The 57671-nt window shown below is 35.9% G+C and carries 55 protein-coding genes (2 of these 55 only partly in view); 46 read left to right on the top strand and 9 right to left on the bottom strand.

All coding sequences use genetic code 11. The features are described 5' to 3' along the window. From BR65_RS05250 to BR65_RS05230, 5 genes are all read left to right on the top strand, one after another. Positions 1-287: the end of a class I SAM-dependent rRNA methyltransferase gene (locus tag BR65_RS05250; protein WP_034537139.1), read on the top strand. 895 nt of this gene lie to the left of the window's left edge; the window shows 287 of its 1182 coding nt (coding positions 896-1182); its start codon lies off the left edge, out of view; the stop codon is at positions 285-287. A gap of 39 nt (positions 288-326) precedes the next feature. Then, positions 327-815, top strand: a complete 489-nt coding sequence (ybaK, locus tag BR65_RS05245) for a Cys-tRNA(Pro) deacylase (protein ID WP_034537138.1) — start codon at positions 327-329, stop codon at positions 813-815. Positions 816-955: 140 nt separating this feature from the next. Further along, positions 956-1399 carry a MarR family winged helix-turn-helix transcriptional regulator gene (locus BR65_RS05240; RefSeq protein WP_034537136.1) on the top strand — a complete coding sequence of 148 codons (444 nt, stop codon included), beginning with the start codon at positions 956-958 and terminating at the stop codon, positions 1397-1399. 47 nt (positions 1400-1446) lie between these two features. Further along, entirely contained in the window at positions 1447-2502 is a 1056-nt protein-coding gene (locus tag BR65_RS05235; RefSeq protein WP_023178577.1) for an LLM class flavin-dependent oxidoreductase, read from the top strand. Positions 2503-2675: 173 nt separating this feature from the next. Further along, positions 2676-3242, top strand: a complete 567-nt coding sequence (locus BR65_RS05230) for an NADPH-dependent FMN reductase (protein WP_034537134.1) — start codon at positions 2676-2678, stop codon at positions 3240-3242. Positions 3243-3342: 100 nt separating this feature from the next. Here BR65_RS05230 and BR65_RS05225 read toward each other — a convergent pair whose 3' ends face one another. The 3 genes from BR65_RS05225 to BR65_RS05215 all read right to left on the bottom strand — a co-directional run bounded on the left by BR65_RS05225 (position 3343) and on the right by BR65_RS05215 (position 5963). Then, entirely contained in the window at positions 3343-3792 is a 450-nt protein-coding gene (locus tag BR65_RS05225) for a VanZ family protein (RefSeq protein WP_244877148.1), read from the bottom strand. A 305-nt stretch (positions 3793-4097) separates the two neighbouring features. Then, positions 4098-4646 (bottom strand): 5' nucleotidase, NT5C type, encoded by a 549-nt coding sequence (locus BR65_RS05220; RefSeq protein WP_051932663.1) that lies wholly within the window; start codon positions 4644-4646, stop codon positions 4098-4100. 21 nt (positions 4647-4667) lie between these two features. Further along, positions 4668-5963, bottom strand: a complete 1296-nt coding sequence (locus tag BR65_RS05215) for a BaiN/RdsA family NAD(P)/FAD-dependent oxidoreductase (protein ID WP_301425942.1) — start codon at positions 5961-5963, stop codon at positions 4668-4670. Positions 5964-6131: 168 nt separating this feature from the next. Here BR65_RS05215 and BR65_RS05210 point away from each other — a divergent pair, with 168 nt between their 5' ends. The 5 genes from BR65_RS05210 to BR65_RS05190 all read left to right on the top strand — a co-directional run bounded on the left by BR65_RS05210 (position 6132) and on the right by BR65_RS05190 (position 13226). Then, the gene (locus BR65_RS05210) at positions 6132-6989 is read left to right on the top strand and encodes a GRP family sugar transporter (protein WP_034537131.1); all 858 of its coding nucleotides are present in this window, start codon (positions 6132-6134) and stop codon (positions 6987-6989) included. Between the two features lie 32 nt (positions 6990-7021). After that, a complete protein-coding gene (locus tag BR65_RS05205; protein ID WP_034537129.1) occupies positions 7022-8398 on the top strand; it encodes an amino acid permease in 1377 nt (458 codons plus the stop codon). Between the two features lie 153 nt (positions 8399-8551). After that, entirely contained in the window at positions 8552-9253 is a 702-nt protein-coding gene (locus BR65_RS05200; RefSeq protein WP_023178564.1) for an ABC transporter ATP-binding protein, read from the top strand. A 13-nt stretch (positions 9254-9266) separates the two neighbouring features. Continuing rightward, positions 9267-12578 carry an ABC transporter permease gene (locus BR65_RS05195; protein ID WP_034537127.1) on the top strand — a complete coding sequence of 1104 codons (3312 nt, stop codon included), beginning with the start codon at positions 9267-9269 and terminating at the stop codon, positions 12576-12578. 126 nt (positions 12579-12704) lie between these two features. Then, entirely contained in the window at positions 12705-13226 is a 522-nt protein-coding gene (locus tag BR65_RS05190) for a GNAT family N-acetyltransferase (RefSeq protein ID WP_034537125.1), read from the top strand. 125 nt (positions 13227-13351) lie between these two features. On the opposite strand, the gene BR65_RS05185 is transcribed toward BR65_RS05190, so the two are convergent. Continuing rightward, positions 13352-13855 (bottom strand): FUSC family protein, encoded by a 504-nt coding sequence (locus BR65_RS05185; protein WP_034537124.1) that lies wholly within the window; start codon positions 13853-13855, stop codon positions 13352-13354. Between the two features lie 156 nt (positions 13856-14011). On the opposite strand from BR65_RS05185, the gene BR65_RS05180 reads away from it, so the two are divergent. From BR65_RS05180 to BR65_RS05145, 8 genes are all read left to right on the top strand, one after another. After that, complete coding sequence (locus tag BR65_RS05180) at positions 14012-14965, top strand: aromatic acid exporter family protein (protein WP_034537123.1); 954 nt, start codon at positions 14012-14014, stop codon at positions 14963-14965. Positions 14966-15298: 333 nt separating this feature from the next. Beyond that, positions 15299-16447 (top strand): ABC transporter substrate-binding protein, encoded by a 1149-nt coding sequence (locus tag BR65_RS05175; protein WP_034537122.1) that lies wholly within the window; start codon positions 15299-15301, stop codon positions 16445-16447. Between the two features lie 81 nt (positions 16448-16528). Further along, on the top strand, positions 16529-17407 hold the full coding sequence (locus tag BR65_RS05170; protein WP_034537120.1) for a branched-chain amino acid ABC transporter permease: 879 nt from the start codon (positions 16529-16531) through the stop codon (positions 17405-17407). A gap of 9 nt (positions 17408-17416) precedes the next feature. Beyond that, the gene (locus BR65_RS05165; protein WP_034538627.1) at positions 17417-18391 is read left to right on the top strand and encodes a branched-chain amino acid ABC transporter permease; all 975 of its coding nucleotides are present in this window, start codon (positions 17417-17419) and stop codon (positions 18389-18391) included. Beyond that, complete coding sequence (locus BR65_RS05160; RefSeq protein WP_023178554.1) at positions 18388-19161, top strand: ABC transporter ATP-binding protein; 774 nt, start codon at positions 18388-18390, stop codon at positions 19159-19161. The genes BR65_RS05165 and BR65_RS05160 overlap by 4 nt, the downstream gene beginning before the upstream one ends. A gap of 2 nt (positions 19162-19163) precedes the next feature. Then, positions 19164-19868: an ABC transporter ATP-binding protein gene (locus BR65_RS05155; RefSeq protein WP_023178552.1), complete on the top strand. Its 705-nt coding sequence runs from the start codon at positions 19164-19166 to the stop codon at positions 19866-19868. Positions 19869-19871: 3 nt separating this feature from the next. Next, entirely contained in the window at positions 19872-20531 is a 660-nt protein-coding gene (locus tag BR65_RS05150) for a CBS and ACT domain-containing protein (RefSeq protein WP_034537118.1), read from the top strand. Between the two features lie 676 nt (positions 20532-21207). Beyond that, on the top strand, positions 21208-22185 hold the full coding sequence (locus BR65_RS05145) for a DUF1002 domain-containing protein (RefSeq protein ID WP_034537117.1): 978 nt from the start codon (positions 21208-21210) through the stop codon (positions 22183-22185). A gap of 82 nt (positions 22186-22267) precedes the next feature. On the opposite strand, the gene BR65_RS05140 is transcribed toward BR65_RS05145, so the two are convergent. After that, positions 22268-23236 (bottom strand): Gfo/Idh/MocA family protein, encoded by a 969-nt coding sequence (locus tag BR65_RS05140; protein WP_034537115.1) that lies wholly within the window; start codon positions 23234-23236, stop codon positions 22268-22270. Positions 23237-23430: 194 nt separating this feature from the next. Here BR65_RS05140 and BR65_RS05135 point away from each other — a divergent pair, with 194 nt between their 5' ends. Continuing rightward, entirely contained in the window at positions 23431-23949 is a 519-nt protein-coding gene (locus tag BR65_RS05135) for a hypothetical protein (protein WP_034537113.1), read from the top strand. Between the two features lie 250 nt (positions 23950-24199). Here BR65_RS05135 and BR65_RS05130 read toward each other — a convergent pair whose 3' ends face one another. Continuing rightward, the gene (locus tag BR65_RS05130; RefSeq protein WP_034537112.1) at positions 24200-25213 is read right to left on the bottom strand and encodes a PTS sugar transporter subunit IIC; all 1014 of its coding nucleotides are present in this window, start codon (positions 25211-25213) and stop codon (positions 24200-24202) included. Between the two features lie 140 nt (positions 25214-25353). On the opposite strand from BR65_RS05130, the gene BR65_RS05125 reads away from it, so the two are divergent. From BR65_RS05125 to BR65_RS05105, 5 genes are all read left to right on the top strand, one after another. After that, complete coding sequence (locus BR65_RS05125) at positions 25354-26166, top strand: M15 family metallopeptidase (protein ID WP_034537110.1); 813 nt, start codon at positions 25354-25356, stop codon at positions 26164-26166. Between the two features lie 29 nt (positions 26167-26195). Beyond that, the gene (locus BR65_RS05120; RefSeq protein ID WP_023178540.1) at positions 26196-26828 is read left to right on the top strand and encodes a glycoside hydrolase family 73 protein; all 633 of its coding nucleotides are present in this window, start codon (positions 26196-26198) and stop codon (positions 26826-26828) included. A 341-nt stretch (positions 26829-27169) separates the two neighbouring features. Beyond that, positions 27170-27883 carry a beta/alpha barrel domain-containing protein gene (locus BR65_RS05115; protein WP_034537108.1) on the top strand — a complete coding sequence of 238 codons (714 nt, stop codon included), beginning with the start codon at positions 27170-27172 and terminating at the stop codon, positions 27881-27883. A gap of 22 nt (positions 27884-27905) precedes the next feature. Further along, on the top strand, positions 27906-29957 hold the full coding sequence (gene pbp4, locus BR65_RS05110; protein WP_034537106.1) for a penicillin-binding protein PBP4(5): 2052 nt from the start codon (positions 27906-27908) through the stop codon (positions 29955-29957). Between the two features lie 87 nt (positions 29958-30044). Next, complete coding sequence (locus BR65_RS05105) at positions 30045-31391, top strand: hemolysin family protein (RefSeq protein ID WP_034537105.1); 1347 nt, start codon at positions 30045-30047, stop codon at positions 31389-31391. A 317-nt stretch (positions 31392-31708) separates the two neighbouring features. On the opposite strand, the gene BR65_RS05100 is transcribed toward BR65_RS05105, so the two are convergent. Continuing rightward, positions 31709-32380, bottom strand: a complete 672-nt coding sequence (locus BR65_RS05100) for a hypothetical protein (protein WP_034537104.1) — start codon at positions 32378-32380, stop codon at positions 31709-31711. Positions 32381-32714: 334 nt separating this feature from the next. Between BR65_RS05100 and BR65_RS05095 the strand changes: the two genes are divergently transcribed. The 9 genes from BR65_RS05095 to BR65_RS05055 all read left to right on the top strand — a co-directional run bounded on the left by BR65_RS05095 (position 32715) and on the right by BR65_RS05055 (position 44514). Beyond that, a complete protein-coding gene (locus tag BR65_RS05095) occupies positions 32715-33293 on the top strand; it encodes a xanthine phosphoribosyltransferase (RefSeq protein WP_034537103.1) in 579 nt (192 codons plus the stop codon). A 156-nt stretch (positions 33294-33449) separates the two neighbouring features. After that, entirely contained in the window at positions 33450-34010 is a 561-nt protein-coding gene (locus tag BR65_RS05090) for a DUF2179 domain-containing protein (RefSeq protein ID WP_023178529.1), read from the top strand. Between the two features lie 150 nt (positions 34011-34160). Then, complete coding sequence (gene purK, locus BR65_RS05085; RefSeq protein ID WP_023178528.1) at positions 34161-35282, top strand: 5-(carboxyamino)imidazole ribonucleotide synthase; 1122 nt, start codon at positions 34161-34163, stop codon at positions 35280-35282. A 15-nt stretch (positions 35283-35297) separates the two neighbouring features. Further along, a complete protein-coding gene (gene purB / locus BR65_RS05080) occupies positions 35298-36593 on the top strand; it encodes an adenylosuccinate lyase (RefSeq protein WP_023178526.1) in 1296 nt (431 codons plus the stop codon). 108 nt (positions 36594-36701) lie between these two features. Continuing rightward, a complete protein-coding gene (locus BR65_RS05075) occupies positions 36702-37595 on the top strand; it encodes a DMT family transporter (protein WP_034537102.1) in 894 nt (297 codons plus the stop codon). Between the two features lie 319 nt (positions 37596-37914). After that, complete coding sequence (locus BR65_RS05070) at positions 37915-38565, top strand: GntR family transcriptional regulator (protein ID WP_023178522.1); 651 nt, start codon at positions 37915-37917, stop codon at positions 38563-38565. Positions 38566-38789: 224 nt separating this feature from the next. Beyond that, positions 38790-41036, top strand: a complete 2247-nt coding sequence (gene pcrA / locus BR65_RS05065; RefSeq protein ID WP_034538626.1) for a DNA helicase PcrA — start codon at positions 38790-38792, stop codon at positions 41034-41036. 345 nt (positions 41037-41381) lie between these two features. Next, a complete protein-coding gene (ligA, locus tag BR65_RS05060; RefSeq protein ID WP_034537101.1) occupies positions 41382-43403 on the top strand; it encodes an NAD-dependent DNA ligase LigA in 2022 nt (673 codons plus the stop codon). A gap of 4 nt (positions 43404-43407) precedes the next feature. After that, positions 43408-44514, top strand: a complete 1107-nt coding sequence (locus BR65_RS05055; protein WP_034537100.1) for a CamS family sex pheromone protein — start codon at positions 43408-43410, stop codon at positions 44512-44514. Between the two features lie 469 nt (positions 44515-44983). Here BR65_RS05055 and BR65_RS05050 read toward each other — a convergent pair whose 3' ends face one another. Continuing rightward, positions 44984-45724 carry an alpha/beta fold hydrolase gene (locus tag BR65_RS05050; RefSeq protein WP_034537098.1) on the bottom strand — a complete coding sequence of 247 codons (741 nt, stop codon included), beginning with the start codon at positions 45722-45724 and terminating at the stop codon, positions 44984-44986. Between the two features lie 154 nt (positions 45725-45878). Here BR65_RS05050 and gatC point away from each other — a divergent pair, with 154 nt between their 5' ends. The 5 genes from gatC (at position 45879) to rlmD (ending at position 51915) form a co-directional block, all read left to right on the top strand. Then, positions 45879-46184 (top strand): Asp-tRNA(Asn)/Glu-tRNA(Gln) amidotransferase subunit GatC, encoded by a 306-nt coding sequence (gene gatC, locus BR65_RS05045; RefSeq protein ID WP_023178511.1) that lies wholly within the window; start codon positions 45879-45881, stop codon positions 46182-46184. A 1-nt stretch (position 46185) separates the two neighbouring features. Further along, a complete protein-coding gene (gene gatA / locus BR65_RS05040; RefSeq protein ID WP_034537097.1) occupies positions 46186-47640 on the top strand; it encodes an Asp-tRNA(Asn)/Glu-tRNA(Gln) amidotransferase subunit GatA in 1455 nt (484 codons plus the stop codon). Positions 47641-47655: 15 nt separating this feature from the next. Continuing rightward, a complete protein-coding gene (gene gatB, locus BR65_RS05035; protein WP_034537096.1) occupies positions 47656-49086 on the top strand; it encodes an Asp-tRNA(Asn)/Glu-tRNA(Gln) amidotransferase subunit GatB in 1431 nt (476 codons plus the stop codon). 30 nt (positions 49087-49116) lie between these two features. Beyond that, complete coding sequence (locus tag BR65_RS05030) at positions 49117-50172, top strand: diacylglycerol kinase (protein WP_034537095.1); 1056 nt, start codon at positions 49117-49119, stop codon at positions 50170-50172. A 366-nt stretch (positions 50173-50538) separates the two neighbouring features. Continuing rightward, positions 50539-51915 carry a 23S rRNA (uracil(1939)-C(5))-methyltransferase RlmD gene (gene rlmD / locus BR65_RS05025; protein ID WP_034537094.1) on the top strand — a complete coding sequence of 459 codons (1377 nt, stop codon included), beginning with the start codon at positions 50539-50541 and terminating at the stop codon, positions 51913-51915. Positions 51916-52156: 241 nt separating this feature from the next. Here the strand turns inward: rlmD and BR65_RS05020 are convergent, their stop codons facing one another. Further along, positions 52157-52552, bottom strand: a complete 396-nt coding sequence (locus BR65_RS05020) for a hypothetical protein (protein WP_023178503.1) — start codon at positions 52550-52552, stop codon at positions 52157-52159. A gap of 589 nt (positions 52553-53141) precedes the next feature. On the opposite strand from BR65_RS05020, the gene BR65_RS05010 reads away from it, so the two are divergent. The 8 genes from BR65_RS05010 to BR65_RS04980 form a co-directional block, all read left to right on the top strand. After that, complete coding sequence (locus BR65_RS05010) at positions 53142-53438, top strand: PadR family transcriptional regulator (protein ID WP_034537092.1); 297 nt, start codon at positions 53142-53144, stop codon at positions 53436-53438. A 13-nt stretch (positions 53439-53451) separates the two neighbouring features. Beyond that, a complete protein-coding gene (locus tag BR65_RS05005) occupies positions 53452-54063 on the top strand; it encodes a DUF2812 domain-containing protein (RefSeq protein WP_034537090.1) in 612 nt (203 codons plus the stop codon). A 264-nt stretch (positions 54064-54327) separates the two neighbouring features. Then, complete coding sequence (locus BR65_RS13965) at positions 54328-54483, top strand: hypothetical protein (protein ID WP_169741893.1); 156 nt, start codon at positions 54328-54330, stop codon at positions 54481-54483. Between the two features lie 22 nt (positions 54484-54505). After that, positions 54506-54892 (top strand): hypothetical protein, encoded by a 387-nt coding sequence (locus BR65_RS05000; protein WP_034537089.1) that lies wholly within the window; start codon positions 54506-54508, stop codon positions 54890-54892. 96 nt (positions 54893-54988) lie between these two features. Then, entirely contained in the window at positions 54989-55180 is a 192-nt protein-coding gene (locus BR65_RS04995) for a hypothetical protein (RefSeq protein WP_034537087.1), read from the top strand. Positions 55181-55572: 392 nt separating this feature from the next. Then, on the top strand, positions 55573-56655 hold the full coding sequence (locus BR65_RS04990; protein ID WP_034537085.1) for a S66 family peptidase: 1083 nt from the start codon (positions 55573-55575) through the stop codon (positions 56653-56655). A gap of 109 nt (positions 56656-56764) precedes the next feature. Beyond that, positions 56765-57484 carry a pseudouridine synthase gene (locus BR65_RS04985; RefSeq protein ID WP_034537084.1) on the top strand — a complete coding sequence of 240 codons (720 nt, stop codon included), beginning with the start codon at positions 56765-56767 and terminating at the stop codon, positions 57482-57484. A gap of 116 nt (positions 57485-57600) precedes the next feature. Next, positions 57601-57671 carry the beginning of a DUF503 domain-containing protein gene (locus tag BR65_RS04980; RefSeq protein ID WP_034537082.1) on the top strand. 211 nt of this gene lie beyond the right edge of the window, so 71 of the gene's 282 nt are visible here — the first part of the coding sequence; the start codon lies at positions 57601-57603; its stop codon lies beyond the right edge, outside the window.

Genomic DNA, 57671 nt, shown 5'->3' with positions numbered 1-57671 from the left:
GTTTTGCTCGTTCGAAAAAGAGAACGTTTAGTGTAGCTAAAGATTACACAGCTTTACTTGAAGATATCATTGATATTACAAATGAAGATGGTGTAATCATAGCTTCAACGAATGCAGCGAATATTTCAACTGAGAAGTTTGAGCAATTCATCGAAAATGCATTTAACAATAAAGGTATGACATATCAAATCTTAGAAAAACATACACTTCCTGAAGATTTTAAAATCAATCCTCATTATCCACAAAGTGACTATTTAAAAGTCTATGTGATAAGAAAAGGGTATTAATTTAATCAACTTATTTAAAAAAAGAAAGCCTGAGAAAAAATGAAAAAAAATAAAGTGCAAAAAACAAATGCGGTCAGACAGTTAGAAAAAAAAAATATTTTTTATAAACTTTATGAATTTCCATGGAGTGATGATCATTTAGGGGCTGAAGCAGTCTCTGAACACTTAGATGTGGCTAAAGAACGAATATACAAAACTTTGGTTATCACAGGTGACAAAACAGGTGTAATAGTAGCTTGTATACCGGGTACCAGCGAACTTGATTTAAAAGCATTAGCTAAAGTTAGCGGCAATAAAAAAGTTGAATTGCTGCCATTAACGAAACTAGAAAAAACAACTGGTTACGTTCGTGGGGGCTGTTCACCAATTGGAATGAAAAAAGATTTTCCAACCTTTATCTCTGTCCAAGCTGAAACGATGGAAAAAATCATTGTTTCAGCAGGAAAAAGAGGTATGCAAATCGAAGTAGATCCAATTGATTTGCAGAAGTTGGTCAAAGCTGAATTTGTACTTATTGAAGCAAAATAAAAATTGAATAAATAGAAAAAAGCTCTAACAAAGATGTTTAATCTTTTGTTAGAGCTTTTTTAGCTTACTTTTAGAAAGTAAGTTGACTTATGATCACTTGAGGTGTAAAGTGAGTATATAAAGTAGGAAGGGGAAACACTATGAGAAATAACACACTCGCTTCATTAACTTGGTTAAGACTCATTCGTTTCGCTAATCAAAGCAATCAATTATCTAATGAATTTTTAAACCGATTTGGTCTGACAAGTGCTCAGTTTGATGTACTTGTACAAATCCAGACTTATCAACCCTTAACACAAATGGAATTAGCCAAAAGAGTTACCGTTACTCAAGGAGGGATCTCCAGAATGTTATCTCGGTTGGAAAAAGAAGGATACGTTACGAGAACGCAGGAATGGAAACAAAAAACCATCAGTCTTTCGTCAAAAGGAACACAAGTATTGGAAAAAGCAATGCCCGAGCAGTTGGCGTTTCAAACTTCTTTATTTGAGGATACTCTAACTAAAGAAGAATTAAAAAGTCTTTATGCCATGTTGACACGATTGCATAAAAGTAGTGAAACAAAAGAATTGCCGCCAAAATAATTTTTTACTAATCAATTGACTAGTCAACTAAAAAGGAGAAATGAGAAATGAAAGAATATCGTATCGATGAAACCAAAGGAATGGAATTTGGATTGTACTCTCTTGGAGATCACATGGGAAATCCCCATACTGGAAAAATGATATCTGCTGAGCAACGCATAGAAAATTTTATTGAAGCCGCTAAATTATCCGAGCAAGCTGGGCTAGATGTTTTTGCACTTGGTGAAAGCCATCAAGAACATTTTACCTCGCAAGCTCATACAGTTATTTTAGGTGCAATAGCTCAAGCTACCAGCAAAATCAAAATAGCTAGTTCTGCAACAGTCTTAAGCGTTTCTGATCCTGTGCGTGTGTACGAAGATTTTGCTACATTAGACTTAATTTCTCATGGAAGAGCAGAGATCGTTGCCGGTAGAGGATCACGTTTAGGTGCATATAGCTTATTAGGTTATGATGTTCGAGATTACGAAGAATTATTTGAAGAAAAATTAGAGTTATTAATGCAGATCAATAATGAAGAAAGCGTAACATGGGAAGGGCAATATCGTGCACCATTAAAAAATGCACAGATTCTTCCGCAACCAAAAAATGGAAAATTACCAATTTGGCGTGCTGTAGGTGGCCCGCCAGCTAGTGCAATAAAAGCTGGATACGCAGGTGTACCAATGATGTTGACAACCCTAGGAGGACCAGCATCAAGTTTTAAAGTTTCGGTTGATGTTTACCGTGAAGCTGCTCAAAGAAGCGGATTTGATCCGAGTACCTTGCCAATTGGTACAACAAGTCTTTTTTATACAGCTGAAAATTCTCAAGATGCCCTTCGAGAATATTATCCGCACATAAATTATGGTATGCAAGCGATCAATGGTGCTGGCTATCCAAAACAACAATTTGCTCAATCTACCGATTACAGAGATGCTTTAATGGTAGGCAGCCCGCAACAAATCATTGAAAAGATGATTTACCAATACGAACTATACGGCCAACAACGCTTCATGGCCCAAATCGATTTCGGCGGAGTCCCATATGATAAAATCCAAAAAAATATCGAACTCATCGCCACCCAAATCCTCCCAGCCATAAAAAAATATACAACTAAATAAAGGATGCTGAACGACCCTGAAAGAAATGCAGTAAAAACAGAAAATCACAGAGAAGATGGTCCATCTTCGGCGGGATTTATCTTTTTTTACAAAGTGTCTGGGGAGTGAAGCTCAACTAAAGGTTGCAAATTTCGTCTAGGCACGTTAGAAAACTAAGTAAGAGGTGAGTATAAATGAAAATAGTAGGAATTTCAGGTTCGAATGTTGGAACGAAAACAAAAACAGCAATGAATTATGTAAAAGCCATCTTAAAAGAAAAATACTCAGAAGTAGAGTTTGAATTAATCGATTTAGCGGAGTATGAAATGGTTTTTAGTGATGGAAGAAATTATTGGGAGTATGAAGGGGATACCAAATACGTTTCTGAAAAGATTATGGCTGCAGATGCGCTTATTATTGGGACACCGACCTTCCAAGCTTCTATTCCAGCCTCTTTAAAAAATCTATTTGATCTATTGCCGGTTAATGCGTTTCGCGACAAAGTAGTAAGTATGATCGGTACTGCTGGAACACCCAAACATTTTCTAATGCTGGAGCAACAGCTAAAACCTATTTTAGCTTACATGAAAGCAACGATCGTTCCAACGTATGTATTTATTGAAGAAAAAGATTTCTATAGAAATAAAATCATCAATGAAGACATTCTTTTCCGAATTGAACGGTTGGTTGAAGATACAATTACGATCAATGACGCGTTTGAGGAAATACGTAAAAAGAAAGATGAAGAATACGGGTTTTAAGATACCAGCGTTAAGAAGATTTTTTAATGGTTGAATTCCCTTAAGAAAATAACCCCCCTTACCTTCCAATATTCTTGGGACGGTAAGGGGGGTTATATTTTTAAGAATAGAGTTTAAACTTCTGAAATAAAGAAGAAGTTTCATTAGTAAATAGTGTTTTAACCAGTAGATATCCTAAAGCAGCTCCCATTGTATTCACTACTATATCAGCGATATCAGCACCACGCCAGCCGCCTAAAAAGTAATTAGTTAAAAATTGGAAGAATTCAATACCAAAACTAATACAGAATCCTAGACCAACGGCTTTAAAAAGAGTTGACTCTTTTTTAAATAAATAATAATAAACGGATAAAGGAGCCAACATCAAGAGGTTGGGCAAAGCAGATAAATCAAGAACGGGGTCAAAATTGATTCGGCTCAACCAGGGAGTTTGATTTGCATACATTCCTGTTTGAATCTGAAAAGGAAAAAAAGTTAAGTAAATGACGGAAAATATGTAGGCAATAAAAGAAAGGACTGTGATTTTTTGATACACGGTAAATGATTTCACTTTAGCAGACCTCATAACGAAAAATAGCGTTAAAAGAACTAATGGGAGGAGAAAAAGACCTGATATGGTTAATTGCATGATAAAAAACCTTCTTTCATATTTAAGTTAGTTAAATTATACTATGCTTTTTGGCTAATAAAATCAGGCTATAGCAGTAGTTTACACTAAGACCTATCCATCAGTAAGAAAGGACAAGGACTATTTCTCTAATTTAAAAATGAGAAAGTAAAATGATTCAAAAAAACCAGGTATTTTTCGATTGAAAATACTTGGTTTTTAGATAAGAATCCTAAACTGAAGTACCGTTAATCTTTAATCGATAAAAAGTAATCGCGGATGTCTTTCCAGTTATTCGCACGAATGTAACGATCCTCTGTTTCGTTTAATGAATTGACAAACAAAATGCCCGTTCCAGAAAAACGTTCTAATTGACGAATAGAATCATCAATCAAATAATCTGTATGAACGATGCTCTTATCGCCACAAAAAATAAAATGCTGAGGATCTATAAAATCAAAATGTTCTTGCAGCCATTCGTACTTTGCAGTAAACGTTTTAGGCACATCCATAGCAGCAGTTGCAATATATAAATCATAATCTTCTGCTAATTCACGTAAGACAGCCTGACTGTCTTTCATTACTGGAGGATTTCTGAAAAAAGCATACGTATTAATTAAAGGATAAAGTTCTTTAATGGTCGTAACCAGATCAAAATTTGGATTCTCTTTTAAATAGTCTTCAACACTATCAAAAGAGAGATTGTATTCCTTTTTGAATAATTCGATAAAACTAATTTCTATATCCACAATAACTTGATCCATATCAATCGCAATTTTCTTTTTCACAAAAAACATCCTTTCACATGTTAGAACTCATTACTTTGTTAAAGCTATCTCAGCAGCATGCATTCCAGCAATACGCCCAGTTATAAAAGCACCGGTAATATTGTAGCCGCCCGTATAGCCATTGTAGTCCAATATTTCGCCTGTAAAAAATAGTCCGCTGGTAAATTTACTTTCCATTGTTTTCGGATTCACTTCTTTAGTATTGATTCCACCACCAGTAACAAAAGCTTTTTCAATTGGTAAAGTACCGTTGGCAGTAAAGCGAAAATCTTTGATGAATTCAATAAATTGAGTTACTTTTTCAGGTGCAGCTTGTTTTAATGGAGCATTTTCATCTAAACCAGCTCTAGACAGTGCAAATAATAAATACCGTTCTGGAACGAGACCTTTTAAAGCATTTTTGGTACTTTTATCTCCATCATCTTTGATCAATTTTTGGAGTTGTTGGGTCAACTCACCTTTTGATACATTTGGAAGGGCATCTAAACTCATAGTGACTTCATCTGTTTTATCGCGTTTCATCGTTTGATGAACAAACATCGAACAACGTAGTACAGCTGGACCAGAGATGCCAAAGTGAGTAAAAATCATATCCATTTGGTGGGTAATCACTTTTTTATTTTTTTTATTCAAAACACTTAGAGCAACATCTCTCAATGAAAGACCTTGTAAAGTTGTGTCTTTTATAAAGGCTTCATCAGAAAGAACAGGAGCTTCGGTAGGGTAAAGAGGCTTGATGGTATGCCCAGCTTTTTTAGCCCATTTGTAGCCATCGCCAGTTGAACCCGTTCTTGGCATAGCGCGACCGCCCGTTGAAACAATGACGCAAGTTGCTGTTAAAGTACGTCCATCTTCTAATTCAACTCCTGTAACTTTTCCTTCATCAAATAGTAAGGTTTCGACAGGAGCTTCTGTATAAATGGCGATTTCTAAACGATCCATGATCGCGATTAAAGCTTCTAAAATAGTTCTGGATTTATCAGTTGTAGGGAACATTCTTCCATGATCTTCTTCTTTTAACGCCACACCATTCGATCTGAAGAAGTCCATAATATCGTAATTATCGTATTGGTGGAAAGCACTATATAAAAAGCGTCCATTTCCAGGGATATGTGCGATAATTTCTTCTTTGTCACGATTATTGGTCACATTGCATCGACCACCACCAGTTACAAGTAGTTTGCGCCCAAGTGTTTTATTTTTTTCAACTACAGCTACAGTTGCGCCATGTTCTGCAGCGGAGATCGCAGCCATCATGCCGCTGGTTCCTCCGCCGACTACTAGTACATCATATTTTGCCATTTCTTTCATTTTCCTCATTTCTATTGATCGTAAACGTTCAAATTTTCTTTCCTTACTTTATCATATTCTAGCAGTTTCTTCCATAAACCTGTAAACTGTTTTAAAGTTGTAAGAACTTTTCTTGTTAAGATAGTGTCGTAGCTGTTATGATGTAGAATGTGGTGAAATAAACTGAAGAGGAAGATGGAAAATATGGAAATTTTAATTGCACTAATACCTGCCATAGCTTGGGGCAGCATTGGATTAGTGAGCAATAAATTAGGTGGAAACTCGTACCAACAAACAGTAGGAATGTCAGCTGGGGCAGTTCTTTTTGCAATAGGTGCTTATTTTGTTTATCAGCCAACAATTGATATGAAAATTGTTTTAGTTGGATTGTTATCAGGAGCTTTGTGGTCGCTAGGTCAAATGCAACAGTTCCAAAGCATGAAGTTTATAGGGGTATCAAATACGCTCCCTATCTCAACAGGATTACAATTAATTGTAAATACACTTGCCGGCGTACTTTTGTTTAGAGAATGGACAAGTACAAGAGACATTATTTTAGGAATTATTGCTATTATTGTTTTGATTTTTGGTGTAACCTTTACGACCGTATCGGATACTAAAGAAAAAACAGACGACTCCAATGGCCAAAAAAAATCTGGAGCAAGAGCTTTGCTTTTTTCTACTCTAGGATATGGATTGTATACAATTACGATAAATGCGGCTGGAGTAGATGCCATAGCGGTTATTTTACCTCAAGCAGTAGGTATGCTGATCGGTTCACTTTTATTCTCAGTAAAACAAGACATAAAGAGCAAATACACACTCCGTAATTTATTAACTGGGTTGTTATGGGCACTGGGAAATATCTTTATGCTGATTTCAATGGAAAAAATCGGATTAGCAATCAGTTTCTCTCTTTCTCAAACAGGAATCATTATTTCTACTTTAGGTAGCATCTGGTTCTTAGGAGAAACTAAAACAAAACGAGAATTCCGTTATATCTTACTAGGATGTATTTTAGTTATCGTTGGTGGTGTTTTATTAGGCTATGTTAAATCATAAGTAAATTCGATGAATGAATAGGATGGTAGTAAATGAATTATTTTAGAAAGAAGCCTTTAGAAACAAGTGAAAAACCATCTAATTTAAAAAGAGAGTTAAAAACCATGGATCTAATTTTATTAGGTCTAGGTGCAATCGTCGGGACAGGGATTTTTGTGATCACAGGAACAGCTGCTGCAGTAACTGCTGGGCCGGCTTTGATTTTATCTTTTGTTATTGCGGCTTTTTCATGTATTTTATCCGCTTTATGTTATGCAGAATTTGCTTCTCGCATTCCCGTTTCAGGCGGAGCTTACTCTTACGCCTATACTGTTTTTGGCGAATTACTTGGCTGGCTAGTCGGGTGGCTGATGATTTGTGAATACCTACTGGCAAATGCTTCAGTAGCTTCAGGCTGGTCGGGGTATATGAATGGCTTTTTAGATGGTATTGGTCTTGGATTGCCCATTGCGTTACGTTCTTCATATAATGCAGAGGCTGGTACGTATATTGATTTAATTGCCATATTGATTACATTCGTGGTGACGTACATCGTGATACAAGGAGCGAAAAAAGCTTTACGCTTAAATAACATTATGGTCATCGTGAAATTTGCTTTGATTGCTTTATTTATGGTGGTTGGTGTTTTCTATGTGAAACCAGAAAACTGGACACCTTTTGCACCATTTGGCTTAAAAGGAGTAGCTTCGGGAGCGGCTGTTGTATTTTTCGCTTTCTTAGGATTTGACGCAGTCAGTACAGCTGCAGAAGAAACGAAGAACCCACGTAGAGATGTTCCAAGAGGGATCATCGGTTCGCTTGGTATTGCAACAGTTTTGTATATCGCAGTGACTTTAGTACTGACAGGTATAGTCCCATATGCACAGCTGAATGTGAAAGATCCTGTTGCTTTTGCCATCCGTTTTATTGGGCAAGATTTCATTGCCGGTATCATCTCTGTAGGAGCAATAGTAACTTTATTAACCGTATTGATTTCAATGACATATGGATTAGGACGTTTAATTTATGCAATTGGAAGAGACGGTTTACTGCCAAAGAAATTGAGTCAAGTTGATACAAAGACAAAAGGTCCTAAATTTGCAACTCAAATAGTTGGTGTGGTTTCAGCTGTTTTAGCAGGAATAGTGCCGCTCAATAAGTTAGCAGAATTAACGAATATCGTAACCCTAATGATATTTGTAATTATTGCTTTAGGGATCATTAAATTGCGCAAAGATTTTGGTGAACCAACAGAAGGCGAATTTAAGGTACCTTTTGTACCTATTTTCCCGATAGTTTCGATTGTCGTTTGTTTGTACCTTATGATACAACTTTCATTATCCGTATGGATAGCATTCGTTATCTGGTTAGTTTTAGGGATACTTGTTTATCTTTCTTATGGATATAAGAACAGTGAATTGAATAAGTAAGTTAAAAGCTAGGAGCAACCTCCTAGCTTTTATTCTAGTAATTTTTACTTAATTGCTGTAAAATCATATGAATTGAGTATTCACTATAAATGCTTTTTACTTACTTTATGTTACACTTGTAAAGAACTATTTTAAGGGAATGAAGGTGCAAACATGTCTTTTGTAGAGATAAAAAATGAATTCAAACGATACAAAATGGGTGAAACCATGATTGCCGCAAATGACGGCATCTCTTTTGAGATTGAACAAGGTGAATTTGCAGTGATCGTTGGACCAAGTGGTGCAGGAAAATCCACAGTTCTAAATATTTTAGGTGGAATGGATTCAGCAGATGAAGGTCAGATACTGGTTGATGGAACAGATATTGCTAAGTTTAATACAAAACAACTCACGCAGTACCGCCGCGATGATGTTGGTTTTGTTTTTCAATTCTATAATTTAGTACCCAATTTAACGGCTACAGAAAATGTAGAATTAGCAGCTGAAATTTCCAGCAAAGCTTTAGATGCTCAACAAGTTTTAAAAGATGTTGGATTAGGTGATCGGTTAGATAATTTTCCAGCACAACTATCTGGAGGAGAACAACAACGGGTAGCAATTGCTAGAGCTTTAGCCAAACAGCCCAAACTTCTTTTATGTGATGAGCCCACTGGAGCTTTAGACTATGAGACTGGGAAACAAGTATTAAAATTATTGCAAGATACATGTAAAAATACGGGCACAACCGTTATTGTCATTACACATAACAAAGCAATTGCACCGATGGCTGATCGAATGATTGAAATAAACAATGCAAAAGTACGCAAGGTGACAATGAATGACAAACCTATGTCTGTAGCAGATATCGAATGGTAAGAGGTGAAAAAAGGTGAAAAAGAAAGCACTATGGAAAGACATTTTCAAAGAGATAGGGCAATCAAAAGCACGTTTTTTGTCTATCTTTGCCATAATTACATTAGGAGTAGCTTTTTTTGCCGGAATTAAAGCAACTGGGCCGGATATGATTGATACCGCAGACCACTATTACAAGGAAACAAAACTAATGGATACAAAAGTAATATCTACCTATGGGCTTAATGATGATGATAAAAAATTATTGGAGAGCATTGAAGGCGCTGATGTAACCATGAGTTACAGCCAAGATGTTATTTTTGAGGATAGTAGTTTGGTCACAAAATTAATGGCTTATTCTTCAGATGAAGCTGCTAAACAAAACAACTATGTTGTGGCATCAGGACGGTTACCGGAAAAGTCTGGCGAAATTGCTTTAGACAATAACAGTAGTATGACCGAAGCTTACAAAATTGGTGATACAATTACTCTTTCTTCAGAAGATGAAGAAACCGATTTGAACGATTCCTTTGCTACGACAACCTATGAAGTCGTTGGTTTTGTGAACAGTCCGCAATTCATTGAAAACTCTGCAAGAGGAACGAGCACGGTGGGCAAAGGAACTTTAGACGGTTTTGCAGTGATTCCTCAAGAAGATTTCAACTCAGAATTTTATACAGAAGCCTATTTATCTTTTGAAAAGAACGATTCACTTGTTTCCTATTCTTCAGAGTATGAAGATGCCGTTGAGAAGCAAATGGATCAAATCGAAAAAGTAGTTGAACAAAGACCAGAAGAACGATTAGCTGAAATTCGTTCAGAAGCTCAAACTGAGATCGACGACGGACAAGCTGAAATTGATGATGCCAAGCAACAATTGGCAGACGGTCAAAAAGAGTTAGAGGATGCTAAAACTACCTTGGATCAAGGATGGGCAGATTACAATGAAGGAATGGCCACTTTAGAGTCCAAAACAACCGACGCTCAAGCTACAATCGATCAAAAACGTCAAGAACTAGAAAATGGAAAAGCTGAAGTAGCTGCAAATGAAGCAGATCTACAAACAGCTCAAACTCAGCTCATTGATGCTCGAAATAATTTTGAAGCACAAAAAGCAACTGCTGACCAAAATTTAGCTAATGGAGAAACATTTGTTGAAAATGCCAGAGTCATCTTAGCTGTTCCAGTTGAAAGTGTTCCTGTTGAAACTCAAACAAGTATCACTCAGGCAGCAACAGCTATTGATTCTTCACTTGGAGAAGCTTTTACAGGTTACTTTGCTGGAGTGGTTCCAAGCAGTACGGTTTCAGCTGCTTTAGATGGTATAACTGCAACTTTTGAAGAAACAAGAGCACAAATGAGTGCGGCAGAAGCTGAGATAGCAGCTAATGAAGAAAGAGTCAATCAAGGTCTAGCTGATATTGAAGCTGCAAAAACTACTCTTGCAAATGGTGAAGCGCAACTAGTTGAAGGCCAAGAAGAATTGAATCAAGAAAAAGCCAATGGAGAAGCAGAATTAGCTGCAGCTCTTGAAGAACTAGAAACAGGTCAAGCTGATTATGAAGAAGGTTTGGCTGAATTTGAAACAGAATCTGCTAATGCTGAGAAAAAAATAGCAGATGGCGAAGCAGATCTTGCTGATGCTAAACAAGAACTTGAAGGCTTGGAAATGCCCGAATATTACGTGCTCGACCGTTCAACGAATCCAGGATATGGCGAGTTCAGCGATAATGCAGAACGTATTTCGGCTATTGCACAAGTGTTTCCCGTATTCTTTTTCCTTATTGCAGCTTTAGTCAGTTTAACAACAATGACTCGTATGGTAGAAGAAGAACGATTGCAAATTGGGACGTTAAAAGCTTTAGGGTATTCAAATTGGGATATCTCTAAGAAGTTTTTAGTCTATGCTTCAGTAGCCAGTATTTTAGGAACGATTATAGGATTGATTATCGGGTATCAATTGTTTCCACAAGTCATATTTAATGCTTATGGGTCAATGTATAATTTACCATCCGTTCGGATAACGCATTACTTCAGTTATGGAGCGATCTCCTTTATCGTTGCGTTGCTTTGTACGGTAATGTCAGCTTATCTTGCAGTCCGAGTAGCTTTACAAAGTACACCAGCTACATTGATGCGTCCAAAGTCTCCTAAAATAGGGAAACGTATTTTATTAGAACGTATGCCGTTTATTTGGAATCGCTTTGGATTTATTCAAAAAGTAACTGCACGAAATCTTTTCCGTTATAAACAGCGTATGCTAATGACGGTTCTTGGTGTCGCAGGTTGTACGGCATTGATTTTAACTGGATTTGGAATATCGGATTCTATTTCAGATGTATCCAGTCTTCAGTATGGCAAAGTCATGAAATATGACGCTATCGTTGCATTAAATACAGATGCAAGTGATTCTGAAAAAGCTGATTACGATGAAGAATTAGCCAAACAAACAGGCATTAGTGAGTCATTAAAAGTCAATCAAGAAAATTTCACTATTGATGCAGAAGACGTCAATACACAAGATGTGACAGTATTTGCTCCTGAAACAACCGAAAACTTTGAGGATTATGTTTTATTAAATGATCGTACCTCTGGAGAAACTTATTCACTTCCTGAAGAAGGAACGATTATTAATGAAAAACTTGCAGAGCTGCTCGGTGTAGAAAAAGGTGATACCTTGACTTTAACCGATTCAGACAATAAACAAGCAGAAGTAAAAATAAACGAAGTTGTTGAAAATTATACCGGTCATTATGTCTATATGACGAAAGAGTATTATGAAACAACATTTGGCAAGGCACCAGAGTATACAACAGAACTGGTGAACTATGGCAGTGAAAAAGTAGATGAAGAAACTTTAGGAACTACTTTAACAGAACAGCCAAGTGTCTTATCCGTCAACTTTGTCAGTGATGTTAGTGAGTCATTTGAAGAGACAATGGGAAGCTTAGGCATTGTTACCTTGGTGCTGATTGTTTCAGCTGGTCTATTAGCCTTTGTGGTATTGTACAACTTGACCAATATCAACGTCTCTGAACGTATAAGAGAATTATCCACTATCAAGGTACTAGGCTTTTTCGATAAAGAAGTAACCATGTACATTTATCGCGAAAATATTATCCTTACTTTAATGGGAATCGTAGTAGGTTCATTATTAGGCGTTCTGCTTCATAGTTTTGTACTAGGTACAGCAGAAATGGATCAATTAATGTTCAGCCCAACTATCCAACCGTTAAGCTACCTTTACTCAGGGATCATTACTCTCGTGTTTTCAGGAATCGTCATGATCGCCATGCATTACAAACTCAAGGAAGTCGACATGATCGAAGCCCTAAAATCAGTAGATTAAAAACAGGATGCGGAGCGACCCCGGTAGACACACAAATGGACAAATTATTGCTTTTAAAGGATAGTTTGTCCATTTTAGATAGATTTTGTACACGTTTTATTTCTTTTTCCGAAAGGTGGTAGTAGTATGTTAAGGTTAATTAAACCAGATAAAAAATATGAGAAGCCATATAAAGAAATGATGAATGAATGGTATAGTGTGAACGAAAAAATTGTACCTTACAGTATACGAAGATTAGATTATAGAAATTTTGATGATTATTTGAAGGAATTTGAGGAAGAAAAAAAAGGTTGCTTATACGGTGGTGTACCAGCAACTACATTATGGGCATATGATGATGAACGTGAAATTATTGTAGGAGCTGTAAATATCAGACATTGGCTGAATGAAGAACTGCTTAAAAATGGTGGACATATAGGCGATGGAATTAGACCATCGGAGAGAAGAAAAGGTTATGCTACAAAAATAATCAGTTTAGCATTAGAAGAATGCAAAAAAATGTCTATTAAAAGAGTTCTTATGGTCTGTTATAAAGATAATGTAGGATCAGCAAAAAGTATAATTAATAATGGGGGTATTCTTGAAAATGAATTAATGAATGAAGATGGCACTATTGATCAACGTTATTGGATTGACTTAGAAAGATAAACTTAAAAAATGTTATTCTAATCATAAATATGTGAGTAAAACATTGATCTTTAGCAGAGATTAAAAGGGAAATAGGATCGAGACAAACTGTCTCAATCCTATTTTCTTTCTATTAGCTCTAAGCACTAGGGCTGCAGCTTATCGGTTGGTTTTGGCCCGCCAGGTATCAGTCGATTGACTAAGATAGCAATAAACGTTCCAATAAAAGTATCAAGAACTCGCGCCAATGCATAAATGACAGTTTCATCCATTGGTATGGTGAAGTAAATAATTAGAAAAGCAGCGTTTGCTCCTATAATTCCTGCATTGTAATTTGTGAGATCACAAAAAATAATAATAAGAATGACCCCAAGTGGGACGCCAATTAACTCTATCCAAAAAGGCCAACCGGCGAATTGTTGAATCACTACTAACATAGCAGCGAAAATAGCACCAATTGAATTTCCAAGAATTCTAGTTTTTCCAAACTTCAAGCTTGTCTGCCAATCTTCTCGTAAACCAAAAACAGCTGCCAATGCGGCAATCATTGGCAGTTCTCTATCAAGAATATGAAATAAAAGAATGCATAGTCCAACGGCTATTCCTGTTTTTAATGTTCGCATGCCGATTCGGTAATTTCCAATTTTCATTTGTATTCATCACTTTCTATAAGTAGCATGTGGTTTCTGACGTACATGATATACTATCAATAATAGGGGTTAGCAAAGAGAAAGCAAAGAAAAATTTTTAGTTTCTATAGAAGTAGAGTAAGATTAAAGTGAATTTCACAATAAAGGAGTGTACGCATGTCAATTTCTTTAAGAGCAGTAAAAATTGCTTTCGCAACAACTATTGCTATCTTGTTAGCTCAAGCCTTGAATTTGGAATATAGTGTTTCTGCTGGGGTTATTGCCATTTTAAGTGTGTTGGATACAAAAAAATCTTCAGTGACAACAGCTTTGCAAAGAGTGGGTTCTACGATTTTAGCTTTAGGTGTGGCAACCATACTTTTTCAATTAATTGGATTTAATACGATCGTATTTGGCGTGTACCTTCTCACCTACATTCCTTTGGCGTATAAATTAAAAGTAGAAGTAGGCATCGCACCGTGTTCGGTATTGGTTTCTCATTTATTATTAGAGCAAAGTACCTCTATTAGTTGGATTACAAATGAATTTTTATTAATGGTGATAGGAGCAGGAATTGCAATTATTTTTAATTTATATATGCCTTCAAAAGAATCTCAACTCATACATCTGAAAGATGAAATTGAAGAAAAAATGAAACTTGTTCTATTGAATTTTTCTTTAGTATTGAGCAAAGGACAGTCAAATGAAAAAGTAGAACTTTTACTCAAAGAACTTTCTAAGGAGTTAATAAAAGCAGAAAAAATGGCTTATATGGAAGCGAATAATCAATTGCTCAGCCAAACAAGTGACTATATGATTCACTATTTTGATATGCGGCAACAACAAGTAAAAGTATTGGCAGAAATGTCTGTCGATTTAAGTGTCTGTTCTTTACCAACCAAACAAAACCAAATTTTAGCGAGATTATTTCAACAGACTGCAGAACAATTGCATGAAAGTAATCCAGTGATAGACTTAACGAAAGATATTACTTCATTGTTATCAGATTTTAGAGACAGTGCATTGCCAAAGACTCGAGAAGAATTTGAAAATAGAGCTGCTTTATTTGTACTCTTAAATGATTTTACTCGATTTATCCAAATCAAAAAAGATTTTTTTGAACAACAATAGAATGATTGAATTCATCAATATTTTTCTAAACTCATCGATGTTCACTAGATATATATAATTCAAAATACAAGTAGGGACGCTAAAAGAGAAATCTTTTGGTGTCCTTTTTTCATATACAGGTAGAGGCAATAACAAAGAATAGCTCATAGTTTGTAACGTCAGAATGCAATAAGAAATGTCATCTTTAAAATTAGTAAAGTTTTTATTGATTAAATATTCAGAATATTCTATACTAATTACTAACAAATTGTTTTGTTATCGTATTTTAATAAACAGATAAACATCATGAACTTAATAAAACTAACGCAAGGGCGTAAATTGGGGGAAAAGAAAATGAAAAAAAGATTAGTAATGGGGATTGCAGCTCTTTCATTATTGGCTACGGCGTGTAGCGCTACTGGAAGCGGAAGTGATACAGATAAAATCAAAATTGGATCAATGTTTGAAAAAACAGGTGAGGTTTCAGCCTATGGAACTGCTGAAGCAAATGCAGTGAATTTAGCAGTTAAAGAGATTAATGAAAATGGCGGGATCTTAGATAAAGAAATTGATCTAATTGAATACGATACAAAATCAGATACTACTGAGGCGGCTAGTGTAGCAACGAAATTAGCAACTCAAGACGAAGTAGCTGTAATTGTGGGACCAGCAACGACTGGTGCTGTTAAGGCTTCGACTCCTGCAGTAACAAGAGCTGGTGTAAGTCTGGTTACTCCTTCTGGGACAGATGACAGCTTAACTCTTGATGAAAATGGTAACGTACAACCAAATATTTTCCGTACATCATTCCAAGATTCTTTCCAAGGAATTGCCTTAGCAGAATTTGCAACAAACGAATTAGATGCTGAAAAAGCGGTAATCATTGGAGATAGCTCAAGTGATTATGCATTAGGACTAACTAAAGCCTTTAAAGGAGCTTTTGAAGGGGAAATCGTTGCGGAAGAAAACTTCACTGCTGATGATACAGATTTCAATGCAATCTTAACGCGTATCAAGGATCTTGATTTTGAATTCATTTACTTGCCGGGTTACTACAACCAAGCAGGGTTGATCATCAAGCAAGCTCGTGAAATGGGAATTACGCAACCTATCTTAGGTGCAGATGGTTTTGGGAACCAAGCATTGCTTGAATTAGCTGGAGTAGATAATGTCGATAACGTTTATTACTCAGCACATTATTCACCAAATAGTGATGACTCTCAAGTAACAGATTTTATTGCAGCTTATAAAGAAGAGTACGATGTTGAACCAGACATGTTTGCAGCTCTTGCCTATGATACTGTTTATCTAGTAGCTCAAGCGATTGAAGAATCTGGAGAAGCATCTACAGAAGCAATCACTAAAGCATTGGAAGATATTGCTGAATTTGATGGTGTGACAGGTACATTTTCATTTGATGAAGATCACAATCCTGTAAAATCAACTTTAGTGATTGAATTACAAGATGGAGTCGAAGTAGGAAATACAGAAGTTACTCCTTAATGAAGAATCAAACTAAAAGGTGCAAAGCGAGTTTTTGCTTAGCACCTTTTAGTATTTAAAAATGAAAAGAGGTGCCATATTATGGAAGCATTTTTACAACAATTGATTAACGGACTTTCTTTAGGAAGTATTTACGCCTTAATAGCATTAGGATACACCATGGTATATGGCATTATTAAATTAATAAACTTTGCTCATGGAGATATTTATATGGTAGGAGCATTTGTTGGGTATACAGCGATCAATTCTTTACATCTCAGTTTTTTACCGGCACTGATCCTCTCCATGGTTTTTTGTGCCGTTTTGGGAGTAGCAATTGAGAGAATTGCCTACAAACCTTTACGTAATGCTACTCGTGTGGCTGCTTTGATTACAGCTATTGGAATGTCTTATTTATTGCAAAATGGCATGATTTATTTAGTTGGTTCAGAAACAAGAGCTTTCCCGCAAGTGATTAAAAATAAAATATATGAATTTATGGGATTACAAGTTAGTCAAACACAGATTCTGATTTTTGCTACAACAATTATCCTCATGTTAGCTTTACAGCTTATTGTTCAAAAAACAAAAATGGGCAAAGCAATGCGAGCTGTCAGTACGGATGCAGATGCAGCTCGTTTGATGGGTATCAATGTCGATAACGTGATTTCATTTACGTTTGCATTGGGTTCTTCATTAGCAGGCGCAGCAGGAGTTTTAGTCGGGTTGTATTACAACTCGATCGAACCGATGATGGGATATGCTCCAGGGTTGAAAGCCTTTATAGCTGCCGTATTAGGTGGAATAGGTATTATACCTGGAGCGATGTTTGGAGGATTTACAATTGGTATCATTGAAACACTCGTAAGTGGATATGGCGGTTCGCTGATAAAAGATGCCGTAGTTTACTTGATTTTGATTGTTATTCTTATCTTTAAACCATCAGGATTGCTTGGTAAAAATGTAAAAGAGAAAGTGTAGGTGATAAAAATGAAACAATTTAATAAGAAAAATCTTGGTTGGCTCATTTTTATTGCAGCCATTTATATTCTCATTCAACTAGGTACAAGCTTAGGCATTATTAATGCTTTTTATGAAATCACTTTGATGACGATTTTGATCAATGTGATTTTAGCTACAGGTTTAAATTTAATTATTGGTTTTTCAGGACAATTTTCACTAGGGCATGCTGGTTTTATGGCTATTGGGGCTTATTGTACTGGTATTGTCAGTATCAAATACCCGACTGTATTAGGTCTTATTGGTGGAATCTTATTAGGGATCATTATAGCCAGCTTGGTTGCTTTATTAGTGGGCATTCCTACGCTGCGTTTAAAAGGAGATTATCTAGCGATTGCCACTTTAGGTGTTGCAGAAATTATTCGTATTGTCATTTTGAATATGAATGACCTGACAAACGGAGCTGCTGGATTAAGTGGGATTCCTTTTATAGCGAATTGGCAGATCACCTTTGCTTTTATCGTGATTTCTTTAATCGTTATTATGAATTATATTAAAAGCAGTCCAGGAAGAGCCACGATTTCTATTCGTGAAGATGAGATCGCAGCGGAATCTATGGGAATCAATACGACGAAATATAAAATCATCGCTTTTGTTCTAGGGGCAGCATCTGCAGCAATAGCTGGCGGATTGCACGCTTCTTATTTCAGCGTTATCCGACCATCCGATTTTACCTTTATGAAATCTGTTGATATTTTAATCATTGTTGTGTTTGGCGGATTAGGAAGTATGACAGGGAGTGTAGTGGCTGCTATCGTACTTGGTATTTTAAATATTTATTTGCAGCCTTTTGGACAGTTGAGAATGATCATCTATTCAGTTGCCCTAGTTGCGATTATGGTATTTAAACCTTCCGGATTATTGGGAACAAAAGAATTTACCATCTCTGGATTATTAGACCGCAAAAACAAAAAAAGTTCTGTGAAAGAGGGGGAAGCAGAATGAGTTTATTAGAAGTAAAACAGCTGACTAAAAATTTCGGCGGTCTTTCTGCTGTATCAATGGTCAATATGGAATTAGGAGACAATGAACTAGTCGGACTGATTGGACCAAATGGAGCAGGCAAAACAACCCTTTTTAACTTACTGACAGGAGTCTATGAGCCGACTGAAGGGGTTATTGATCTGGAAGTGGACGGGGAAAAAACTTCTTTAATTAAACAAAAAACGTATAACATCACAGCCATGGGGTTAGGAAGAACATTTCAAAATATCCGCTTATTTAAAGATTTGACGGTTTTAGAAAATGTCTTGATCGGGATGCATGAAAAAAATAAAGTTGGCACAATAGCGAGTATCTTCAGAACACCACAATATTATGCAGCAGAAGAAAGCATGCGCAAAGAAGCTATTGAACTTTTAAAACTGTTTAATTTAGAAACTAAAGTAGAAGAATTAGCAAAAAACTTGCCTTATGGGGAACAAAGGCGTCTAGAGATCGTTCGTGCATTGGCAACTAAACCAAAAATCTTGTTTTTAGATGAACCAGCAGCAGGGATGAATCCTCAAGAGACAGCTAATTTGACCTCGTTAATTCGACAAGTCCATAAAGATTTTAAACTTACGATTTTATTGATTGAACATGACATGTCTTTAGTTATGGATGTGTGCGAACGTATTTATGTATTAGAATACGGTAGAATGATTGCTCATGGATCACCTGAGGAAATCAAAAATAACGAAGCAGTTATCAAAGCTTATTTAGGTGGTGAGTAGACATGTTAAAAGTAAAAGATTTATCCGTTTATTATGGTGTTATTCAAGCGACTAAGGAAATTAATTTTGAAGTTAACGAAGGTGAGATCGTTTCTCTTATTGGAGCTAATGGTGCTGGTAAATCAACAGTATTGAAAGCAATATCAGGTTTGCATCGTCCAAAATCGGGTGAAATACTCTTTAAAGATCGTCCAATCCATAAAGATACTACGCGGAAAATCGTCCAATTGGGTATCTCTCAAGTCCCTGAAGGCAGACATGTCTTCAAAGGGATGACTGTAATAGAGAATTTAGAAATGGGCGCTTTTCTAAGAAAAGATAAAAATGAGATCCAAAAAGACTTGAAAATGGTATTTGATCGTTTTCCTATATTAGAAGAACGAAAAAAGCAAGATACAGCAACGTTATCTGGTGGAGAACAACAAATGGTCGCCATGGGAAGAGCCTTAATGTCTAGACCGAAGCTGTTGCTATTGGATGAACCTTCAATGGGATTAGCACCTATATTTATCAAAGAAATTTTCAACATCATTAAAATGATCAACACACAAGGAACGACTGTATTATTGATTGAACAAAATGCAAAAGTAGCTCTAGAAATTGCTAATCGCGGGTACGTATTGGAAACAGGTAAAGTTGTTCAAACAGGTACAGGAAAAGAATTACTAGCAAGTGATGAAGTACAGAAAGCTTATTTGGGAGGTTAGGAAATGGATGTAAAAAGTTATATGACATCACATGTAGTGACCGTTACAGAAAAAACAAAAGTGTTAGAAGCATTGGATATCATGAAAGAAAACGACTTCCACCGTTTGCCAGTAGTGAGAGATGGACGGATGGTTGGGTTAGTCACACAAGAGATCATTCAAGAAAATTCTCCATCTACAGCGACCAGTTTAAGCATTCATGAAATGAATTACTTACTCACAAAGACAACAGTTGGAGATATCATGCATAAAAAAGTTGTTACTATTCATGCCGATGATTTGTTGGAAGAAGCAGCAGCTCGCATGCGTGATCAAGAAGTTAGCGTATTGCCTGTAGTGGAAGAAGAAAATAATATTGTCGGTATTATCACTGATAAAGATATTTTTAGTGCTTTTATTGATGTTATGGGGTACAACAACAGAGGTAGTCGAATCGTAATCGATATTCCAGAAGATCACCCAGGGATTTTAGAAGATATCACGAATATTTTAGCCGAAGCCCAAGTGAGTATCGATCAAATTGCTGTATATAGAAAAAACCATTTCACTCAAATCATTATCCAAATGGATAGCCCAGATTTAAAAGCGGTAAAAGAGATTCTGACCACAAGTGGCTATACTGTAAGTTCAGCTATTTTTAAAGAAGGAAAAAAGCCAGATTAATCGTGAGAAAGTGATTTAACTCATTCATAAATAATAAACTACACCCAAAAATCAGATCTAATTTTTTGGGTGTAGTTTATCTTTCTAAGTGGTGATTTATTCTCCAGTAAAGAAACAATATTTTTACATAAGTGTCTGCTAATTTATAGTTACTGATTATTGTTTGCAGGTAAAATGAATACGGTTTATTTTGAACGATTTTTTAAAAGTGACAGAAATTTGTCTAATTAGATTTCAAATTGGAATAGATATGAAAAGACTAGTGTTAAGCTATTTTTCAACAAATTCAATTTTGGAAAAGATCGTTTACAAAAACCAATTAGACAGCTTTTTTCGGAAAAATTAAGAAAGTATTAAAGTTTGTTTGGACAACTTTAAAAGAGTTTGCTATTCTAAAGGTACATAGTAATTACACAGAGCAAATAAACCTACAATTTTTTGATCAGCAATTATTCACATTCTTTCATAAAATTGCTTTGGAGGGGTAATGCTTGCACATAGTTTGTTGGTTGTGAAATGATTTAGGGTAATCTCCTGAATCATTTTTTTTATTTCATTATTTAGGTCTAAAGGCTTAGTTATTTCTTAAAAACAATCAGGTATACTATACTGGAGTTAAGAAAGAATAAAAATAAAACAGACAAGTCAGAAAAAACTTGTAATGGAGGATTTGGAAATGAATCAATTCAAAAAAATAAGCATAACTACTTTAACAGCAATGAGTTTGATAGGAGCATCTTTAGCAGTCTTGCCGCAATCTGCTAGTGCAACCACAAATGGGATCGACACAACGGTAGTGGATGAAAAATGGGGCAAACCTACTGTTATCTATGGTGGAGGACTATCTGAAAGCCAAATAACAGAAACGGAAAAATTATTAGGAATTGAAAATCCTGAAAATGTGGCTGCAGGAAGTGTAACCGGACAAGATTTGATCAACTATTTGGGTGATGGATCAGGCAATACTTCTAGTATGATTTCTTCTGTTTTAGTGCAAAAACAAGATTCTGGAGAAGGAGTAGATGTTGAAATCGTTACTCCAGAAAATATTAGTCAAATTACGCAAGATCAGTACGCAAATGCAGCAATTACCGCTGGGGTCAAAGATGTGAAAATCGTAGTAGCCAGTATCAGTAAAGTAACGGGCGAAAGTGCTTTGTCAGGTATCTATAAAGCATTTGACGTGAACGGCGAAGAATTAGATCAAGAGCGTATGGAAGTAGCGCAAGATGAATTAGAAACAACTAATGAGATTGCTCAAGAAAATGCTGGGAACGAAGAATTTGATACAGCAAAATTTGATCAAGCAATCATTGAAATCAAACAAAGCTTAGCTGATTTAAAAGAGCAACAAGGTGAATTGGCTACAAAAGAAGATGTTGAACGCATTATTAATGAAGCGTTAGAAAAAAACAACTTACAAAATGCAGTTACTCAAGATCAGATTGATCAATTGATGGCTTTATTTGAAAAATACCAACAAACAAGTGCAATTGATTCTGCTGAAGTAAAAGAACAGTTGAAGAACTTGTCCAATACAGTTCAAGATAAGTTTGGCGACGCTTTGCAACAAGCTGAAGATAGTGGATTGGTAGACAAAGTCGGCAATTTCTTTAGTCAAATATGGAATGCTATCGTAGGGCTGTTTAACTAATAAAGAGAAGAGTAAAAAGCTAATGGCACTGTCCAAACAGGACAGATCATTAGCTTTTTTTGTGTAAAGGTTAAAATAAGGATTATTCAAAGTCGTAATGCAGACCCCAATCTTTTCTTAAAGTATCCATGATCTCCATGACATCATGAGTAAGAGCAAGTGAAGCATCAGAACTATCGGATAAGATCATATTGGTTATATCCGCTATTTCATAATTCATAGCTTGGTTAATATCGCCTGCTTCAATGGTTTCTACAGATCCGTCAGGTTTGGTTAGGATTGCTTTATCTGCTCGTGGGAAATCATTAACCGTAATAAAACCATTTTCGAATGCCACAATGCCCAATTTTGGCATCTTAGCTCTAAAGGTAAGCGAAATTGATGCAATTTCATTTTGATCATTTTTTAATAAAATTCCTGATTGTTCATCAACACCTGTTTCGTAAAAATTCATAGTTGTTAAAACTTCATGTGGTTGACTTGTTAAGAAAAAGCGAGCAAAGGATAAAGCATAAATTCCTATATCCAATAAGGCTCCTCCAGCTAAATCTTTATTGAAAAAGCGGTTGGTTGGATCTTCTTCTTTTAAGCTTCCAAAAGAGACTTGAATCATTTTTAATTTGCCAAGAGAACCATTTTGAGAAATTTCTTTTAGCTTGCGATAAAGCGGCATATGGTAAATAACCATAGCTTCAGCTAAGACTAGCTTTTTTTCTTTTGCTAATGTCATTGCTTGAGTTAACTGATCATTATTCATAGTGATCGCTTTTTCTGATAAAACATGCTTTCCTTGTTCTAAACTTTGTATGATCAAATCAGCATGGTGGCTATGTGGTGTAGCAATGTATACCACATCGATAGCTGGATCAGCTAATAGTGCATCGTAAGAACCATACGATTTTTCAATTCCATATTTCCCAGCAAATTCAGCTGCTTTTTCGTCATTCCGTGAACCAGCCGCATAAAGAACGGCATTCTCCACATCAAATACCTCTGCAAATTCATTCGCAATTTGGCCTAAACCTAAAATACCCCAATTTAATTTTTTCATAAAAAACCTCCTAATTGATATTTAAACGCTGTCAATTGTATTTTACCATTGAAAAACAAATTAGTGAAAGAAGAATGGATGAATGTTCTTTTTTCAGGAAATGAAAGCGTTAAATTTGAAAGTTAACGTAGTAGGTGTAAAATGAAAGTAGCACTTATTCGAATTTATTTATTATTGAAAGGAGAATGATGGATATGCACGAATCATTAGTAGAAATTGTTTTAAGAGCCATCAAAGAACAGTTTGTCAGCGAAAAAGCTTTTTACACCTCCCAATTAGGGATTTCACCACAAAGTTGGGATCGCTGGAAGAAAGGCAATCAAGGGTTAAAACCTGAAAATATGAATAAGATTTCGCGTTTATTTACCGAGTATGAATGGATGTTAGTCCAAAAAGTTTGTCGAAATGCTACATTTTTTCCAGAAGTTAAAGCTAATCCCGTTAATGAATATCTAGCCATTAAATTTCATGTTGCACAAACTTGGGTAAACAGTGGTATGGCTAAACTAGAATTCAAAAGAGAAAATGAAGATCAATTAACTGAGCATCATCGAAAACAAAATACGACGATTCTTAGAATTGAAATTGGTTATGACTTTTGGAGCTACAAAGATATTATTGAATTGCGCTTGCCAGGAGTCATCCAGCAACAAATTAAAACAGACAAGCTAAACTTGTTAGAATGGTTTAATCAAAATATACAGGATACGTAATGTTCCGTTTAGCTCCGTAAAAAAACGGTTAGTTTAGTCTTTCATTTTTTTTCGATCGTTCATGTAAGAGTGAATACTTTTTCTTGCTTCACTTTTTCGTCATGATGGGTGCTATTTTAACCTCAAGTAAAAAAATAAAGACAGTTTAGCCAGGAAATCTACTATACAACCAAAAAAACGTTCATTTTTCGCAAATGAACGTTTTTTTGTTGCTGAAATTCTGATCTAGGCTAATTTTTCTGTTCTTAGTTTATATGGTGATTTTTAAATCACCGGGTTTGAGAAGCTTTAATTTGATCAAAAAAGGCTTGAATAAAAGACTTAACAGAGCTGGCAACACAATGACGATAAACAGATAAGCTAAAGTAGCAGTCATTCCTTGAGAAGATGCCAATCCGAAAATTGAAACAAAGGCACACAATCCCATGCCTGCGATTTCAGCTGAAGCCTCTAAGTTGAAAACTAAGACCCCTATAGGAGCTAAAAGAGCTCCTAATAAGAGTGGAAATAACGCAAGCTTAGGTTGTCGAATAATGTTTCCTGTTTGAAGTTTAGGCGTAATGATCAATTGGCCTAAAAAAGTTCCAGCATCATTGTCTTTAAGACTAAGGAATGCAAATACTGTGAATTGGACACTGCATCCGATCAACGCAGCAGCTCCAGCAGATCCATCTAATTGTAAAGCAAGAGCAATAGCAGCTGATGAAGCTGGCGATAAAATCAGCATGCCAAATCCTAATCCTAAAATCATTGAAGATAGAAGTGGGAAGCCAGCAACAGAGGAAGTGATCAACAAAGAAACCTCATTTAAGATAAAGGCAATAGGAGCAGATAAGGCATAACCTGCTAATCCACTGATCAATATACTGGCAAATGGAACAAGGACCATATTGAATCGTGTTTTATTAAATAAAAATTTGCCAACAAAAATTGCGATTCCAATAGCAACTAAAGCTCCCACGGGCTCACCACTTTTTAAAGAAAGTACACCTTCTGAAAAAGTATAAGCACGACCACCAATGACGCCCGCTGCAGTCGCACTCAGCATAGTTAAAATGTCTGTCTTTAAGTAATAACTGATTCCAATTCCTAAACCTGGAATCAACAGTGTTTTTGTAACTGCACCAATAACACTTAGAACTGTAAACCCTACTAGATCGCCAATACTCTGGATCAATAAACCAATACCAAGTGTTACGACAACTGCTGCAGCGATCCCTTGAGACACTTTGTAAAGTTGATCGGTTAGTGTTTCCTTTTTCATTTCTAAACCTCCAAAAGTCGATTTCCTATTAAAATTATAGTGTATTAATGTTATTATAAAGGAGTAAAAGTAAAAGTACACTATCTTAAAGGACAGCTACCTTTACATGCAATGCAAATTAAGAATGGAGTCTTTAAAAAATGAAAAAAAAAATAGCACTACTACTGATAGCATCTGGTATATTAGGAGGGTGTGAACAATTCAATCCCGAATCAATTTTCCAGTCTAGTACATCCAGCAAAGCTTCTGACACAAGTTCTAGTTCTTCAGTAGAGTCCTTAACTCCAGAAGAAGAGGAAAAATTAGCAGAAGAAGCAGAACATCAAGCAATGTTAGATGAATTGCCAAATGTTTCAACAAATGATTGGAACCTGGAATTGGTCAATAACTGGACAAAAATAGATGAGTCTATTGAAAGACCTTTAAGTGTCTTACCCAATGCTTCACCTTTACTAGTTGACGAACGAATTATTGAGGATTATACTGCGTTGACTGAAGCTGGGAAAAAAGATGGTCACGAAATTATTGCGGTATCCACATATCGTTCTGTTGAATTGCAAACAACAAATTACAACAATAGTATTCAAAAGTATATTGATGAAGGACACTCTCAAGAAGAGGCCGTAAAATTGACAGAAGATTATATTGCTATTCCAGGCGGAAGCGAACACCACACTGGTCTTGCGATTGATGTCATGGACACTGAATGGTTAAATTCCGGAAAAGGACTAATAGCCGAATTTGATGTACAAGAATCTCAGCACTGGTTAGTTGAGCATGCTGCAGATTACGGATTTGTTCTTCGATTCCCTAAAGGAAAAGAAGCGGAGACGGGTATTGAATATGAGTCATGGCATTTTCGGTATGTTGGAAAAGAAAATGCAGCCTATATGAAAAAATATGATTTAGCTTTAGAAGAGTATATTGCTTTGCTGAAAGAAGCAGGAAAATAATTTGGTTTTTTTATGAGAGGAAGAAAAATGTGCCACTTAAGAATCAATCAAAAAAGAAATACAAAAAGAAAAAGCTGAACAGAAGAATAACGCCTAGTTATGTCATGATTGTGCTATTTAGTTTTGTATTTATCTTTCTTGGAACGCTTTATTTCTTAGCGCAAGAGATAACGGAAGATCAAGTGACTCAATATGAACCATTAGAAGAACAAGAATTTATTGTCCAAATTGCCGATTATGCAAAAGTGCTGCAAGATAAATATGGTATCTTACCTAGTATCAGTATTGCTCAAGCAATACTCGAATCAGATTGGGGCACTAGTGAGCTGTCAATAAAAAACAACAACTATTACGGCATCAAAGGCGGCGGAACAGAGCCGACTGTTACGATGACGACCAAAGAATTTGTTGATGGGGAATGGATCGAAGTTAAAGCAGACTTTAGAAAATACGCCTCTTGGCAAGAATCTATGGAAGACCATTCTGAATTGTTTGCGAAAGGAACGACTTGGAATGAAAACCAGTACGCTAAAGTTTTAACAGCCAATGATTACAAAGAAGCTGCATATGCTTTACAAGAAAGCGGCTATGCAACAGATCCAGATTATCCTGGGAAATTGATTCGATTGATCGAACAATACCAATTAGATCAATATGATTAAACCGTGAAGAATAAAAACGAATTTAAAGCTTTCTAAAGTATGCGTCAATTCGATAGACAAAATGAGAGAGTGAGACAAAAAGCGTTTAGACCCGAATCACTGGAACGAATAAGCGCAGTATGGTCATAGACCATCGAGCATTGTTCGCGAAGTGGACGTCGGATCTGCTTCTCGGAGCACGTTTTAGAATGAATATTCGTATAAAAAGAGGAGGCTAGGACTTTTGTCCCAGCCTTTTACTTTAATTAAAAGAAATCGCTTTATTTTTTTGCAGAACGATAGCATTTGCAGGAAACATTCGTTAAAATGAATGATGTACAATTAAATGAAGAGGTGAAAATATGGAAGAGAAAAAAGGTTCTCCAAGCATTACGACTGATTTAAGAAAGCATTATGTCTCCGTCCCGGAAATAATCGATACGGCCAGCGGTATTATTATAAATGGCAAACGATTTCGATCACTTATTTTTACAACCGATATTGCGATTATTATGAATAACGATGCGGATGCTGTTATTGCTGTCTATCCATTTTCACCTCATCCAGCGATCATTCAAGGGATCACTACTGTAGCCAGTATGCCAGTTATTGCGGGAGTTGGCGGAGGTATTACGAATGGACATCGTTCAGCTAACATTGCTTTATTTGCTGAATCACATGGTTGTATTGGAGTTGTATTAAACTCACCTACACCAAAAGAAACAATTCGTGTGGTTGATACGATGGTCGATGTGCCAATCATATCAACTATCGTTTCAGAATACACAGATATTCAAGAAAAACTGGATGCTGGAGCAGATATTTTGAATGTCAGTGGAGCTGCACGAACAGCTCATATTGTGCGTGAGATACGCAAAGAATTTCCGAAAGTTCCGATCATTGCAACCGGTGGGCCAACAGAAGAAAGCATTAAGGAAACAATCGCTGCTGGTGCCAATGCGATTACTTATACACCACCAAGTAACGGAAAATTATTCAGTGAATTAATGAAAAAATACCGCGGTCAAGAAGAAACCAAGTATGAAGAACGACAAGACTTAGAAGAGAAAAAATAATAATTAAAAAGCAGGTGCTAAAATGAAAAATACAAGGAAAAAGAGTGAGAAAAAGCGTCCATTGTGGCTTTTAATTGCAATAATTGTTGCTGTTCTTGCCCTAATCGGTGTAGGAATCATAGGCTATTCAATTTGGGCTGAAGCAAGAGATGAAAAAGCAGCTATGGAAGTGGCTGATTCGTTTATTACAGCTTTAGAAGAACAAGACTATACAGCTATGAGCCAATTGGTTTCTGAAGAATCGCTTACAGCTATTGACTACACAAAAGAATCTATGGCAGAGCGTTATGAGACAGTTTATGGCGGCGTAGGAGCTGCAGAATTAAACGCATCAGATGATATAACAGTCACACAAGATGAGGGCGCTGATCACTATGACCTCTCTTACACGGTGAATATGGAGACAGCGTTAGGAACTTTAGACGAAAAAAAATACGAAACGACACTTTCTAAAACTGATGATGGCTACAAAGTAGACTGGAACACACACCTTATATTTCCAGATATGGAACCAACAGATAAAGTTTCCCTTACAACAACTGTAGGTGAAAGAGGCGATATTTTAGATAAAAACGGCTCACCGCTTGCAACAGAAGGCACTTCTTGGCAAGCTGGAATGCAACCTTCTGCTTTAGGTGAAGGCGATCAACAGACAACAAATTTAGAAAAAATTGCTGAAACATACGATGTTACAGTGGAAGAATTAGAAAGTTTATTAGATCAAGGGTGGGTAACGCCAGATAGCTTTGTTCCTTTTAAAGGAATGCCTCAAGATGCTGAATTGCCGCAAGTTACTGGTGTGGTTTATCAAGAAGTAACGGCACGTACTTATCCTTTAAATGAAGCAGCAGCTCATTTGATTGGGTATGTTGGAGAAGTTTCCGCTGAAGATATCGAAAAAGATCCAACCTTAAGAACTGGAGATGTTATTGGTAAATCTGGACTAGAAGCGACTTATGATGAAAGATTAAGAGGACAAAAAGGCGGACGCATTGAGATATTGACAGATGATGGTGAGCTGAAAATGGTCCTACAAGAAACAGAAGTACAAAATGGGGAAGACATCACATTAACGATCAATGCTGAAATACAACAAGCTGCATATGACCAATTAACGGATCAAAGTGGATCTGCTGTGTTTATGAATCCCATAGACGGAAGTTTATTAGCGTTAGTCAGTACTCCATCTTATGATGCAAACTTAATGTCAAGCGGCATCAGTTCAGAACAGTATCAAGCTTATGTAGATGATCCGATGAGTCCATTTTTAGCGCGTTATGCTGCTGGATATGCACCAGGGTCAACTTTTAAAGTTGTTACAGCAGGAATTGGTTTAGATGCAGGGACCATTATTCCAGAAGAAACACAAGAAATTAGTGGATTATCTTGGCAAAAAGATGAATCATGGGGAGATTATAAAGTTACGCGTGTAAAAGATGTTGCAAGTGTGAATTTAGCGGATGCTTTTGCGTATTCAGATAATATTTATTTTGCACGACAAGCATTAGATATGGGAAGAGACACCTATGAAGCAGGGTTGAAGCAGTATATATTTGGTGAAGATTTGAAGTTGCCGATTGCAATGAATCCAGCACAAATATCCAATAGCGGAACATTAGATTCAGAAGGCATGTTGGCAGATACAGCATTTGGCCAAGGGGAATTGTTGCTTAGCCCAATTCAACAAGCAGTAACGTATACTCCTTTTGCTAATAACGGCAAACTCGTATACCCTAAATTGACTGCTGATCAAGAAACGGCAGAAATAAAACAACCGGTCACTCCGGAATCAGCTGCAATTGTTAAAGAAGACTTAGTTCAAACGGTGCAAAAAGAATACGGTTCTTCACATAAACTAGCTGTTATTGATCAAAAAACAGCAGCCAAAACAGGTACAGCTGAAACAAGAGAATCAGAAACAGAAGGCGAAGATGCTGAAACAAATGGTTTCTTAATGGCTTTTGATGCCGAAAACAGCAGTTACTTGATGGTAGCTATGATTGAAGGAGAATCAAGCGGTGCGGTGATTGATAAGATGTTACCGGTACTGGAAAAAATGGAAGCATACCAGTAAAAAACAACAGTTGAAAATTGTTTTGAAAAATGGTATATTATTTCTACTTTGTAAAAAAACAGAAAAATTTGAAGGAGACAATGATAAATGAATTCAGACCCCGATAGTCAGTCGATGATAGGACAGATATTAATTATCGTTATATTGACCGCAATCAATGCATTTTTCGCATCAGCGGAAATGGCATTTGTATCAATAGATCAAGGAAAAATAAGAGAAAAGGCAGCCAAAGGTGATAAAAAATCGATAACTATCTTGAAGCTGTTGAGTAATTCAGATAATTTCTTAGCGACTATACAAGTAGCCATTACTTTAGCAGGATTCTTTTCAAGTGCATCAGCTGCAACAAGTTTTGCAACTCGCCTCGAACCTTATTTAGCAAGTATTCCAGGTGGGACACAAATAGCAACATTTGTTGTGACGATTGCTCTATCTTATATTACCCTTGTGTTTGGGGAGTTATATCCAAAACAAGTAGCCTTACAAAAAGCCGAAGAAGTTGCTCGTGCTACTTCTGGTACAATTTCAGTCGTTCAAATCATTTTTAAACCATTTGTAAAATTGCTTTCATTTTCAACAAATATTTTAAAAAGACTTACTCCGATAGATTTTACGGAAGAAAAAGAAAAAATGACACGTGATGAATTTCGAGCTTATCTGGAAAACAGCCAAATAGCTGGTGCAATAGATCCAGATGAATTCACTATGTTAAAAGGTATCTTATCAATGGATACTAAAATGGCAAGAGAGATCATGGTTCCTCGTACAGATACATTCATGATCGATTATGAAGATGGAAGTGCAGTAAACATCCCTCAATTGTTGGATATCCCTTATTCACGTGTACCCGTTTACGTTGAGGATAAAGATAGCATTATAGGAATCATCCATGTTAAAAACTTATTGAAAGCTTCTCTTACACATAATCTAGATGAAATCGATCTAAAAGATATTTTGAATAAACCTTTATTTGTCCCTGAAACAATCAACATTGACGATTTATTATATGAATTAAAACGGACGCGTAATCAATTAGCTGTTTTAAATGATGAATATGGTGGAGTAGTCGGAATTGTTACTTTAGAAGATTTATTAGAAGAAATAGTCGGTGATATTGATGATGAATACGACGAAACGTACAATATGATTGAAAAAGTATCTGAAAGTATTTATTTAGTAGATGGTTCGACTCAATTATCAAAATTCAATGAATACTTTGGAACTGAGATTGAATCAAATGATGTGGATTCAATTGCCGGTTATTTCATTACACAATATGGGAATATTCCTCAGCCAGATGACAATGCAAATGTTGAATATCGCAATTACTTGTTAAAAGCTGATAAAGTAGAAGGTTCACGTTTAGTTAGTCTTTATGTAGAACGCTTAAACACAGCTACTGATAATGAAAAAGACGAATTAAATGAAGATTAAGATTGACCTCCAGAAGGTAAATTTCTGGAGGTTTTTTTCGTGCAGCCATAGTTGAGTTGTATAGACTAATGATCAGTAGTTTTTCAATCGGAGATTTTTCGGTAACGAAAAATCCTCTATATTAAATACATATTGTTACAGAAAAACTGCTTAATTTATACTCACTAAGCGAAATAGGCAAAGAATGTCGAATAGGAGCTGCTAAAGCACCTTTTCCTAGTCAAAAGCGTTACATGACATGTAATCTCAGTTGAAATTCACAAAAAGGTACATTGTCTAAATGACAACGTACCTTTTTGTGTTATAAAGAATATTTTTTATTCTTTACTAATGGAAGAATGAGTTGAAGAATTTTCCTCAGCCGGGTTTTCTGACTCAATGATTTCTGGATTAGAAGAAGAGTCTTCCGGTTGTTCTGGCGGGTCTTGTTTGTCAGGAGTTGGTTCAGGTTCTGGTGTTTCTACAGGTTCTGGATTTGATTCAGAAACAGATTCTGAATTATCTGGCTCAGGTACTGACTTTTTAGCAGGTTGTTTAGGAGTAGTTGGTTTGGATGAACTGCTATTGGATGATGAACTTGAACTTTTAGGTGTGTTATTTTCATTAGAATAGGTAGGAGTGTAGCTGCTGGAATCAGTTGGTTCACTACTCTCAAATTCTTCAGTAGAAGGATTACTTTCAACTGATTCTTCAGATTCAGCCACATCTTCGGCCTCTTCAAGTTCTGTTTGATGATCACTTAAGAAAAATAATTCTGAATCAATTCGAGAGACATTGTTTTTATCTTCTAGTTCAGCAGAACTATCTTTTGATTCGACAATAGAAGAATCAACTTCTGCAATAGATGATTTAGATTCAGTAATAGCAAGGCTTTCTGACCATGGTTTTTCTTGATTTGTGCCAATAACAAGCACTACAATAAAAATTCCGAATAAAATACCTAGATACCAATAGTGTTTAATAAGTTCTAGAAAACTTTTATTACGCATGTTAAACTCCTCTCCGAAATCGCTTTAGTTTAATAGTATAACATTCTTTTTAGGAATTCCAGTTTATTATGAAGATTGAAACTCTGATAGCATAAGATAAAAAGGTATTTGAAAATAAAACGAAATATAAAGTTTGATTTATAAGTATCGTTCGTATAAAATAACAATTATAATAATTTATTTAAAATAGATTGACCTCTTATATGGTAAAGCGTATATTGAATTTTATTGGGCATTCATTTTTAGTTCTTTTCCTGTGCTTACGAATCAATAAGTACTGAAGAACTTTTTTATTTTGTACTCAAACTAACAATTGAAAGAAAGGTAGGACTTTATGAAAGAATTAGAAGAACGCATTTTAAAAGACGGCGATGTTTTAGGAGGAGAAGTATTAAAAGTCGATAACTTTTTAAATCACCAAATCGATCCTAAACTTATGCAATCTATGGGGGCTGAATTTGCCAAACATTATGCTGATAAAGGGATCACCAGAATTGTGACAATTGAATCTTCAGGTATTGCACCGGCTGTTTTCGCTGGATTGGCTTTAGATGTTCCAGTGGTATTTGCACGTAAACAAAAAAGTCTAACTTTAAAAGATGATTTGTATTCGACAGATGTATATTCATTTACTAAAAAATCAACGAGCACGATCGTCATTTCTAAAAAGTTTCTAGAAAAAACAGATCGAATATTATTGATTGATGATTTTCTAGCTAACGGTCAAGCAGCTAAAGGATTAATAAAATTATGTAATGAAGCACAAGCTACTGTAGTTGGAATTGGAATCGTTATTGAAAAGTCTTTCCAAATTGGACGCCAATTGCTTGAAGAAGAAAACTATGACGTATACTCCTTAGCTCGTATACGTGCATTTGAAGATGGACAAGTGAAATTTGTAGAAGAACAGTAAATAAACACAAGCTGCTCTAAAAGTAGGATGACTGCTTTTAGAGCAGTTTTATCTCCTTAAGAGTGAAGATCCTAGTTGTTTTTCTTGCTATTTAAATGAATTTTGATAATCTTAGAGAAGAATAAAATTTTTGAACAGGAGTTAGGAGAGGAAAAAATGGAAGTTGATTTGCCTTTTTTACTATTGATCTTTATTATTAATGTCGTTTATATTTCACTAAACACCATTCGTTTTATGCTGACAATGAAAAGTTACCGTCTTGCAGCTTCACTCGTATCTATGGTAGAAGTAACTATTTATGTTGTAGGTTTAGGATTGGTGTTAGATAGTTTAGATAATTACATTAATCTTGCCGTATATGCTTTAGGATATGGAGTCGGAATTGCTCTTGGGATAAAAATTGAAGAGTTTTTAGCTCTTGGATACATTATGGTCACGGCCATTGTTCCAAATGTAGAAACTAAAATGCCTGAAGAATTGCGTGATTTGGGGTATGGAGTGACAACCAGTCTAGCATTTGGTCGAGAAGGAGATCGTATGGTCTTAGAAATTTTGACACCTAGAAAAACAGAACGCAAATTATACAAACAAATTAGTGAAATTGAACCTAAAACATTTATTATTTCTTATGAACCCAAGTACATCAATGGTGGGTTTTGGACAAGAAAAGTAAAAAAACGTCGCAAAGAAATTAGAGACGAGGAACAAATGAATTAAATGGAAACAGAGTTGTTTGAGAGGAATTTTTGAATATCAGAATAGGCAGGAATTTTAGGATGTTCTCAATGACAGATGACAAGATAACTGCTAAACTAAGAATGAATGAATAAAAAAGAATACAAATTGTTTTAGAAGGTAGTGATAATTTTGTCTGATCTAATTAGTCCAGGAAAAATGATTGGAATCATTGGTGGCGGAGAAATAGCTCGAATGATGGCTTTATCTGCTAAAAAAATGGGCTATCGTATTGGTATACTGGATCCCGAAAAAGATTGTCCAGCAGCTCAAGTTTCAGATTGGCAAATAATTGCTCAATATAATAATCAAGAAGCTTTAATGGATTTTGCTATGAAATGTGATGTAGTAACGTATGAATACGACAATATTGATTCAGATTTAATAGTAAAAATGAAAAAGACAGTTTCTGTTCCACAAGGTGCTGATTTGTTATCCATTACACAAGATCGATTGTTAGAGAAAGCTTACTTAGAAGCCAGCAATATTAACTTGGCTCCTTATGCCACGATCGTTACAATTGAGGACATTAAAGGAGCGCTAGATGGTATTGGGTTTCCTTGTGTGTTGAAGACGATCAGTGAACGCCACAATGGTAAAGATCGCTATATTCTTCAAAGTGAAGAAGACATTCCAAAGGCTGCTTACTTATTGAAAATGGGTACTTGCGTATTGGAAGCATGGATACCATTTGAACGTGAACTTTCTGTTATGGTAGCTAGAAACCAAGCGAATGATATCGTGGTTTTTCCAATATCTGAAAATATCCATCGCAATACTATTTTACATGAAAGCATCGTTCCAGCTCGCATCAATCAGTATGTAGAAGAAGAAGTAGAACGGATCGCTCGTGCAGTTGCTGAGAAACTTGAACTAGTAGGGACTTTAGGAATTGAGATGTTCATCACTTCAAGTGGGACACTTTATGTGAATGAATTGATCCCAAGACCCAATCATTCAGGAAATTACAGCAATGAAGCTTGTACATTGTCACAATATGACGCTCATATCCGTGCTATTTGTGGTTTGCCTTTGCCTAAAACCGAACTGATTTCTCCTGCAGTTATGGTAACAGTATTAACGGAACATCAGGAGGCAGCCAATGTTCAAATCCAATTGAAACCGAATTGGAACTTTTATTATTATGGTAAAGAAAATCCGGGCGAAAGCCAAAAGATAGGCCATTTTACAGTATTAACAAAAGATATTGAAAAAACATTAGCCATTATAGCAGATACAGGAATTTGGAAATAAGGAGTTTATAAAATTATGATAGAACGTTACACAAGACCCGAAATGGCGGCCATCTGGTCAGATGAGAATCGCTACAATACATGGTTGGAAGTTGAAATCTTAGCAGTTGAAGCTTGGGCTGAACTAGGAGATATTCCTAAAAAAGATGTTGAAAAAATTCGTGAGCATGCTTCATTTGAAGTAGATCGTATTTTAGAGATAGAAAAAGAAACACGCCACGACGTCGTAGCCTTTACGCGTGCTGTTTCTGAATCTTTAGGAGAAGAACGCAAGTGGGTTCATTATGGATTGACTAGTACAGATGTTGTAGATACAGCTTATGGATACCAATTGAAACAGGTTAATGACGTATTGCGTCAAGATCTTCAAAACTTTTTAGAAATCATTGGTGAAAAAGCTAAAGAACATAAAAATACTGTCATGATGGGTAGAACACATGGGGTACATGCTGAACCAACAACATTTGGTTTGAAGCTAGCTCTTTGGTATTCAGAAATGAAACGCAATATTGAACGTTTTGAACATGCAGCAAAAGGCGTGGAAGCAGGAAAAATCAGCGGAGCAGTAGGAACATTCGCTAATGTCCCAACTTTTGTTGAAAAGTATGTCTGTGAACAATTAGGAACGAGAGCTCAAGAAATATCGACTCAAGTTCTTCCTCGGGACTTGCATGCTGAATATGTCGCTGCAATGTCATTGATAGCAACTAGTATCGAAAAATTTGCTACTGAAATTCGTGGACTGCAAAAATCTGAAACACGCGAAGTTGAAGAATTCTTTGCAAAAGGTCAAAAAGGATCTTCTGCTATGCCGCATAAGCGCAATCCCATTGGGTCTGAAAATGTAACAGGATTGGCTCGTGTGATTAGAGGTCATATGATGACAGCATACGAAAACGTTACATTATGGCATGAACGAGATATTTCTCATTCATCAGCAGAACGCATTATTTTACCTGATTCAACTATTTTGTTGAATTATATGTTAAACCGTTTTGGAACAATCGTTAAAAATCTAACCGTTTTTCCAGAGAATATGAAACGCAATATGGATGCTACTTTTGGTCTGATTTACAGCCAACGTGTATTGCTTAAACTGATTGATAAAGGACTGAGCCGTGAAGCCGCTTATGATCTTATTCAACCGAAAACAGCTATTTCATGGGATGAACAAGTATTATTCCGTCCGTTGCTTGAAGAAGATGCGGAAATCATGTCTGTATTAACTACAGAAGACCTAGATGATGCTTTTGATTATCATTATCATTTGAAAAACGTAGACGAAATTTTCCAAAGAGTTGGATTAGACTAGACTTTTTATAACTTTGGAAAATAAAATAAATAAGTAGAAACAGCATAGGAGGCTTTGTTTGAATCCTATGCTATTTTTATACTCTAAAAAATGAACAGGAGGGAGAAAATGGGAATTGGAAAATTGAAAGTTGTGATTGCCATGTTGTTATTTGGATCGATTGGATTGATGGTAAAAAATATTGAGTTGACTTCAAGCGAAATTGCACTTTATCGGGGAGTTCTTGGGAGTTTATTTCTGTTGATATTCTCTCTCTTCAAGAAAAAAAAGATTTCAATTGCAGTATTAAAAAGTAATGCGGTACCACTGCTCGTTTCGGGGGCTGCTATTGGACTAAATTGGATTTTATTATTTGAAGCGTATAACTATACGACGATTGCTAATGCTACATTAAGTTATTATTTTGCACTAGTTATCGTAATGATCGTTTCGCCGTTTTTATTGAAGGAAAAGTTACTTCCAAGCAAAGTTGTTAGTATTTTGGTGGCTATGTCTGGGATGTTTTTGATCGTAGGAACTGGTGCACAAACAACTGAAACTTACAATCACACAGTAGGAATCGTATATGGCTTAGGAGCAGCTATCTTATATGCGAGCGTGATCTTGATAAACAAATTTTTGAAAAATTTAAGTAGTTTAGAAAGTACCATGATTCAACTGATGGTAGCATCTATCACGTTAGCGCCTTATGTCCTTTTTACAAGAGGATTTAACTTAGGAGCAATCGCGATTCAAACTATCCCTTATCTCATCATTTTAGGAATCGTTCATACTGGATTAGCTTATGTGTTGTATTTTTCAGCAATGCAAACTTTGAAGAGTCAAACAGTTGCTCTTTTAAGCTATATTGATCCTGTTTCAGCGGTAATATTGTCTGCGCTTTTCTTAGGAGAAGCAATGAACGGAGTACAAATCATTGGAGGAGTATTAATATTAGGCTCAACTGTTATTGGTGGGCTAAAATGGCCTAAAAAAGAAACAGCTGTGACAAAAGAAAAATAGAATGACAGTGTTTTTTTATCTATTCAATTATTTAAGGTCCGCTTAAAATAAAGCGGACCTTAGGATGGGGGATCTTTACAGTATAAAACGTAAAGAAAATAGTTTCTGTTTGGTACACCGTTAGTATACCAACCCTATATGAATTCTATGTAAATGTTTAATATAAGTTGAGTAAATTTTTCTAATAGATAGGAACTCATAAAAACTTTGTTGTAGAATAGAAAGAGAAACAAACTTGAAGTTAAACAAGATCCATTCTATAATTGGTATATGTATTACGTTGGTATAGGGAAAATTTAAAACAGGTAGGTGGAAAAAATTGTCTAAACCTAAAAAGCTAGTAGAGACAGTTTATCAGTACAGTAAAGATCAGATACTAACCAAACAATGGCTACCTCAAACACATATTACAGAAATTGGACTGTCTAAAAAATTAGGGATTAGTCGAACGCCGATTCGACAAGCTTTTTTAAGGTTAGAAGAAGAAGGATACATAGCAATTGAGCCCAATAAAGGAATCAGAATTTGTGAAAATCAAATTTCTTTGCAAGGATTTCAAGAAAGATTAGAGTTTATGGAGTTAGTACTTATTGATTATCTACATTTTTTACAAATAAAAGAAATTCAATTTGATGCAACTACCTTAGAAGAGATAGTAGATCGATTAAAAAAGCAAGCTTATGTAAGAGAGTTTGAAGTATTTTCATCGATCGAATTTGAGTATTGGAAAAGTCTTTATCGGTATGCCAAAAACACTTACACAACTTCCTTATTTATGGAAATGATACGCAGTATAAACGGTCAGACCAATGAAGAAATAAAAGGCTTTTTACAAATTAGTCAAGCAACAAAAGTAAAACATTTTAACAACATCCTAAGTTTATTAAAAAGTAATAATTATGCCCTAGCCAGAAAAGAAGTACGGATTCTGATCAATCAACTTAGTTTGATTGCTATCCAAGGGATTTAAGTGAATTAACCAGACAAAAAAGATTCCTTTTTAAGAGTCTTTTTTTGTTTTTATGATTCTTCATTTGAAACTGTTCATTTAGTACTCGAGGAGCCACTTTTTATGGTAGAATTATTCTTGAGAAATTATGCAAAACTTTAAAAAGTTTTGATAGACTAGTGGAGTCCAAATCCTATTTTTTTCGTATGAAATGGGATGTTACAAGAAGAGAGGATGTAAAAAAATTGGTATTACGAGATGACTTATTAAATGGAATGAATCCAAGACAAAAAGATGCAGTTGTATGCACACAAGGCCCTCTTTTGATCATGGCTGGAGCAGGTAGTGGAAAAACTCGTGTCTTAACACACCGTATTGCCTATTTGATTGAAGAAAAAAATGTGAATCCTTGGAATATTTTAGCCATTACATTTACAAATAAAGCCGCTAAAGAAATGAAAGAACGGGTAACCCGTCTTATGAAAGAAGGCGGAAGCGATGTTTGGGTCTCAACTTTTCACTCAATGTGTGTGCGTATTTTACGTCGTGACATCGATCGCATCGGTTATACGCGAGCATTTACGATCAGTGATCCAAGTGAACAGCAAACATTGATGAAACGCATCTTAAAAGAACGAAATATCGATCCTAAAAAATATAATCCAAGAGCTATCTTAGGAGAAATCAGCAATGCAAAAAATGAATTGCAGACTCCAGAAGATTACCGTAAAGAAGCTGCAAGCTTTTTTGAAAAAATCGTGGCAGATTGTTACGACGATTACCAAAAAGAGTTGCGAAGAAACCAATCAGTCGATTTTGATGACTTGATCATGTTGACGATTCGCTTATTCAAAGAAAGTCCTGAAACATTAGAGTACTACCAAAATAAATTCCACTATATCCATGTCGATGAATACCAAGATACAAATGAAGCGCAATACACTTTAGTAAATCTATTAGCTGAACGCTTTAAAAATCTATGCGTTGTCGGAGATGCTGACCAAAGTATTTACGGATGGCGTGGGGCAAACATGGAGAATATCTTGAACTTCGAAAAAGATTACCCAGATGCGAATACAGTCTTATTGGAACAAAATTATCGTTCGACTAAGCTGATTTTACAAGCCGCTAATGATGTGATTGGGAATAACTCCAACCGTAAAGTGAAAAAACTTTGGACAGATAACCATGACGGTGAAAAAATCACTTATTATCGTGGGCAATCTGAAGGCGATGAATCACGTTACGTTATTTCTAAGATACAAGAAGAAATGAAAGAAAGTAACTACAATTATGGTGATTTTGCAGTTCTTTACCGCACTAACGCTCAATCCCGTGTGATTGAAGATAGTTTACTAAAATCAAACATTCCCTATAAAATGGTTGGCGGACACAAGTTCTATGATCGTAAAGAAATTAGAGATGTACTGGCGTATCTTCGCTTAATTGCCAATCCTGAAGACAATATGAGTTTTGAACGAATCGTCAATGTGCCCAAACGAGGCATTGGTCCAGGAACAATTGAAAAACTAAGAGCTTCTTCTAATCAATACGAATGGTCTCTTTTAGAAACAGCTTTGAACGTTTCAATCACACCAATTTCTGGTAAAGCAGCTAATGAACTTGAAGGATTTGCTTTCATGATGAAAGATCTGCGTCAAATGCAGGAATTTGTGCCAGTTACCGAACTAGTTCAAGAAGTATTAAAACGCAGCGGATATCAAAAAGCATTAGAATTAGAACGCACAATCGAATCTGAAACACGTCTAGAAAACATTCAAGAATTCTTGACCGTAACGCAACAATTTGAAAAAGAAAATACAGAAGACAAAACCTTATTGACATTCTTAACGGACTTGGCATTGGTTTCTGATTTGGATAATTTAGAAGAAGAACCTCAAAGTGAAGTGACCTTGATGACTCTTCACGCAGCAAAAGGACTAGAATTTCCAATTGTTTTCTTGATTGGTCTGGAAGAAGGTATTTTCCCATTGTCTCGTTCGATGATGGAAGAAGATCAATTAGAAGAAGAACGCCGTTTAGCCTATGTCGGGATCACACGTGCAGAGAAAAAATTGTATATTACAAATGCTTATTCACGGGTTTTATATGGCCGTACTCAAAGCAACTCTGCCTCTCGATTTATCAATGAAATCACGGATGAAGTTTTAGAACTAGGCAATCAACAAAATATTAATACGCCATTTAGCCGTTCAACAACCAGTTCTATGCAACGCAATCAAGCAACTAGAGCTACTAGCCAAGTGTACAAAGCTCCAGTGACAAGTAAAACGTCAAGCGGCGCTGACAAATTAGGATGGAATGTCGGAGATAAAGCCGTTCATAAAAAATGGGGTGTTGGTACAGTCGTCAAAGTTACCGGTACAGCAAATGACCTCCAACTTGATATAGCATTTAAAGAACAAGGCATAAAACGCCTCCTAGCAGCATTTGCACCAATAGAAAAACAAGGTGCGGAAAACGACGCTTAGGCTCGACAGAAAAACATTTAGACGCTGTTGGATGTTTCATCTTTACAGCGACTTCAAGAGAGAAGCGTAGCGACGTTCTAGAAATTCTGTAAGGGATGTTTCATCCCTGCAAGAATTACGTTTTTTCCGAGAGACTGTCGTTTGCAGCTCAACTTACAGGATGCGTAGAGACTCTGAAAGACACACAGTAAAAACAGAAAATCACAGAGAAGATGTTTCATCTTCGGCGGGATTTATCTTTTTTACAAAGTGTCTGGGTCTTGCAGCTCAACTAAAAAATGCGTAACTTCCCGTTAATCTACTAATAAGAAAATATAAAATGATCAGAGGAAAGGAATTAGGGGTATGCCTACACAAGATTTTGAATCTGCGAAACAAAGAGTATTTGATTTGCGAACGTTATTAGATAAATACAGTTATGAATATTATGTAAAGGATAATCCATCTATTCCAGACTCAGACTATGACAAGCTGTATCATGAACTCGTAGCTTTGGAAGAAGAATTTCCAGACTTAGTCAGTAATGACTCTCCCACTCAGCGTGTTGGAGGAACGATTTTACCTGGATTTGAAAAAGTTGTTCATGAAGCACCTATGTTAAGCTTAGGAAATGCCTTTAACGAAGGAGACCTACTTGATTTTGATCGACGCATCAAAAAACTAACGGATCAACCCTTCACCTATATTTGTGAATTGAAAATTGATGGATTAGCAGTGTCGTTAAAGTACGAAAATGGGAAACTTGTACGTGCAGCAACACGTGGAGACGGATCTGTTGGAGAAAATGTGACCCAAAATGTACGTACGATCAAATCTGTTCCCTTACGTTTGAAACAACCTTATTCTATTGAAGTTCGAGGCGAATGTTATATGCCTAAAGATTCCTTTATCAAATTGAATCAAGAACGAGAAGAAAACGGAGAAGCTATTTTTGCAAATCCACGTAATGCCGCAGCAGGCGGGTTGCGTAATCTTGATCCAAAACAAACAGCCAAACGGAATTTAAATACCTTTTTATATACGGTAGGCGATTTTGGTGAACTAACTGCTGCCAGTCAAGAAGATGCACTCAATCAATTAGATGGCTTAGGGCTTCGCACCAATCACGACCGTAGAGTATTTCAAACGATTGAAGAAGTATGGCAGTACACGCAGGAATTTCAAGAAAAAAGATCTGATTTGCCTTATGAGATCGATGGAATTGTGATTAAAGTAAATGAGTTTGAAGTTCAAGAAAAAGTTGGGTTTACAGTAAAAGCTCCACGATGGGCGATTGCCTATAAATTTCCTGCTGAAGAAGCTCATACTATCATACGCGATATTGAATGGTCAGTTGGACGAACAGGTGTCGTTACACCAACCGCTATCATGGACCCAGTTCAGTTAGCTGGGACAACCGTTCAACGCGCAAGTTTGCATAACGAAGATTTGATACATGAACGAGACATTCGATTGCTAGATACTGTTGTCGTTCATAAAGCTGGAGACATTATTCCAGAAGTGACTCGTGTCGTGTTGGATGAACGTCCTTCAGACAGCCAACCCTACGAAATTCCTACTCATTGCCCAGCTTGTGACAGTGAACTGATCCATTTAGAAGAAGAAGTAGCTTTGCGTTGCATGAACCCTAAATGCCCGGCTCAAATTACAGAAGGACTTTCTCATTTTGTTTCTCGAAACGCTATGAATATTGATGGATTAGGCATCAAGGTTTTATTGCAAATGTTTGAAAAAGAAATGGTGCATGATGTAGCTGATCTTTACACATTAACGTTCGATCAACTCGTTACATTAGATAAAATTAAAGAAAAGTCAGCTAACAATTTACTAACAGCCATTGATGCTAGCCGTAGCAATTCATTAGAAAGATTATTGTTTGGCCTAGGCATCCGACATGTAGGAGCAAAAGCGGCTAAATTAATTGCCGAACGTTTTGAGACGATTGAAGCTGTACAACAAGCAGAAAAAGAAGCCATCATTTCTATAGAAGGTATCGGAGAAATTATTGCCGAAAGTGTGGTAGCCTACTTTAGCTTGCCGGAAGTAACAGAATTGATCCAAGAATTGAAAAGCAGTCAAGTCAATATGACGTATTTAGGAAAGAAAAAAGAAGAAGTAGCGACAGTCGATTCTTACTTCAATGGAAAAACAGTCGTGTTAACAGGTAAATTGACTCATTTTACGCGAGAAGAAGCTAAAGAACGCATTGCAAATCTTGGGGGAAATGTTACAGGAAGCGTTTCTAAGAAAACAGATTTTATCGTTGCTGGAGAAGAAGCGGGTAGTAAATTAACAAAAGCAGAATCATTGAATATCCCAATTTGGGATGAAGATCAGTTATTGGAAACATTAGAAGGAGAGGAATAACTAAATGAACAAAAAAGCAATTGCTTTAATGGCTGCTTGTGCATTTTTGTTGAGTGCTTGTCAATCAGATGAGCCTGAAACAAAAGAAACAGAATCAGTTGGTGAGGAAACAGAAACAACAAGCCAATTATCAGGTGACTATTATAGTGCGATTATTACGGATGGAACGTATAAAACTAGTTTAAATAGAGGGGTCACATTAGGGTTAAATTCAACAGTAAACTTGAAAGCATTTGAAACAGGCTTGATGGAATTGTCGCAAGAGCATTTTTCACCAGATTCTTATTACTTTCAAGAGGGACAGTATATTACTACTGAAACAACTAATAATTGGTTGAATCGTGTAAGCGAAGATAATCCAGATGGGTTGAATCCTGAAGATAATGGAAAAGTAGAACCCGATGAACGAAACCCCATTTATTTAAACTCATTGTTAGAGCAGGATTACATGGTTCAAACAGATGATGGTTTTAAACTAGGCGGTATCTCTATCGGTCTAGCAATGAATAGTGTCGATTATTATAAAAAAGTACAATTTGGTGCCGAATCTGAAACAAAAATCTCTCAAGATAAGTTAGTAGAAGAAGGCAAAAAAATGGCTGATAAGATCGTTCAACATTTGCGCGAAACAGAAGGTGTTGGCGATATTCCAATCGTTGTAGGAATCTTTGAACAGTCTACAAAAGATAATTTAGCTGGTGGTGTTTACATTACTCAAGCTCAAAGTGATGACGGATCGACGAGTTTAACAGATTGGGAAACCATCAATCAAAAGAAAGTTATTTTTCCAACCAGCGGAGAAAGCAACGAATTATCCAGTTTTGAAAACTTTAAAGCTGAGATTGAAAGTTTCTTCCCTAATTTAAGCGGAGTAACGGCAGAAGCACTTTACACAGACGATCAAATTATGAATATGAAAGTATCCATCAATACACAATTTTATGGAGAAAGTGAAATTATTGCTTTTACTCAGCACGTTTCTGAAAAAGCATCTTCTTATCTAATGCCAAATATTCCAATTGAGATCACGATAAAATCGATTAACGGAACCGAAGCTTTCTTAGCTCGAGAAGCAGGAGAAACCCAATTCTACACCCATGTATTTGATTAGGATGCGGAGCACGCCGTTTAGAATTGACAGAAATCTTTGTTTTTTCCGAAAGTCTGGTGTGCGCAGCTCAACTAAAAAAAACAGGACGTAAAGTGACTCGTTGATCGTTATTAAGAAAATAAAAGTCGAAGTCTTCCATTTTTTTGGGAGGCTTTTATTTTTCTTGGAGAGATTTACCTCAATCATTTTTGTATTGATTATTAATCAAAAATTTTATTAGTGTGAATATCTTATAAATTAACAGTATAAAAACAAAATACTATTAGAAAAATAAAAAAAGACCTGTCATGACAAGTTTATATAAGCGCTTACGCAAAATGGTGAATTTTGTGGAGGGATAGAAGTTCGTTCGTTATTAACGCCTAATAGTACAGCTTTGGTTGACCCATTAAAAACTACATGTGTGGTTAATAAATTAATACAATAAAATAAGAATGTGGCTAGGACAATATTTCCTAGCCACATTCTTTTACATTAACTCATGAACAAAAAATGACGTTACTTCTCGCATCGTGTTTGTTTTTACCAAATGCACTTCGTCTTCGTCCGTAAAGTGAATATTGGACAAATCCTTTTGTTCTTCTGCAAAATCAGCAGCGTGTTGATACGGCACAATTTGATCTTGTTTCCCATGCCAGATAAATAATGGTCGGCCTTTTAAAGTTTCTGGGTGTAACGACAAATCATAATTTGGGATCCAGTTCAATAATTCATAATAATCCTGTGGCAAGTATCGGTTTAATCTTTCGGCATGTTCTACAATGCGTTCTTGATAAGCTAGTAATTTGGGCGAACCCATCAAGCAAGCTGCTGCTTTAATTTCAGGATGATGGGTCAATAAGGCACATGTCGTTATGCCGCCCATCGATGTTCCACCAACCCCAATCGCGTCATCCACAAAACCAATCTTACGAAAGTAATCAATGATAAAGCTGAATTCAAATAAATTCGTTTGAATACTTTGCCAAAAAGTTAAAGAAGGGATTTTTGAAACTGGCTGCTTTCTCGCCCCATGGTTCATGGCATCAGGTAACAGTACCCGAAACCCTTGGTGTGCTAAATAGCGTGCTTGAGTCAAATTCAATTCTTTTGATGATTGCCAACCATGGTAATAAATGATCAACGGCAACAGATCGTTTCGCTGTTTCCTTGGTACGACTTCCAGTAAAGGTATAGTTCCTAATGTTCTTTTTCGAATGGTTATTTCCACTTTATCCACCTCAAAGCTATCCTATCAAACTATTGTTACGAAGTGAAGCGAATTTAAATGAGATTTAAGATACAGCATATAAGTGGTTTATGGTATTATAGTAAGGGAGTTTGAACTAAGAGAATTTATTCAAAGAAAGCGAGTGAACAAACCGATGGCTATTACTGAAGAGGACGTAAAACACGTCGCAAAATTAGCAAAACTAGAAATTAGTGATAAAGGTATTGCCCATTTCACAGAGCAAATGGATGCAATCATAGATATGGTTGAACATTTAGATGAGTTAGATACTGAAAATGTACCAGTAATGGTTCATGGCTTGCGTACTTACAATGTGATGCGTGAAGATAAAGCCGTTCAAGGAACAGATCGTGACTTGTTGTTTAAGAACGTTAAAGAAGAAAAAGACGGCTTAATTAAAGTTCCTGCAATAATGGACAATGGGGAGGCAGGAGCATAATATGAAAATAGCAGATTACTCAATAGAAGAATTGCATGAGTTACTTGTAAAAAAAGAAGTAACCGCTCAAGAAGTAATAAAAGCTGTATTTGAACGCATCAATGAAACAGAAGAAAAAATTGGAGCTTTCATTACATTGACCGAAGAAGAAGCTCTTGAACAAGCGCGTAAAGTAGATGAAGAAGGTATTGATCCTGCAAATATTCTTTCAGGAATTCCAATCGGGATCAAAGATAATATCGTAACTGAAGGTACACGCACAACAGCAGCTAGTAAAATTTTGGAAGACTTTGTGCCAATTTATGACGCAACAGTGACGAAAAAAGTAAAAGAAGCAAACATGATCTCAGTTGGGAAACTAAACATGGATGAATTCGCTATGGGAGGAAGTACAGAGACTTCTTATTACAAATTAACTCACAACCCATGGAATCTTGATAAAGTACCAGGTGGTTCTTCAGGCGGTTCTGCAGCAGCAGTAGCAGCAGGTCAAATCCCTGTTTCTTTAGGTACAGATACGGGTGGATCAATTCGTCAGCCAGCAGCATTTAACGGAATCGTTGGAATGAAACCAACTTACGGCCGTGTGTCACGTTTTGGTTTGATTGCTTTTGGATCAAGTTTGGACCAAATTGGGCCATTTACACGCACTGTTAAAGATAATGCATTAGTATTAAATGCTATCAGCGGACATGATGTGAATGACTCTATGAGTTATGAAGGAGAAGTTCCAGACTTTGCTTCTGATATCGAAGCTGGCGTTAAAGGAATGAAAATCGGTGTTCCAACAGAATACTTGAATGAAAAAGGCTTGGAAGAAGGCGTGAAAGAAGCTGTTCTTAAAGCTATCGAAACTTTTAAATCATTAGGGGCTACTGTTGAAGAAGTGAGTTTGCCGCATTCAAAATATGGTGTACCGGCTTACTATATCATCGCGTCTTCTGAAGCTTCTTCAAACTTGCAACGTTTTGACGGCGTTCGCTATGGTTACCGTTCTCCAGAAGCTAAAACACTTGAAGAAGTTTTCGTGAAATCACGTACAGAAGGTTTTGGAATGGAAGTCAAACGTCGTATCATGCTTGGAACGTTCTCATTAAGTTCAGGATTTTATGATGCTCACTTTAAAAAAGCTGGACAAACTAGAACGTTGATCAGACAAGACTTTGATAACGTGTTTAAAGAGTACGATTTGATTTTAGGACCAACAACACCAACTACAGCCTTTGGAATTGGCGAGCAAATCGATGATCCAATTGCAATGTACCTAAGCGATATTTTAACAGTACCCGTTAATTTAGCAGGCGTACCGGCTATCTCTATTCCTTGCGGTTTCTCAAATGATCTGCCAGTTGGTCTGCAATTGATCGGAAAACATTTCGATGAGCAAACGATTTATAAAGCGGCTTACGCTTTTGAACAAGCAACTGACTTTCATAAAGAAAAACCAAATTTGTAGGAGGAGAGAATCGATATGAACTTTGAAACAGTAATCGGACTAGAAGTCCACGTAGAATTAAAAACCGACTCAAAAATGTTCTCACCTGCTCCAGCTCACTTTGGTGCAGAACCAAACACAAATACAAACGTTATCGACTGGGGTTACCCAGGCGTTTTACCCGTTATCAATAAAGGCGCGATTGAATTTGGGATGAAAGCTGCTATGGCTTTGAATTGTGAAATTTCACAAGATACTAAATTTGACCGTAAAAACTATTTTTATCCGGATAATCCAAAAGCTTACCAAATTTCACAATATGACCAACCGATCGGACATGATGGCTGGATCGAGATCGAAGTGGATGGCAAGAAAAAGAAAATCCGCATCGAACGTGTTCATTTAGAAGAAGATGCTGGGAAAAATACGCATGGAACAGACGGCTATTCTTACGTTGACTTGAACCGTCAAGGAACGCCATTGATCGAAATCGTATCAGAAGCAGATATGCGTTCACCTGAAGAAGCGTATGCTTATTTAGAAGCTATTAAGCAAATCGTCCAATACACAGGGGTTAGTGATGTGAAAATGGAAGAAGGCTCAATGCGTTGTGATGCCAATATTTCTATCCGTCCAATCGGACAAGAAAAATTTGGAACAAAAACAGAATTGAAAAACTTAAATTCATTTAACTTTGTCCGTCGCGGATTGGCATTTGAAGAAAAACGCCAAGAAAAAGTTCTTTTATCTGGCGGAGTGATCCAACAAGAAACAAGACGTTACGATGAAACAACTGGAGACACTCTTTTGATGCGTGTCAAAGAAGGTTCGAGCGATTACCGTTATTTCCCTGAACCGGATCTGCCAAATATCATAATTGATGAAGCCTGGATCGAACGTGTGAAAGCTACTATTCCAGAAATGCCTAAAGATCGCCGTATCCGTTACATCAGCGAATTAGGATTGCCGGAATATGATGCAATGGTCTTGACTGCTACAAAAGAAATGTCTGATTTCTTTGAAGGCACATTAGCCAATGGAGCAGATGCAAAACAAGCGTCTAACTGGTTGATGGGTGAAGTTTCAGCTTATTTGAACAGTGAAAAACTAGAATTACATGAGACTAAACTGACTCCTGAAAACCTTGCGGGTATGATCAAATTAATAGCAGATGGAACAATCAGTTCAAAAATGGCTAAAAAAGTATTCCGCGAATTGATCCTAAATGGTGGAGACGCTCAAGGAGTTGTTGAAGCAAACGGATGGGTTCAATTAAGCGATCCAGCTAAATTATTACCGATCATCAATGATATCTTAGATAAAAATGCACAATCCATTGAAGATTTCAAAAACGGAAAAGACCGTGCTGTTGGTTTCTTAGTTGGACAAATTATGAAAGCAACAAAAGGACAAGCTAATCCAGGAATCGTAAATAAACTATTAAATGATGAGTTGAGTAAACGCTAAGAGTTGGTGTGAAAGTAAAGGAGTAGTTTTATGCGAGCAAGAGTGATTTATAATCCCACTTCGGGTCGTGAAATCGTAAAAAAACATCTAGTAGAAATCTTTCAAATTTATGAAGAAGCAGGATATGAAACGAGTGCCTATGCGACAACTCCAGAACCCAATTCTGCTCGAAATGAAGCAGAAAGAGCAGCAAAGGCTGGTTTTGAATTGATCGTAGCTGCTGGTGGAGATGGAACGATCAATGAAGTCGTAAACGGAATTGCTGGTTTGGAAAAAAGACCCAAACTGGCAATCATCCCTGCTGGAACAACGAATGATTATGCTAGAGCATTACACATCCCGAGAAATAATTTAGTCGAAGCAGCAAAAGTGATTCAAAAAGAGCAGTCTTTTTTCATGGATGTTGGAGAAGCTATAATGGGAGAAGACTTGTCTTATTTCATTAATATCGGTGGTGGCGGACAGTTAACAGAGTTAACCTATGACGTACCGTCACAATTAAAATCAGTATTTGGTTACTTAGCTTATTTTGTTAAAGGGGCAGAAGTGTTGCCGCGTATGAAACCAATCCCGATGCACATTGAATACGATGATGGAATATTTGAAGGAGAAGCCACGATGTTTTTAGTGGCTCTTACCAATTCCATTGGCGGATTTGAGCAAATTGCACCTGACGCATTATTGGATGATGGCAAATTCACGTTGATCATCGTAAAAACCTCCAATTTGGCGGATATGATGTATTTAGTGGCCCAAGTCTTGAATGGTGGAAAACACATTACGAATTCAAAAATTTTATACAAAAAAACAAGTAAAATTTTCGCACGTCCAGGCAATACATCTAAAATGATGATTAATTTGGATGGGGAATATGGTGGCGATGCACCTGTTACTTTTACAAACTTGCATCAACACATCGAAATCATTGCGTCAACGGATGATATTCAAAAAGCTGTTGATAAAAAAGATGAAAATGCCGAAAATGTAGAAGATGCCTTTATTAAAGAAGTGGAAGAATTGACGAACACCGATATCAATGGTGACGGTGAAATTCATTCTTCAAAAAAAGAAGCTCATGAGAAATAATGAGAAAACTTTGAAATGAGCAAGATTTTCTGTATAATAAAGAGTCAGTACCCAATCTTTTAGTTTTAAGATTTGGAAGGAACCAATTCAATGAAATGAAAAAGGTTCATACTAATAGTGTAGATTAGAATCATTAGATAATAACGTCTTTTTAATCCCATCCCGTTTAGCCGGTTGAGTCAGGAACACTCCCAGTTAAGTGGATGATAGAAAGTATCAAATATCTGGCGTACTAACTGACAAGGAGTGTGACAAAAAGTTATTAGAACCGAATATTCTGTAAAAAGAATGACGGTTGCGCTTTTTGAAACACGTTTAACTGATAAACAAATGACATGAAACAAGGTCAACGAAGGGAGCTTTTTTATGAAAGCAGATAAAGTAGTACCAGTTAAAAAGAATGAAAAACACACCGTTAAAATTGAAGACTTAACACATGAGGGTATGGGGGTAGCAAGAATCCAAGGCTATTCACTATTTATTGAAAATGCCTTACCTGGTGAACAAGTAGAAGTTAAAATTCATAAAACAGGGAAATCTTTTGGTTATGCAAAAGTATTAAACCGTTTGAACTCAAGTGAAGACCGTGTAGTCATCCAAGATGAAAATTATACACGTGTAGGTATTACGCCATTGCAACACATGAGATACCCAGCACAATTAAACTTTAAAAAACAACAAGTTATGAACAGTATGCAACGCATCGCAAAATTACCAGAAGTACCAGTATATGACACGATTGGAATGGCTAATCCATCAGGTTACCGTAACAAAGCGCAAATACCTGTACGTAAAATCAATGACAAATTGACAACTGGATTTTTCCGTAAAAATAGCCATGAAGTGATCCCAATGGAAAACTTCTACATCCAAGATCCTAAAATTGATGAAACGATTATCGCTGTCCGTGATATCATGCGTGAATATGGCGTTAAACCATACAACGAAAATGAAAACACTGGGAACTTGCGTCACATTATTGTTCGTCGTGGCTATTACACTGGAGAAATTATGATTGTGTTAGTAACGAGAACAGCTAAATTGTTCCCAACAAGCAAAATCATTCCAGACATTCTTGAAGCTATTCCAGAAGTTGTCAGCATTGTACAAAATGTTAACCCTAAACATACAAACGTAATTATGGGTGACGATGCTATTGTTTTATATGGCGAAGACAAATATAGAGATACATTGCTAGGCAACACTTTTGAGATTTCTCATCGTTCATTCTACCAAGTGAACCCACAACAAACAGAGAAATTGTATCAAACAGTTTTAGATTTTGCTGAATTAACAGGTGAAGAAACTGTTATCGATGCTTATAGTGGAATTGGTACGATTGCATTAACATTAGCTAAAAATGCTAAACATGTTTATGGAATTGAAATAATTGAACCAGCAGTAGAAAATGCTAAAGCAAATGCGGAACTAAACAATATTGAAAATGTAACATTTGAAGCAGGAGCTGCTGAAGAAGTTATGGTTCAATGGAGTGAAGAAGGACGCACAGCTGACTTACTAGTTGTTGACCCTCCACGTAAAGGTCTTGAAAAAGAATTTACTGAGGCAGTTATTGCAATGCAACCAACAAAAATGGTTTACGTTAGTTGTAACCCTGCAACATTAGCACGTGACTTAGCTTTACTTACAGAAGGTGGCTATACAGTTAAAAAAGTTCAACCCGTTGACCTTTTCCCTCAAACCACTCATGTGGAAAGTGTTGCTTTACTCGTTCGCAACTAAACATTATTAGAAACCAAACAACCCATTCTAACGGATGGGTTGTTTTTTTGCACTATAAGGTTCCTTTTCTAATCTAGAGCATCCATGAATGGATCCACTCTTTCGTGTAATAGTGTTATACGAAAGAGTGAGCTTCAAAAATGTCGTCACTTTTACGTCAAAGGAGCAATCACGAAAGAGTGAACATAAAAAGGTCTCACGCTTTCGTAAGGTTTTAGAATTAGACGAGAATCAGCTAATTTTATTTTCTAATATGAACGATAGCAGTCAAACTTAAGTAGAATCCAGTTGTTAACTCTACAAAAAAAGTGCCATAGAGATGTAAAGTTGCATAAATTGAATAGCTATATCCGATGTGAAAACCTGCCAAAAGTACAATTAATATCACTGTCCAGATAATCGAGATCCATTTGGTAAATGTATCTGATTTATCCGAGTATACCGTTAAACGATAAGCAATCATCGCCATAGCAAAACCAACTAAAACCCAGCTTAAACTAATGAACCAAAATGCTTGTATATTATAGGTTCGAGCAGTAAAAGTTAAAGCATAGTTGATGAACATGGGAATGAAAACAATCGTGAATGCAGGAAAGAGCAGAACAAGTAAAGGATTTAGAAGTTGTCTTTTTTTCATAGGTGTACCTCCGTTTTTTTAAAAGTTAGTATATAATGAATCAATTCGTTAATCCTTATTTGTCATATGTATAAGTTTAAAGAAAGACACTTTAAAGAATAATCTTAGCGAAGGTTATTAAATCGATGATTAATCCCACAGAAAATAAGAATAGCAAAAAATATCTAACAAATAAGTAAAAATCAGGATAGTCTTCTTTATTTTGCTTCAAATCATAAAGACCTGTTGCAACTGCAAAAATAAAAATAAGTGGATTGACGTCACTCTCGTAATTACCGGATAAATAGATGTATGTAATATAGATGTTGATAAGAGTAAGAAAAAAAGTTCTTCGTTTATAATTTTCCACCTTTTTGAATTTCCCTCCTTCTGAGGCTGTGTGGGTAAATAACATTAGTAGTTTTTCAATTTTTTGAATAAGCTAATTATCTCTTATTTTTACCTAAAATAATAGAACGTATTCATTTACAATTAGCAACTAGTGGTTGCAGGTAATTATTATATATCGTTCAACTATATAGTTGATATGTACAGTCGGACGATATATACTATTCATATTCAGTTGAACTGTATATGAAGGAGTAGAAAAATGAAAAGACATAAGCTATTACCATTAAGTGAAACTATGCATCTTATATTACTCGCGTTAAGAGAACCGCTACACGGGTATGCTATTATGCAAAAAATAGAAGAGATGAGTTCTGGCAATGTGAGGATAGCTGCTGGAACATTGTATGGTGCTTTAGATAATTTGGTGAAACAAGATTGGATCGAACCTTATCCATCTGAAGATCCTAGACGTAAAATTTATCTTATTACGCCACATGGTTTAGGAATTCTTGAAATTGAAAAAAAACGACTAGAGGAAATGATTCGCTTATATTAGGGAGGATAGAAAAATGAAAAAAATACGTATATTTTTGGATATTGAAAAAGAATTGGATTGGTTGAAAGAAATGGACTTAAAGGGATGGGAATGTACAAACGTCAATGCTTTAGGTGTTTTTTCTTTTAGCAAAAAGGATAGCATTACGAAACATTATCAAATTGACTTTCAGGAGTTTCCACGTAAGAGTAAGTTTGAAGACTATGTAAAATTTCACGAAGAATTTAATTGGAAATTAATTGGTGGATCATGGACGAGCGGTAAGTATTATTGGCAAAGTAACGCGACTGATAACGAAAGTCTTTTTTCTGATAACTCATCTGAGAGGCATTTTTATCGTAGGGCACTTAATCAATACCTATCTTTAACAGTAGTATTTACTGTACTCTACTTTATTGTGAACCACAGTATAGATATCTCTATTGTTAATTGGCGTGATGCTTTTTATACTCCAGGTTTGTGGGAAACATCGGGTAGCTTATTTTTGAAGAAGTTTTTATTTGAATTACCATTTGCTTGTATGCGTTTAGGATTTCACCTAATTATTTTAGTACTTGCGGTGTATAATTTAGTTATTATGACAAAAATCCAAAGTAAATTAAGTGAATTAAATAAAAAACTATAAATAAACTTAGCCCCATATTTTTGAATAAACTAAATGAGCAGAGGTTCATGAAATGGAAAAAGTAATGGCCTATCATTCAAAGGAATAGTTTTTCGATTTTATGAAGAACAAATTTAAAATAGTAGCTATAAACCCCATAATGATAGTAATGCAACTACTAGTTGCTACGATGTAAACTAGCACGTTCTTTCATATAAGAGCCTTTTCATAGATAATTTAAAGAGTAATAAGCTTTTTATGGAATGTTCTATGGGGGAGTTTAAGATGAAGAAAATTACGAAATCTACTACTTATCAATTATTATCTACAGTCGTTTTTGGCATTGCGATTTTTGCAATAGTACATCAGAAAATTGCCTTAGGGTATGTACTAATTTTTATTGGATACTGTTTGCTTCGAAAATCTGATTTTGAAAAATAAAAGATTTCTTAAGGAGAAAAAAATGAAAAAAATGCTAATTATTCCTTTTTGTTTAGTTATTTTGATGGGCTGTGGAATTAAAAAAGACACAAATATTCAAGAAATTGATCCTGTGTCATCCATCGAACCAATTTCGGATCGGCCAGGAGAGGTAACTGTGGTGAGTGAAGTTTCGGAACTAACTTATGCTATTTTTAATTCGGTTAGTTCAATAGCTAAAGCTGAAATATATGAAGATGGAGATAAATTAACAATTTCATTTACAGATACAGCTCTACTTGAAGAAACAGAAGATAAGTCTACACCGCTATATTATAAAGTTGAAGTTGATCCAGAATATCAGCATGAATATTTGATCGTATTAGTTAATGGCGAAGATGCTGTGTTAAATAGCCTTATATTACAATAAACAGTTAGAAATAAATAGAGTTAAGGTACTTTTACATAAAGATGGAATGTTTTTTAAGATAGCAGGATAAACATATTTATCTAGGAGAGTAGACGTATGACAATAAGAAAAAAGAAATTCCTAGCACTTTTTATATGGATGGTAATAATTTTTGCATTTGATAGTTTAAGCAATCATTATTCGCTTTTAAATCCTCTACGGCCCTTTGGTTTTCCTATTTTTTTAATGGGAGTTATGTTTACAAAAGATTACATAAATAAGAAAGAGCTAAAGGAGAAGAAATTATGAATAACAAATTTGAACGGACAATGTTAAGGTTGATAATTTGGGTAGGGATAATTGGAGCTATAGTGATGGTATTGCTTGGGCTACTTGGCATTATGATGTGGTTTGCAGCTTAGATTTGCTATTGAAATTATTCGTATAAGGAACTTAATGTATAATTAAAAAAGGCGTATACTACAGACCTAGTATACGTCCTTTTTTAGCAGGAAATAGTATCTAAAATAAACAAATACATATAGAGTTGAAATGTAGACCAATTAGTTGGTTAGATTAATTCAATACGAAGAAGTTAAAAAAGTTATCTAATGAATAATTAGGCTAATGGTAAAAAATTTTGGTATATTGTTAAAGTAGATAGTAAACATAATGTAGATGAATAAAAAGGGAGCTAAAGTATGATTAAACCGTTTGCTTTAAAAAATGGAGATAGAGTAGCTATCGTCAGTCTATCAAGAGGGATTTTAGGTGAAGAAACTTGTGCACACCAACTAGAATTGGGTGAAAAACGTTTGGAATCACTAGGACTGAAACCTGTCTTTATGCCGAATGCGCTTAAAGGATTAGACTACCTTAGTGACCATCCTGAAGCACGAGCACAAGATTTAAAAGATGCTTTTCAAGATCCAACGATTAAAGGAATAATAGCAGCAATTGGAGGCGATGATACTTATCGTTTGCTGCCTTATTTATTGGAGGATGAAAATTTTATAACCAATGTACAAGAAAACCCTAAATTATTTACCGGATTTTCTGATACGACAATAAACCATTTAATGTTTTATAAATTAGGAATGGTTTCCTTTTATGGCCCTAGTTTTATTACGGATATCGCTGAATTAGCTAATGGGTTGCTGCCTTACACAAAAGAGTTTTTACAAGGTTATCTAGAAGGGTATGAACAGCGAGAAATTCGTTCTAGCAGGTTATGGTATGAAGAACGCACCGATTTTTCTAAGCAAGCCTTAGGACAAGATCGTATGCAGCATGATGAAACGCACGGTTATGAAGTTTTACAAGGAACAGGAATAGTTTCAGGCACATTACTTGGTGGTTGCGTAGAAAGTCTTTATGATATATTGGTTGGAGAGCGTTACCCAGATGAAGCAGAGATTTGTAAAAAATATCAATTATTTCCTTCATTAAATGAATGGGAAGGGAAAATAGTATTTTTAGAAACAAGTGAAGAAAAACCAGCTCCTGATATATTAAAAAAAATGTTGGAAACATTAAAGGAAACAGGTATTTTTTCTGTTGTTAATGGTCTGATCATTGGGAAACCCCAAGACGAAGTTTATTACGAAGAATATAAAACCATTTACTCAGAAGTGATTGATGATGTGGAATTGCCAATTTTATATAATGTTAATTTTGGTCACGCGTACCCTAGATGTGCTTTGCCTTATGGGACAAAAGCGACAATTGATTTAGATGAAAAAATGATTTTTATAGATGAATCACCTTTTCAAACTGTTGAATAAACAAAACGGCTAAAAAGTACAGTATTGAAGCTAAGATTGACAAATTAAAGAATTATACCGTATTCTAGAACTATAAAAAAGTGGAGCGTTACGAAGAAGGAGCTAGAGGATGCGGTTAGATAAATTATTGTTTGAAACAGGATTTGGTTCACGTCGAACAGTAAAACGATTGATTAAAAGCAAGCAAGTTGAAGTGAATGGAAAAACCATACTGGTTGATAATTTGAATGTGGACCCAGAACTCCAAGAAGTGAAAGTAGCTGGAGAACGAATCCACTATCAACCCCATGTCTATTATATGTTGCATAAGCCAAATGGTGTAGTAAGTGCCGTAACAGATGATAACAATCAAACTGTTATCGATTTGATTGATCCTTCTCAACGTGTTGCGGGATTGTTTCCAGTAGGGCGTTTAGATAAAGATACAGAGGGATTATTGTTGCTGACAAATAATGGTCAACTAGGGTATCAATTGTTGATTCCTAAAAAAGAAGTCACAAAAAGTTATGAAGCGATTGTAAACGAAAGGGTCACAAGTGAAGACAAAGCAGCATTTGCAAAAGGAATTGTTTTTGATGGAGGCATAAAATGCAAGCCAGCTAAACTAACCATACTAAGTAGTAGCAATAATGAAAGTAGAGTGTTGTTAGAGATCAGTGAAGGCAAATTTCATCAAGTAAAGAAAATGTTTTTATCGGTAGGAAAAAAGGTCACTTATCTTAAGAGATTGTCGATGGGGCCGTTAGAACTCGATGAAACATTACCTGTAGGATCTTATCGACCTTTGCATTTAGAAGAACTAACAGCATTAAGACCGTATTTCAAATGAGATTTTAGTCTAGTTTGGACAAACAAGCTCGATTCAACACCAGTTTGTCCACTTTTAGAATAATTTTAACTAAATCACTTACTTTCAGAATAAAACGGGTTTAAAGGAGATGAATTATGGTTATCTTAGGCATGAAAGTATCATTTCTCATTTACAATTCCTACTCTTTAAAAGATAAGCGCAGTGT

The organism is Carnobacterium inhibens subsp. inhibens DSM 13024, from assembly GCF_000746825.1.
In the GTDB taxonomy this organism is placed as follows: Bacteria; Bacillota; Bacilli; order Lactobacillales; family Carnobacteriaceae; genus Carnobacterium_B; species Carnobacterium_B inhibens.
This window is presented reverse-complemented; position numbering and strand designations above follow the sequence as displayed.

Coding starts and splice junctions, on each gene's coding strand:
- BR65_RS05075 (WP_034537102.1), top strand. CDS start 36,702: ATGGGAATTGGAAAATTGAAAGTTGTGATTGCCATGTTGTTATTTGGA.
- BR65_RS05170 (WP_034537120.1), top strand. CDS start 16,529: ATGGAAGCATTTTTACAACAATTGATTAACGGACTTTCTTTAGGAAGT.
- gatA (WP_034537097.1), top strand. CDS start 46,186: ATGAAAATAGCAGATTACTCAATAGAAGAATTGCATGAGTTACTTGTA.
- BR65_RS05190 (WP_034537125.1), top strand. CDS start 12,705: ATGTTAAGGTTAATTAAACCAGATAAAAAATATGAGAAGCCATATAAA.
- pbp4 (WP_034537106.1), top strand. CDS start 27,906: ATGAAAAATACAAGGAAAAAGAGTGAGAAAAAGCGTCCATTGTGGCTT.
- rlmD (WP_034537094.1), top strand. CDS start 50,539: ATGAAAGCAGATAAAGTAGTACCAGTTAAAAAGAATGAAAAACACACC.
- BR65_RS05135 (WP_034537113.1), top strand. CDS start 23,431: ATGCACGAATCATTAGTAGAAATTGTTTTAAGAGCCATCAAAGAACAG.
- BR65_RS05220 (WP_051932663.1), bottom strand. CDS start 4,646: ATGTTTTTTGTGAAAAAGAAAATTGCGATTGATATGGATCAAGTTATT.
- BR65_RS04990 (WP_034537085.1), top strand. CDS start 55,573: ATGATTAAACCGTTTGCTTTAAAAAATGGAGATAGAGTAGCTATCGTC.
- BR65_RS05100 (WP_034537104.1), bottom strand. CDS start 32,380: ATGCGTAATAAAAGTTTTCTAGAACTTATTAAACACTATTGGTATCTA.
- ybaK (WP_034537138.1), top strand. CDS start 327: ATGAAAAAAAATAAAGTGCAAAAAACAAATGCGGTCAGACAGTTAGAA.
- BR65_RS05000 (WP_034537089.1), top strand. CDS start 54,506: ATGAAAAAAATGCTAATTATTCCTTTTTGTTTAGTTATTTTGATGGGC.
- BR65_RS05175 (WP_034537122.1), top strand. CDS start 15,299: ATGAAAAAAAGATTAGTAATGGGGATTGCAGCTCTTTCATTATTGGCT.
- BR65_RS05160 (WP_023178554.1), top strand. CDS start 18,388: ATGAGTTTATTAGAAGTAAAACAGCTGACTAAAAATTTCGGCGGTCTT.
- BR65_RS05145 (WP_034537117.1), top strand. CDS start 21,208: ATGAATCAATTCAAAAAAATAAGCATAACTACTTTAACAGCAATGAGT.
- BR65_RS05210 (WP_034537131.1), top strand. CDS start 6,132: ATGGAAATTTTAATTGCACTAATACCTGCCATAGCTTGGGGCAGCATT.
- BR65_RS05010 (WP_034537092.1), top strand. CDS start 53,142: ATGAAAAGACATAAGCTATTACCATTAAGTGAAACTATGCATCTTATA.
- BR65_RS05095 (WP_034537103.1), top strand. CDS start 32,715: ATGAAAGAATTAGAAGAACGCATTTTAAAAGACGGCGATGTTTTAGGA.
- BR65_RS05030 (WP_034537095.1), top strand. CDS start 49,117: ATGCGAGCAAGAGTGATTTATAATCCCACTTCGGGTCGTGAAATCGTA.
- purB (WP_023178526.1), top strand. CDS start 35,298: ATGATAGAACGTTACACAAGACCCGAAATGGCGGCCATCTGGTCAGAT.
- gatB (WP_034537096.1), top strand. CDS start 47,656: ATGAACTTTGAAACAGTAATCGGACTAGAAGTCCACGTAGAATTAAAA.
- BR65_RS05165 (WP_034538627.1), top strand. CDS start 17,417: ATGAAACAATTTAATAAGAAAAATCTTGGTTGGCTCATTTTTATTGCA.
- BR65_RS04995 (WP_034537087.1), top strand. CDS start 54,989: ATGACAATAAGAAAAAAGAAATTCCTAGCACTTTTTATATGGATGGTA.
- BR65_RS05230 (WP_034537134.1), top strand. CDS start 2,676: ATGAAAATAGTAGGAATTTCAGGTTCGAATGTTGGAACGAAAACAAAA.
- BR65_RS05200 (WP_023178564.1), top strand. CDS start 8,552: ATGTCTTTTGTAGAGATAAAAAATGAATTCAAACGATACAAAATGGGT.
- gatC (WP_023178511.1), top strand. CDS start 45,879: ATGGCTATTACTGAAGAGGACGTAAAACACGTCGCAAAATTAGCAAAA.
- BR65_RS13965 (WP_169741893.1), top strand. CDS start 54,328: ATGAAGAAAATTACGAAATCTACTACTTATCAATTATTATCTACAGTC.
- BR65_RS05240 (WP_034537136.1), top strand. CDS start 956: ATGAGAAATAACACACTCGCTTCATTAACTTGGTTAAGACTCATTCGT.
- BR65_RS05090 (WP_023178529.1), top strand. CDS start 33,450: ATGGAAGTTGATTTGCCTTTTTTACTATTGATCTTTATTATTAATGTC.
- BR65_RS04985 (WP_034537084.1), top strand. CDS start 56,765: ATGCGGTTAGATAAATTATTGTTTGAAACAGGATTTGGTTCACGTCGA.
- BR65_RS05140 (WP_034537115.1), bottom strand. CDS start 23,236: ATGAAAAAATTAAATTGGGGTATTTTAGGTTTAGGCCAAATTGCGAAT.
- BR65_RS05105 (WP_034537105.1), top strand. CDS start 30,045: ATGAATTCAGACCCCGATAGTCAGTCGATGATAGGACAGATATTAATT.
- BR65_RS05125 (WP_034537110.1), top strand. CDS start 25,354: ATGAAAAAAAAAATAGCACTACTACTGATAGCATCTGGTATATTAGGA.
- BR65_RS05020 (WP_023178503.1), bottom strand. CDS start 52,552: ATGAAAAAAAGACAACTTCTAAATCCTTTACTTGTTCTGCTCTTTCCT.
- BR65_RS05150 (WP_034537118.1), top strand. CDS start 19,872: ATGGATGTAAAAAGTTATATGACATCACATGTAGTGACCGTTACAGAA.
- BR65_RS05235 (WP_023178577.1), top strand. CDS start 1,447: ATGAAAGAATATCGTATCGATGAAACCAAAGGAATGGAATTTGGATTG.
- BR65_RS05185 (WP_034537124.1), bottom strand. CDS start 13,855: ATGAAAATTGGAAATTACCGAATCGGCATGCGAACATTAAAAACAGGA.
- BR65_RS05005 (WP_034537090.1), top strand. CDS start 53,452: ATGAAAAAAATACGTATATTTTTGGATATTGAAAAAGAATTGGATTGG.
- BR65_RS05155 (WP_023178552.1), top strand. CDS start 19,164: ATGTTAAAAGTAAAAGATTTATCCGTTTATTATGGTGTTATTCAAGCG.
- BR65_RS05180 (WP_034537123.1), top strand. CDS start 14,012: ATGTCAATTTCTTTAAGAGCAGTAAAAATTGCTTTCGCAACAACTATT.
- BR65_RS05055 (WP_034537100.1), top strand. CDS start 43,408: ATGAACAAAAAAGCAATTGCTTTAATGGCTGCTTGTGCATTTTTGTTG.
- BR65_RS05115 (WP_034537108.1), top strand. CDS start 27,170: ATGGAAGAGAAAAAAGGTTCTCCAAGCATTACGACTGATTTAAGAAAG.
- BR65_RS05130 (WP_034537112.1), bottom strand. CDS start 25,213: ATGAAAAAGGAAACACTAACCGATCAACTTTACAAAGTGTCTCAAGGG.
- ligA (WP_034537101.1), top strand. CDS start 41,382: ATGCCTACACAAGATTTTGAATCTGCGAAACAAAGAGTATTTGATTTG.
- BR65_RS05205 (WP_034537129.1), top strand. CDS start 7,022: ATGAATTATTTTAGAAAGAAGCCTTTAGAAACAAGTGAAAAACCATCT.